At 44.5% G+C, this 57,671-nt stretch carries 53 protein-coding genes, 1 other RNA gene and 2 riboswitches (2 of these 56 cut by a window edge); of the genes, 43 read left to right on the top strand and 11 right to left on the bottom strand.

The window, feature by feature from the left end:
- The 9 genes from EBO34_RS12200 to ssrA all read left to right on the top strand — a co-directional run.
- A protein-coding gene (locus tag EBO34_RS12200) for an FAD-binding oxidoreductase (RefSeq protein WP_122898930.1) crosses the window boundary here: on the top strand, positions 1 to 1,161 show its 3' portion. Its footprint begins 249 nt before the window's first position; only the last 1,161 of its 1,410 coding nucleotides appear in the window; the start codon falls outside the window, past its left edge; the stop codon is at positions 1,159 to 1,161.
- Entirely contained in the window at positions 1,158 to 2,468 is a 1,311-nt protein-coding gene (locus EBO34_RS12195; RefSeq protein ID WP_122898929.1) for a (Fe-S)-binding protein, read from the top strand. The genes EBO34_RS12200 and EBO34_RS12195 overlap by 4 nt, the downstream gene beginning before the upstream one ends.
- Before the next feature lie 453 nt (positions 2,469 to 2,921).
- Positions 2,922 to 3,782 (top strand): glycerophosphodiester phosphodiesterase, encoded by an 861-nt coding sequence (locus tag EBO34_RS12190; RefSeq protein ID WP_122898926.1) that lies wholly within the window; start codon positions 2,922 to 2,924, stop codon positions 3,780 to 3,782.
- A gap of 238 nt (positions 3,783 to 4,020) precedes the next feature.
- Positions 4,021 to 4,746, top strand: a complete 726-nt coding sequence (locus EBO34_RS12185; protein WP_122900054.1) for an alpha/beta hydrolase — start codon at positions 4,021 to 4,023, stop codon at positions 4,744 to 4,746.
- A gap of 90 nt (positions 4,747 to 4,836) precedes the next feature.
- Positions 4,837 to 5,583, top strand: coding sequence for an alpha/beta hydrolase (locus tag EBO34_RS12180; protein ID WP_122900053.1), 747 nt, complete (start codon positions 4,837 to 4,839; stop codon positions 5,581 to 5,583).
- 39 nt (positions 5,584 to 5,622) lie between these two features.
- Positions 5,623 to 7,944 carry a ribonuclease R gene (gene rnr / locus EBO34_RS12175; RefSeq protein WP_122898924.1) on the top strand — a complete coding sequence of 774 codons (2,322 nt, stop codon included), beginning with the start codon at positions 5,623 to 5,625 and terminating at the stop codon, positions 7,942 to 7,944.
- A gap of 144 nt (positions 7,945 to 8,088) precedes the next feature.
- A complete protein-coding gene (locus EBO34_RS12170; RefSeq protein ID WP_419466046.1) occupies positions 8,089 to 8,457 on the top strand; it encodes a four-helix bundle copper-binding protein in 369 nt (122 codons plus the stop codon).
- A 209-nt stretch (positions 8,458 to 8,666) separates the two neighbouring features.
- The gene (gene smpB, locus EBO34_RS12165; RefSeq protein WP_122898922.1) at positions 8,667 to 9,131 is read left to right on the top strand and encodes an SsrA-binding protein SmpB; all 465 of its coding nucleotides are present in this window, start codon (positions 8,667 to 8,669) and stop codon (positions 9,129 to 9,131) included.
- A 160-nt stretch (positions 9,132 to 9,291) separates the two neighbouring features.
- Positions 9,292 to 9,654, top strand: a transfer-messenger RNA (tmRNA) gene (gene ssrA / locus EBO34_RS12160).
- A 507-nt stretch (positions 9,655 to 10,161) separates the two neighbouring features.
- Here the strand turns inward: ssrA and EBO34_RS12155 are convergent.
- Positions 10,162 to 10,806: a hypothetical protein gene (locus EBO34_RS12155; RefSeq protein ID WP_122898920.1), complete on the bottom strand. Its 645-nt coding sequence runs from the start codon at positions 10,804 to 10,806 to the stop codon at positions 10,162 to 10,164.
- Positions 10,799 to 11,626 carry an ABC transporter ATP-binding protein gene (locus tag EBO34_RS12150; RefSeq protein ID WP_122898918.1) on the bottom strand — a complete coding sequence of 276 codons (828 nt, stop codon included), beginning with the start codon at positions 11,624 to 11,626 and terminating at the stop codon, positions 10,799 to 10,801. The genes EBO34_RS12155 and EBO34_RS12150 overlap by 8 nt, the downstream gene beginning before the upstream one ends.
- A 168-nt stretch (positions 11,627 to 11,794) precedes the next feature.
- On the opposite strand from EBO34_RS12150, the gene EBO34_RS12145 reads away from it, so the two are divergent.
- Positions 11,795 to 12,769: an ABC transporter substrate-binding protein gene (locus tag EBO34_RS12145; RefSeq protein ID WP_122898916.1), complete on the top strand. Its 975-nt coding sequence runs from the start codon at positions 11,795 to 11,797 to the stop codon at positions 12,767 to 12,769.
- Between the two features lie 2 nt (positions 12,770 to 12,771).
- Positions 12,772 to 14,736, top strand: coding sequence for an iron ABC transporter permease (locus EBO34_RS12140; RefSeq protein ID WP_122898913.1), 1,965 nt, complete (start codon positions 12,772 to 12,774; stop codon positions 14,734 to 14,736).
- 412 nt (positions 14,737 to 15,148) lie between these two features.
- Here the strand turns inward: EBO34_RS12140 and EBO34_RS12135 are convergent, their stop codons facing one another.
- The 3 genes from EBO34_RS12135 to proV form a co-directional block, all read right to left on the bottom strand.
- Complete coding sequence (locus tag EBO34_RS12135; protein WP_122898911.1) at positions 15,149 to 16,066, bottom strand: glycine betaine ABC transporter substrate-binding protein; 918 nt, start codon at positions 16,064 to 16,066, stop codon at positions 15,149 to 15,151.
- 65 nt (positions 16,067 to 16,131) lie between these two features.
- On the bottom strand, positions 16,132 to 16,977 hold the full coding sequence (locus EBO34_RS12130) for an ABC transporter permease (RefSeq protein ID WP_122898909.1): 846 nt from the start codon (positions 16,975 to 16,977) through the stop codon (positions 16,132 to 16,134).
- Positions 16,961 to 18,166, bottom strand: a complete 1,206-nt coding sequence (gene proV / locus EBO34_RS12125; RefSeq protein ID WP_122898907.1) for a glycine betaine/L-proline ABC transporter ATP-binding protein ProV — start codon at positions 18,164 to 18,166, stop codon at positions 16,961 to 16,963. The genes EBO34_RS12130 and proV overlap by 17 nt, the downstream gene beginning before the upstream one ends.
- Before the next feature lie 306 nt (positions 18,167 to 18,472).
- Between proV and EBO34_RS12120 the strand changes: the two genes are divergently transcribed.
- The 7 genes from EBO34_RS12120 to EBO34_RS12090 all read left to right on the top strand — a co-directional run bounded on the left by EBO34_RS12120 (position 18,473) and on the right by EBO34_RS12090 (position 25,778).
- Positions 18,473 to 19,021, top strand: a complete 549-nt coding sequence (locus EBO34_RS12120; RefSeq protein WP_122898905.1) for a GbsR/MarR family transcriptional regulator — start codon at positions 18,473 to 18,475, stop codon at positions 19,019 to 19,021.
- A 192-nt stretch (positions 19,022 to 19,213) separates the two neighbouring features.
- A complete protein-coding gene (locus EBO34_RS12115) occupies positions 19,214 to 19,963 on the top strand; it encodes an SDR family oxidoreductase (RefSeq protein WP_122898903.1) in 750 nt (249 codons plus the stop codon).
- A gap of 362 nt (positions 19,964 to 20,325) precedes the next feature.
- Complete coding sequence (locus EBO34_RS12110; RefSeq protein ID WP_122898901.1) at positions 20,326 to 21,345, top strand: STAS domain-containing protein; 1,020 nt, start codon at positions 20,326 to 20,328, stop codon at positions 21,343 to 21,345.
- Positions 21,346 to 21,451: 106 nt separating this feature from the next.
- The gene (locus EBO34_RS12105; protein ID WP_183163850.1) at positions 21,452 to 21,613 is read left to right on the top strand and encodes a Fur-regulated basic protein FbpA; all 162 of its coding nucleotides are present in this window, start codon (positions 21,452 to 21,454) and stop codon (positions 21,611 to 21,613) included.
- A gap of 394 nt (positions 21,614 to 22,007) precedes the next feature.
- On the top strand, positions 22,008 to 23,309 hold the full coding sequence (gene secY / locus EBO34_RS12100) for a preprotein translocase subunit SecY (protein WP_122898897.1): 1,302 nt from the start codon (positions 22,008 to 22,010) through the stop codon (positions 23,307 to 23,309).
- Positions 23,310 to 23,528: 219 nt separating this feature from the next.
- Complete coding sequence (gene galU / locus EBO34_RS12095) at positions 23,529 to 24,398, top strand: UTP--glucose-1-phosphate uridylyltransferase GalU (protein WP_122898895.1); 870 nt, start codon at positions 23,529 to 23,531, stop codon at positions 24,396 to 24,398.
- A 36-nt stretch (positions 24,399 to 24,434) separates the two neighbouring features.
- Positions 24,435 to 25,778, top strand: a complete 1,344-nt coding sequence (locus EBO34_RS12090; protein WP_122898893.1) for a UDP-glucose dehydrogenase family protein — start codon at positions 24,435 to 24,437, stop codon at positions 25,776 to 25,778.
- Positions 25,779 to 25,871: 93 nt separating this feature from the next.
- On the opposite strand, the gene EBO34_RS12085 is transcribed toward EBO34_RS12090, so the two are convergent.
- From EBO34_RS12085 to EBO34_RS12075, 3 genes are all read right to left on the bottom strand, one after another.
- The gene (locus EBO34_RS12085) at positions 25,872 to 26,438 is read right to left on the bottom strand and encodes an MFS transporter (protein WP_142996790.1); all 567 of its coding nucleotides are present in this window, start codon (positions 26,436 to 26,438) and stop codon (positions 25,872 to 25,874) included.
- 307 nt (positions 26,439 to 26,745) lie between these two features.
- Complete coding sequence (locus tag EBO34_RS12080; RefSeq protein ID WP_122898889.1) at positions 26,746 to 27,111, bottom strand: MFS transporter; 366 nt, start codon at positions 27,109 to 27,111, stop codon at positions 26,746 to 26,748.
- Positions 27,104 to 28,021 (bottom strand): ArsR/SmtB family transcription factor, encoded by a 918-nt coding sequence (locus EBO34_RS12075; protein WP_122898887.1) that lies wholly within the window; start codon positions 28,019 to 28,021, stop codon positions 27,104 to 27,106. The genes EBO34_RS12080 and EBO34_RS12075 overlap by 8 nt, the downstream gene beginning before the upstream one ends.
- A gap of 251 nt (positions 28,022 to 28,272) precedes the next feature.
- Between EBO34_RS12075 and EBO34_RS12070 the strand changes: the two genes are divergently transcribed.
- Positions 28,273 to 31,512, top strand: a complete 3,240-nt coding sequence (locus tag EBO34_RS12070) for a 5'-nucleotidase C-terminal domain-containing protein (protein WP_183163849.1) — start codon at positions 28,273 to 28,275, stop codon at positions 31,510 to 31,512.
- 103 nt (positions 31,513 to 31,615) lie between these two features.
- Here the strand turns inward: EBO34_RS12070 and EBO34_RS12065 are convergent, their stop codons facing one another.
- Complete coding sequence (locus tag EBO34_RS12065; protein ID WP_122898883.1) at positions 31,616 to 32,176, bottom strand: methyltransferase family protein; 561 nt, start codon at positions 32,174 to 32,176, stop codon at positions 31,616 to 31,618.
- A gap of 517 nt (positions 32,177 to 32,693) precedes the next feature.
- Between EBO34_RS12065 and EBO34_RS12055 the strand changes: the two genes are divergently transcribed.
- The 11 genes from EBO34_RS12055 to EBO34_RS12005 all read left to right on the top strand — a co-directional run bounded on the left by EBO34_RS12055 (position 32,694) and on the right by EBO34_RS12005 (position 42,885).
- Positions 32,694 to 32,999: a DUF4212 domain-containing protein gene (locus tag EBO34_RS12055; protein ID WP_122898879.1), complete on the top strand. Its 306-nt coding sequence runs from the start codon at positions 32,694 to 32,696 to the stop codon at positions 32,997 to 32,999.
- A 96-nt stretch (positions 33,000 to 33,095) separates the two neighbouring features.
- The gene (locus EBO34_RS12050; protein ID WP_122898877.1) at positions 33,096 to 34,748 is read left to right on the top strand and encodes a sodium:solute symporter family protein; all 1,653 of its coding nucleotides are present in this window, start codon (positions 33,096 to 33,098) and stop codon (positions 34,746 to 34,748) included.
- A gap of 213 nt (positions 34,749 to 34,961) precedes the next feature.
- Positions 34,962 to 35,066, top strand: a riboswitch (SAM riboswitch).
- Between the two features lie 124 nt (positions 35,067 to 35,190).
- The gene (gene cysP, locus EBO34_RS12045; protein WP_122898875.1) at positions 35,191 to 36,261 is read left to right on the top strand and encodes a sulfate permease; all 1,071 of its coding nucleotides are present in this window, start codon (positions 35,191 to 35,193) and stop codon (positions 36,259 to 36,261) included.
- Between the two features lie 19 nt (positions 36,262 to 36,280).
- The gene (locus EBO34_RS12040; RefSeq protein ID WP_122898873.1) at positions 36,281 to 37,021 is read left to right on the top strand and encodes a phosphoadenylyl-sulfate reductase; all 741 of its coding nucleotides are present in this window, start codon (positions 36,281 to 36,283) and stop codon (positions 37,019 to 37,021) included.
- 6 nt (positions 37,022 to 37,027) lie between these two features.
- A complete protein-coding gene (gene sat, locus EBO34_RS12035; protein ID WP_122898871.1) occupies positions 37,028 to 38,167 on the top strand; it encodes a sulfate adenylyltransferase in 1,140 nt (379 codons plus the stop codon).
- Complete coding sequence (gene cysC / locus EBO34_RS12030) at positions 38,164 to 38,781, top strand: adenylyl-sulfate kinase (protein ID WP_122898869.1); 618 nt, start codon at positions 38,164 to 38,166, stop codon at positions 38,779 to 38,781. Before sat ends, cysC begins: the two co-directional genes overlap by 4 nt.
- A 26-nt stretch (positions 38,782 to 38,807) precedes the next feature.
- The gene (locus tag EBO34_RS12025; RefSeq protein WP_122898867.1) at positions 38,808 to 40,424 is read left to right on the top strand and encodes a nitrite/sulfite reductase; all 1,617 of its coding nucleotides are present in this window, start codon (positions 38,808 to 38,810) and stop codon (positions 40,422 to 40,424) included.
- A gap of 20 nt (positions 40,425 to 40,444) precedes the next feature.
- Positions 40,445 to 40,657 carry a DUF3906 family protein gene (locus EBO34_RS12020; protein ID WP_122898865.1) on the top strand — a complete coding sequence of 71 codons (213 nt, stop codon included), beginning with the start codon at positions 40,445 to 40,447 and terminating at the stop codon, positions 40,655 to 40,657.
- A gap of 15 nt (positions 40,658 to 40,672) precedes the next feature.
- On the top strand, positions 40,673 to 41,470 hold the full coding sequence (gene cobA / locus EBO34_RS12015; RefSeq protein ID WP_122898862.1) for a uroporphyrinogen-III C-methyltransferase: 798 nt from the start codon (positions 40,673 to 40,675) through the stop codon (positions 41,468 to 41,470).
- Positions 41,463 to 42,272: a sirohydrochlorin chelatase gene (locus EBO34_RS12010; RefSeq protein WP_122898860.1), complete on the top strand. Its 810-nt coding sequence runs from the start codon at positions 41,463 to 41,465 to the stop codon at positions 42,270 to 42,272. The genes cobA and EBO34_RS12010 overlap by 8 nt, the downstream gene beginning before the upstream one ends.
- Before the next feature lie 22 nt (positions 42,273 to 42,294).
- Positions 42,295 to 42,885 (top strand): precorrin-2 dehydrogenase/sirohydrochlorin ferrochelatase family protein, encoded by a 591-nt coding sequence (locus EBO34_RS12005; protein WP_183163848.1) that lies wholly within the window; start codon positions 42,295 to 42,297, stop codon positions 42,883 to 42,885.
- Between the two features lie 283 nt (positions 42,886 to 43,168).
- Here EBO34_RS12005 and EBO34_RS12000 read toward each other — a convergent pair whose 3' ends face one another.
- Both EBO34_RS12000 and EBO34_RS11995 read right to left on the bottom strand, forming a co-directional pair.
- The gene (locus tag EBO34_RS12000) at positions 43,169 to 43,525 is read right to left on the bottom strand and encodes a spore coat protein (RefSeq protein WP_122898856.1); all 357 of its coding nucleotides are present in this window, start codon (positions 43,523 to 43,525) and stop codon (positions 43,169 to 43,171) included.
- A gap of 17 nt (positions 43,526 to 43,542) precedes the next feature.
- Positions 43,543 to 43,806, bottom strand: coding sequence for a hypothetical protein (locus tag EBO34_RS11995; RefSeq protein ID WP_122898854.1), 264 nt, complete (start codon positions 43,804 to 43,806; stop codon positions 43,543 to 43,545).
- A 290-nt stretch (positions 43,807 to 44,096) separates the two neighbouring features.
- Here EBO34_RS11995 and EBO34_RS11990 point away from each other — a divergent pair, with 290 nt between their 5' ends.
- The 13 genes from EBO34_RS11990 to EBO34_RS11925 all read left to right on the top strand — a co-directional run.
- The gene (locus EBO34_RS11990) at positions 44,097 to 46,487 is read left to right on the top strand and encodes a 3-hydroxyacyl-CoA dehydrogenase/enoyl-CoA hydratase family protein (RefSeq protein WP_122898852.1); all 2,391 of its coding nucleotides are present in this window, start codon (positions 44,097 to 44,099) and stop codon (positions 46,485 to 46,487) included.
- Between the two features lie 26 nt (positions 46,488 to 46,513).
- Positions 46,514 to 47,692, top strand: a complete 1,179-nt coding sequence (locus EBO34_RS11985; RefSeq protein ID WP_122898850.1) for an acetyl-CoA C-acetyltransferase — start codon at positions 46,514 to 46,516, stop codon at positions 47,690 to 47,692.
- 225 nt (positions 47,693 to 47,917) lie between these two features.
- Positions 47,918 to 49,699, top strand: coding sequence for an acyl-CoA dehydrogenase family protein (locus EBO34_RS11980; protein ID WP_122898848.1), 1,782 nt, complete (start codon positions 47,918 to 47,920; stop codon positions 49,697 to 49,699).
- 230 nt (positions 49,700 to 49,929) lie between these two features.
- The gene (locus tag EBO34_RS20720; RefSeq protein WP_183163847.1) at positions 49,930 to 50,097 is read left to right on the top strand and encodes a hypothetical protein; all 168 of its coding nucleotides are present in this window, start codon (positions 49,930 to 49,932) and stop codon (positions 50,095 to 50,097) included.
- Between the two features lie 117 nt (positions 50,098 to 50,214).
- Positions 50,215 to 50,577 carry an arsenate reductase family protein gene (locus tag EBO34_RS11970; protein ID WP_122898844.1) on the top strand — a complete coding sequence of 121 codons (363 nt, stop codon included), beginning with the start codon at positions 50,215 to 50,217 and terminating at the stop codon, positions 50,575 to 50,577.
- 125 nt (positions 50,578 to 50,702) lie between these two features.
- Positions 50,703 to 51,086, top strand: coding sequence for a glycine cleavage system protein GcvH (gcvH, locus tag EBO34_RS11965; RefSeq protein WP_122898842.1), 384 nt, complete (start codon positions 50,703 to 50,705; stop codon positions 51,084 to 51,086).
- A gap of 573 nt (positions 51,087 to 51,659) precedes the next feature.
- Positions 51,660 to 51,977, top strand: coding sequence for a DUF2553 family protein (locus EBO34_RS11960; RefSeq protein WP_122898840.1), 318 nt, complete (start codon positions 51,660 to 51,662; stop codon positions 51,975 to 51,977).
- Positions 51,978 to 52,266: 289 nt separating this feature from the next.
- Positions 52,267 to 53,541 carry an MFS transporter gene (locus EBO34_RS11955; protein WP_249414114.1) on the top strand — a complete coding sequence of 425 codons (1,275 nt, stop codon included), beginning with the start codon at positions 52,267 to 52,269 and terminating at the stop codon, positions 53,539 to 53,541.
- A 58-nt stretch (positions 53,542 to 53,599) separates the two neighbouring features.
- Positions 53,600 to 53,953 carry a hypothetical protein gene (locus tag EBO34_RS11950; protein ID WP_122898838.1) on the top strand — a complete coding sequence of 118 codons (354 nt, stop codon included), beginning with the start codon at positions 53,600 to 53,602 and terminating at the stop codon, positions 53,951 to 53,953.
- 69 nt (positions 53,954 to 54,022) lie between these two features.
- Positions 54,023 to 54,137: riboswitch (SAM riboswitch) on the top strand.
- Positions 54,138 to 54,282: 145 nt separating this feature from the next.
- Positions 54,283 to 55,308 (top strand): methionine ABC transporter ATP-binding protein, encoded by a 1,026-nt coding sequence (locus EBO34_RS11945; RefSeq protein WP_122898836.1) that lies wholly within the window; start codon positions 54,283 to 54,285, stop codon positions 55,306 to 55,308.
- A complete protein-coding gene (locus tag EBO34_RS11940) occupies positions 55,301 to 55,969 on the top strand; it encodes a methionine ABC transporter permease (RefSeq protein ID WP_122898834.1) in 669 nt (222 codons plus the stop codon). The genes EBO34_RS11945 and EBO34_RS11940 overlap by 8 nt, the downstream gene beginning before the upstream one ends.
- Before the next feature lie 25 nt (positions 55,970 to 55,994).
- Entirely contained in the window at positions 55,995 to 56,813 is an 819-nt protein-coding gene (locus tag EBO34_RS11935) for a MetQ/NlpA family ABC transporter substrate-binding protein (RefSeq protein ID WP_122898831.1), read from the top strand.
- Positions 56,814 to 57,633: 820 nt separating this feature from the next.
- Positions 57,634 to 57,671 carry the 5' end (the start) of a carboxymuconolactone decarboxylase family protein gene (locus tag EBO34_RS11925; RefSeq protein ID WP_122898826.1) on the top strand. It continues 337 nt past the right edge of the window, so 38 of the gene's 375 nt are visible here — the first part of the coding sequence; its start codon is at positions 57,634 to 57,636; its stop codon lies beyond the right edge, outside the window.

The following is a 57,671-nucleotide window of genomic DNA, read 5'->3' as shown; positions in this document are numbered from 1 at the left end:
GGTGGAATTGTGCTGGATACCTGCAAAATGAAAGACAAGCTTACCATTGATTCTGAAAACCTCACAGCTACTGTTTCTCCCGGTGTGATAACGTCGAAAATAAAAGAGGCAGCTGAGAAAGAAGGGTTCTTTTATCCCCCCGATCCAAGCAGTGCTCACGTTTCTACAATCGGAGGAAACGTGGCTGAAAACTCAGGTGGTCCAAGAGGATTAAAGTATGGCGTTACAGGCAATTATGTACTCGGTCTTGAAGTGGTTACCCCCCAGGGAGAGATCATTCGAACCGGTGGACAAACCATTAAAAATGTTACCGGATATAATCTGACACAACTGCTTGTAGGCTCTGAAGGAACATTGGGCGTCATTACAGAAGTGACATTACGTTTAATACCAAAGCCAAAAAGTCGTGTCTCATTACTAGTTGTATTTGACGACCTCGTTGCTTCGGGAAAAGCGATTTCAGGCATCTTATCTTCCGGGATCATGCCATCAGCAATGGAAATTATTGATCAGCATTGCATTAATGCAGTAGAAAGACATAAACCTGCAGGATATCCAGTTGATGCAGCGGCGATCTTACTCATTGAGTTAGACGGCCATCCTAAAGCGATTGAAGAGGAGATGGTTGAAGCTGATCGAATTTGCAGAGAAATTGGAGCCAGAGAAGTGCAGACAGCAAGCGATGAAGAGGATCAGAAAAAATTATGGGAAGCGCGCAAGCTTGTTTCTCCTGCTATTGCTAAAATCAAGCCGACAAAAATTTCCGAGGATGCTACTGTTCCGAGAAGCAAAATACCGGAGATGTTTGAGAGGCTGAGTGAAATTCGAGAAAAATATAACGTGGAGCTTGTTGTATTTGGTCATGCAGGGGACGGGAACCTCCATCCAAATATATTGACTGATAAGCGTGATCAGGAGGAAATGAAAAGAGTGGAAATGGCTGTATCCGAAATTTTCGAATCGGCAATCGAAGTTGGCGGGACACTGTCGGGGGAGCATGGTATAGGAACAATGAAAGCTCCCTTTATGGAGAAAGAACTTGGGAAGATTGGACTCGAGATGATGAGAAGAGTAAAAGAAGCTTGGGATCCAAACGATGTGATGAACCCCGGTAAAATCTTTCCTCAAGACGGACAAACAAAGCTGGTGTTGACAGAATGAGTACGCAATCATTAAAAGAACTTCAAGAAAAAATCGGATACAGCTACACCTTTGATTGTGTTCAATGCGGATATTGTCTGCCTGCTTGTCCGACCTATGAAACCATGGGGAAAGAAACACACAGCCCCCGGGGACGTATTAATTTAGTGAAGATGGCTGCCGAAGGGAAATTGGATCTTAGTGATTTGCGGGATCCAATTGAAAAGTGTCTTGGTTGTCAAGCTTGTGTCACAGCATGTCCAACGAATACGCAATATGGAAAAATACTTGAAGGTGCTAAAGAGGTTTTGAATGAGGAGAGTACCCTGCCTTTTCCAAAAAAGAAGGTTCAGGACTTTATTTTTAACAGAGTATTCCCTTCTTCGAAATGGATGGATACGATCGGACATTTCACTTGGGCATATCAAAAAACAGGTTTGCAGAAGTTCGCAAGAAAAACAGGTCTCTCAAACTTTGCTCCATTGAATCTTGCCAAATTTGAACAGGTACTGCCAAATCAAGTCTCGCCCAAAGTACGTTCTTCCAGAAAGGGGTTTTATCCTGCTGTAGGAAAAGCTAAAGCTTCTGTCGCTTTCTTTAAAGGATGTATCATGGACAGCACATTCTACTCTACAAACCAAAATACCATTTCCTTGTTAAATCATGCAGGAGCAGACGTTTATATACCTGACGAACAAACGTGTTGTGGAGCTTTGCATGCGCACTCAGGAGAAGGGGATTCAGCAAAAGTACTTGCAAAACGTAATATCGAGCAGTTTGAGAAGTATGATGTTGATTACGTAGTCAATAATGCAGGTGGTTGTGGAGCACAACTTGTTGAATATGACCATTTACTCAAGAATGATGAGCAATGGCGAGAACGTGCGATTTCCTTTGTAAGAAAATCTAAAGACATTAGTTCTGTCCTTTTTGAATTAGGAGGGTTACCATCCCTTGTTGAGAAACAGGAAGTGGTTACCTATCAACCCTCATGTCATCTGACTCATGTGCAAAAAGTTACAGAAGCTCCTAAGCTCTTAGCTAAATCAGCTCCGGGAGTTACTTTTAAAGAAATGGATGATGAACAAAAATGTTGTGGTTCTGCAGGAATTTATAATATTGTTAATTACAAAGAAGCAATGGAAATACTCGATGTTAAAATGGCAAAGGTGAAACCTACACATGCTGCAACAATTATAACAACTAACCCGGGTTGTCTATTGCAAATGAAGATGGGTATTCAACGTGAAGGGTTGGAAGAGAAGGTTAGAGCTGTTCACCTTGTAGATTTTTTATTTGAAAGATTACCGGCTCAAAATAGCATTTAAGGATATGTATATATGTAGAGAAGCTGGGACAGAAGTGTTTTAGTCAAAGAGAATCCGAACAAATAATGTACGGTGCAAATACATCGCTCCTGAAATATACTTCGCTTTCCGTGGGAAGCTGGTGAGCCCGCACTCTGGGGTCTCACCTTTCCTTTTCATCCCGCCGGAGTCTGCGTATATTTCATCCGCTGCGTTTACGTTCGTGCATGGTCCGGATTCTCAGCTAAACACTTTCTTTATGTCCCAGCCTCTTGTGTGTCTTTTTGTTCAGTTCCCATGACATAGATATCTCTTCAGGAAAAATAATTCGTAGGGCGAAATAGCCTTTTTCATTCATATCTATTTAAAATATTCAGAAAATTAATATAATTTTAGGTATCGTTTACATGACGTCAGACTGAGTGAGGTGAATGAAGTCTCAGGGAAACTACTATCAACAGAGGAGATGGAAAAATGAAAAAGTTTTTAAGTATTATTCTAATCACCCTTTTCGTCAGTACGGTAGTTGGACAGGCTACTGCCTCAGCCTTCTCAGAGAAAATCCTTAATGTGGCCCACCGGGGAGCTTCAGGACATGCTCCGGAACATACAATTCTATCTTATGAACTTGGGGAAAAAATGAAGGGTGACTACATCGAGATTGATCTGCAGATGACAAAAGACGGTGTATTAATAGCCATGCACGATGAGACACTTGATCGCACAACTGATGGATCGGGGCATGTGAAAGACCATACTATTGATGAAATCAAACAGCTTGATGCAGGGTCATGGTTTAATGAAAGAAATCCTGAAAAGGCAAGTGAAGATTTTGTCGGGCTGACTGTACCAACGTTAGAAGAAATCTTTATTGAGTTTGGAAAAAGTACAAAGTACTATATTGAAACAAAATCCCCTGAAGTTTATCCTGGAATGGAGGAAGAGCTTCTCCGTCTTTTAAATAAATACGGGCTGACAGGAAAGCACGATCGTGTTTTATTGCAGTCTTTCAGTCAGGAGAGCCTTCAAATCATTCATGAACTCGATCCCTCGTGGCCTTTGGTACAGCTGATCAGAGCAGCTGACTCAGATAACATTACAGATGAACAGCTTGAAGAAATCTCAACTTATGCCATCGGGGTCGGGCCAAACCATACACGCATCTCAGAAGAAGATGTAGCAAGGGTTTTGCAATATGACCTGGACATTCATCCTTACACTGTTAATAACCCGGAAGTTATGCACGAGCTTTTGGATTGGGGAGTAACTGGTTTATTTACAGATTATCCTGATGTACTGTGGAATGTATTAAAAGAAAGACAAACAGGCCGATAGAATGATTTCTTCCAGATAGCTTGTTCTCTCCGTGAAGAAAAAAAGAGCGTATGCGCACAATGCTTAAGAAGGTATTTCAAAAGATGAATCTCCTCTTTTGGAATACCTTCTTTTTGTTAGGTTCATGATAAAAACGGGTATTGGCTTAAGAGAGAAGCTGGTTTAAGCCCACGACGTGACAATGAGGCGGGTTTTCCCGTATGATATTAATGACTCAATGAAAATGGATGTGAACATCATGATTGGAGTACTGTGCCTGCACGGCTTTAGTGGAACACCAAAGGAAATTGAGGCAATATCCAGCCACCTTCAGAGTAAAGAAGGCTGGCTTGTTTATACACCCAATCTTCCGGGACACGGATCAAAAGAAGGGATGAGGGAAGTCACTTATAAACACTGGCTTTATGCGGCAATGGTTTCAATTGAGGAGTTGCTGGAACGGTGTGAAAAAGTGTATGTGATCGGTTTTTCCATGGGAGGAATGCTTGCAAGCTTCCTTGCGGCAAAATACCCCGTAGACCGGCTCGTTCTTATCAGTTCCGCAGCCTACTACCTGAACCCAAAACAGCTTGTCCAGGATGTACGGGCATGGATGGTGGAAGGATTCCAGAAGCCTTTATTCGATGAAGAACTGTACCAGTTTTATAAAAAGAAAATCAAAGAAACACCAATTATGGCTGCTTATGAGTTTACGAAAGTGGTTAAGTCTGCACGTCCTTTACTTAAGGACATTACGGTTCCCACACTGATCATCCAGGGTGAGAGCGACGGTATTGTTCCGCCGAAAAAAAGTGCAGAATATATTTACGAACACATTCAATCTGACGATAAAAGGGTATACTATATTCAGAATGCAAAGCATTACATCTGGTTTGGTAAAGAGAAAGAGGAATTTCTGCAGACGATTGATGCGTTTTTGACTGAAGAAGACACGCCGTCTTTGGAGCATGAAGATCTCGGATAAAAAACGAGCATGCCGTCGTTGCTACGCGGACATGCTTTCTTTAATTTGAACGAACAAAAACACCAGGAGAACGAAGGAGAGAGAAACATGATTAAAGTATCACAGCCTAAGCCATTTACATTTGAAGGGGGAAAGCGTGCTGTTCTTTTACTGCACGGATTCACAGGGAATTCCGCTGACGTCCGCATGCTCGGCCGTTATTTACAAAAGCGCGGCTACACTTCCCACGCACCCCAGTATAAAGGGCACGGCGTTCCACCGGAAGAACTGGTTCATACTGGCCCTGAGGACTGGTGGAAAGACGTTCAGGAAGGATATAACCACTTGAAGGAGATGGGACACGAGGAAATTGCCGTTGCCGGTCTTTCACTTGGTGGTGTATTTTCCCTTAAGCTTGGGTACACACTACCAGTAAAGGGAATTGTACCGATGTGTGCACCGATGTACATAAAAAGTGAAGAAACGATGTACCAAGGTGTACTTGAGTATGCCCGGAAGTATAAACGCTATGAAAAAAAATCGAATGAACAAATTGAAGAAGAGATGAAGGCATTTGAGAAAACGCCGATGAATACATTAAAGGCACTGCAGGAATTGAATCAGGAAGTCCGGGACAATGTGGACATGATTTATTCTCCGGTTTTTGTTGTACAGGCCCGTCACGATAATATGATCGATACGGACAGTGCGAACATTATATATAATGAAGTTGAATCGGAAGTAAAAGACTTGAAGTGGTACGAAGAATCCGGTCACATCATTACACTGGACAAAGAAAAGGACCAGCTGCACGAAGATGTCTATCAGTTCCTTGAGAAACTGGACTGGAATGAATAGACCGGTGCAAATGCGGTCCGAGGGAAAGGAGCAGTCAAAATGACAGAGTTAACAAAAGAGTACGTACTCAATTATATGAAAGAAGAAGCGGACAAGCCGCTATCGGTAAAGGACCTGGAAGAGGCCCTCGGCGTCACCGATTCCAGCCAGTTCAAAGCGTTTGTAAAACTGCTTAACGAACTGGAGGAAGAGGGGAAGCTTGTCCGTACACGAAGCAACCGCTATGGACTGCCGGATAAAATGAACCTCATTCGAGGGACTGTGATTATGCACCCGAAAGGTTTTGCCTTCGTTCGTACCGAGGAAGGCTTTGATGATATTTATATTTCAGGCTCTGAAATGAACAGTGCCATGAACAAGGATACGGTACTTGTAAGGCGTCATACCAACTCAAGCGGATCCAAGCCTGAAGGGACGATCATCCGTATTCTTGAGCGCGGGGTTAAAGAAGTCGTCGGTACTTATGTGGATGATAAGTATTACGGATTCGTCGTTGCCGATGACAAGCGGATTCCAAACGATATTTTTATTCCGAAGAAAAAAGAAGGCGGGGCCGTTGACGGGCATAAAGTGGTTGTACAGATCACAAAGTACCCTGAAGGACGGATGAGTGCAGAGGGTCATGTGGTTGAGATTCTTGGTCACAAGAACGATCCAGGTGTGGATATCCTGTCAATTATCCACAAGCACGGACTGCCCGGGGAATTTCCCCAGGAAGCCTTGGATCACGCAAATAATGTGCCTGATGAAATCAGTCCGGATGAGATCAAGCATCGCCGGGATTTACGTAACGAAACGATTGTGACAATTGACGGCGCGGATGCAAAGGATCTTGATGATGCTGTCCGTGCAGAGAAGCTCGATAACGGTAACTACCTTCTCGGCGTATACATAGCCGATGTTTCCCATTACGTAAAAGAAGGTTCTCCAATTGACCAGGAAGCGTATGAGCGGGCAACAAGCTGCTACCTCGTTGACCGAGTTATCCCCATGATTCCACACCGCTTATCCAACGGAATCTGCTCGTTGAATCCGCAGGTGGACCGGCTGACTCTCAGCTGCGAAATGGAGATCAGTCCACAGGGTGAAGTGGTTAACCATGAGATTTTTGAAGCGGTTATTAAAACAACGGAGCGGATGACATACACAGATGTGCGCAAAATTCTTCAGGAAGAAGATGAAGAAGTAACGAAGCGCTATGAAGACCTGGTACCGTTCTTTAAACGAATGGAAGAGCTCGCTGCTATTTTACGTAAAAAGCGTTTTGACCGCGGTGCGATAGACTTTGACTTTAAAGAAGCAAAAGTCATTGTGGATGAAGAAGGAAAGCCGACGGATGTAGAGCTTCGGGACCGTTCTGTAGCGGAGAAGCTCATTGAAGAGTTTATGCTCTGTGCGAACGAAACGATTGCCGAGCATTTCCACTGGATGAAGCTGCCGTTTGTTTACCGGATTCACGAAGATCCGGATGAAGAAAAGCTCAATCATTTCCTGGAGTTCATTACAAACTTCGGTTATGTAGTGAAAGGAAGTGCCAATACGGTTCATCCCCGGGCCATGCAGGAAATTCTTGATGCAGCGAAAGGGGAACCGGAGGAAGCCGTCATCAGTACGGTCATGCTCCGTTCCATGCGCCAGGCTAAATATGATCCGGATAACGTCGGTCACTTCGGACTTTCGGCAGACTTCTACACGCACTTTACGTCTCCGATCCGGCGTTACCCTGACTTAATTGTTCACCGTTTGATCCGTACGTATCTGATCGAGAAAAAGACAGATGAAAAAACACAGGCCTACTGGGAAGAAAAGCTCCCGGCTCTTACACAGCACTCATCTGAACGTGAGCGTCAGGCAGAAGATGCGTCGAGGGAAACGGATGAGCTTAAGAAAGTGCAGTATATGGAAGATAAAATCGGTGAAGAGTACGAAGGGATTATCAGCGGTGTCACCGGATTCGGCCTTTTCGTCGAACTGCCGAACACGATTGAAGGCCTTGTTCATGTAAGTTATCTTACCGATGACTACTATCATTACGATGAAAAGCAATATGCCATGATCGGTGAAAGAACAGCGAAGGTCTTCCGTATCGGTGATGCCATTGATGTCCGGGTTATTAACGTAAACGTGGATGAACGGATTATCGATTTTGAAATCGTCGGTATGAAAGAGCGGAAAACGAAGAAGCAGGACCGTCCGAAAGTCATCGAAGGGGGCAAACGCTCTCCTCGTAAAAAAGACGGGGATAAAGGCGGCTTAAAGCTCGGAGACCGCGGGGGCAAGAAGAAAAAAGACGGCGGGAAAAAAGATAAGCCTTTCTACGAGCGTGCGCCAAAAGGGAAGAAAAAGAAGAAAAAACGCTAGTCTGAATGTGAAAGCACTGGAAAAAGGTAAAGATCGAACTTTTTCAGTGACTTCGCTGAATATCCGGGTCCTTTTCCAGGGATCCGGATTTTTTATCTACATGTGGATAAAAAACGGTTAGTTTCTTTTTCAGATGGGAAAAGAATGGTGAAAAATACAGTAGAGAGAGGGATAAGGATGAACCATATGAACGGCCATTTAGAAGAGATTTACGCTGCAGTTGAAGATTGCTTCAGAGCATGTAATCAGTGTTATGAAGCGTGCCTGTCTGAAGAAGATGTTTCCCACATGAGAGAGTGTATCCGCACGGACCGTGAGTGCGCGGATGTGTGTGAATTAACATTAAAAGCGATAGCGACCAACGCTCCCCATATGAAAGACATTATCCGATTATGTGCAGAGGTAGCTGCAGACTGCGCAAATGAGTGTGGCAAACATAAACACGATCACTGCCAGATGTGTGCAGAAGCCTGCCATACGGTAAGTGAGCTCTGCGGTGCGTACGGATCATGAGGCAGTTTTTTAGATCCACGAATGAAGGCAACTCAACATCCAGCTTTAACAGACCCAAACAATTAGCAACTAAAAAGAAGGCACCTGGTTTTTAGCTGACAAGAAAGAGGGGGACTCACATGAGAGCCGCCCTCTTCATTGTTATTGAAAATAAGCCATACTATTTGGTATGATAAAGGAATCGAAGCAAGCTGAAAGGATGCAATACGATGGCAGACGGAAAACTCGTAGCTCAGAATAAAAAAGCACGTCACGATTATCATATAGAAGAAACATACGAAGCAGGCATTGTCCTGACCGGAACGGAAATAAAGTCGATCCGCGGAGGCAGAATCAACCTGAAGGATTCTTTCGCGCGGGTGAGTAACGGGGAAGCATGGATTCATAACGTGCATATCAGCCCGTACGAGCAGGGAAACCGTTACAACCACGATCCTGTGAGAACGAGAAAGCTGCTTCTTCACCGAAAGCAGATAAATCAGCTTATCGGACTTTCTAGGGAGAAAGGCTACACTCTTGTTCCTCTGAAGGTTTATTTGAAAAACGGCTTTGCAAAGGTTTTAATCGGCCTCGGAAAAGGGAAAAAGAAATACGACAAGCGGGAAGACCTTAAGAAGAAGGCAGCGAAGCGTGATATCGAACGTGCCTTTAAAGATCATCAGACCGGCCGGTAGTACACGTCTTTTCCAACGGGGGATGGGTTTACCATTTGACTGTCAATCTCTATATGCTATAATTAGAAGTGTCGTCAGGAGAGATGGTGGTTTCTCCGTGAGACGACTTTTGAAAACAGAATAGCATCTATTCATGTTCTCCAGCTTTCCCATTTATCATGGGGACGTTCTGGATTCGACAGGGGTAGGTCGAGCTTAAGTTGCGAGTCGAGCTGAGTGTCCTCGTATAAAACGCTCATCGCCTATAGTTGGCAAAGAAGAAAACAACTTCGCACTAGCAGCGTAACAGTTGCTTTGCGGTTCCTCCCTTCATCGCCCATGTGAAGGACCAGGGACTCACTTATAGTGGGATACGCCTGAAGTCCACCGCCTGAGGATAACAGGAAGAGATCAACCAGGATAGCCACATGGAAGCCTGTCAGCTGGCTGAAGTGATGGCGAAATCCCAATAAACTGACTACACTCGTAGACGCTTAGGTGTCGTTATCTCTGGACGTGGGTTCGATTCCCACCGTCTCCACCATACATATCAGTAAAGCGCATCGGACCGGTGCGCTTTTTTGTGGTTCCAAAACCTCTCTGAAATCAGAAGACGGGATGATTACTTTATTACGATGGATCCTGTTAGTGATGCGATTCTTGCGGAAATCCTCTGAATTCTACCGGAAATGGCATTGATTCTATTGAAAAAGGCGATAATTCTGTTGAAGTCCAAATTATTCCTGTCAAAAAGAGAAAAAGCCCAGGATCAGGACGTAATTCTTTCGAAAATCCTCTGAATTCTGTCGATAATGGCATTTATTCTATCGAAAATGACGATAATTCAGTCAAATATCGTAATTATTCTGTCAAAAAGAAAAAAGCCAACTGCGAAAAGAGGCCGGGACATAAAGAAAGTGTTTAGTTGATAATCCGAACAATGCACGAAAGTAACGAAGTATATTTCAGGAGCGATTTATTTGCACCGCATATTTTTTATGTTCGGGTTCTCGTTGACTAAAACACTTATGTCCCAGCCTCTTTTCGCAGTTCAGCAGTTAAATGGACAATACGCACATTTTCGTTTAGAAGGCAATTCCTTTAGTAAGCAGCAGGTAATCCTCTTAAAGTCAGCGGAACACTCTTCCACAGACCGTCCGTTAAGAAACCGCCTGAAAGGTGAGCGTCTTTTAAAGGGCTGCCACACATCATCTTCAAGAAGCGAATGTAAGTCTTCACGGGCAAGGTCTGTGTCTGTCTGTTCATACACCCAGAGAACGTACCCCCAGATATTTTCCCAAAGGGTAAAAGAAGACACCTTTCCTTTTCTTCTTAAAGACTCAACGACCTCGTGACCGAAAAGCTCCAGTAGGAATGGCAGGTCCTGATCTTCACGCTTGCGCAGGAAACGTTCCTCAATTTGAAAACGGAAGCTACCTTCGTTATGTACTACATAAACGTCATCGAGTGTGCCGTCCCATGTCCTGTTTTGGGCGGCAAGAGACAGGAGTGAAGCAAGAAAGAATCCGTATTTTCTCATATAAATCGATGTGGCTACACTGTGGTCGGGGGCACACGTGTCTTCTGTGACCATATCCATTAACGTCCCGAAATGATCTCCGCAAATATCCCCTAACGTAGCAAATCCACTGGCCTGACCAACAATATCTGTCTGATAGAGCTTAATCTCAGGCACCGTTCATAACCTTCTCTATATTTTGTCCGATACAGCGCCCTTTTCCGTAAGGGATGCAGTGAGGGGTGCCGAATAGGGGATCGGTGGTAACCCGGCAGGCCATATCAAAAACAGTACGGATAAGGTCACAGGAAACAATGTCTTCCGGTTTTCCCTGTTCAAATACCGCTCCGTCTTTTATGGCAATAATGTTATGAGCGTAACGGCAGGCCAGATTAATATCGTGCAGGACCATAACAATTGTCCGGTTATGTTTTTCATTCAGATCATAAAGGAGATCAAGCACATCAATCTGATGCGTCATATCCAAGTATGTGGTCGGTTCGTCCAGAAGGATGATGTTAGTATCCTGCGCCAGGGTCATGGCAATCCAGGCTCTCTGGCGCTGGCCTCCTGATAATTCATCCACAGGCCGGTTACGGAGGTTATCCACACGGGTAGCCTTCATCGCTTCTTCGACCTTAATGGTGTCTTCTTCAGTCCAGCGGGACAGCCACGAATGGTGTGGATAACGTCCCTGTTTAACCAGGTCATGAACCGTCAGTCCTTCAGGTGAAACGGGAGACTGGGGTAAAATACCGAGCTGCGTCGCGAGACTTCTTGAAGACATTTGCTGCAGGTTTTTCCCTTCCAGAAGAACAGAGCCTTCCGAAGGTTTAAGTAAACGGGCAAGGGAACGGAGGAGAGTGGATTTCCCGCAACCATTGCTGCCGACGAAAACAGAGATTTCACCTTTGGGTATGGACAGATTTAAATCTTTAAATAACAGTTTGTTATCATAGCCGATTGATACGTCTCTGGTGCGTAATGAACTGCTCACACAGATCCCTCCAAAATAATGTTGGTTCTATCTTAGCACAAAAGAGAAGTTATGTGAGAATGATTTTCACTATCAAATAGTTCTTTACATTTTTAAAACATCGGAGTAGACTAATGTTGTGCTGAGAATGATTATCATAATCAAATAAATGAGAGATGGAGGATCAACATGAAGAGATTATTTTTACTTATTGCAGGGGCATTAGCACTTACAGCATGCTCCGGTGAGGAAAATACAACAAATACAGGTGGTGAGCAGGAAGGCGAACCCTTTACAATCGAAGGCACAAACGGAGAAGTGACGTTAGACGAGCCGGCTCAAAAAGTAGTCGTGCTGGAATGGACTTATGCTGAAAATCTCCTTGCTCTTGGCATACAGCCGGCAGGAATGGCTGACATTGAAGAATATCATAACTATGTAAATATAGATGCGGAGCTTGATGAAGATGCAGTGACCGATGTTGGCGGACGCCAGGAACCAAACCTTGAAGCGATTGCCGCATTGGAGCCGGATCTGATTATCGGGGTAAGCTTCCGTCATGACGCTATTTTAGATGAGCTTGAATCGATTGCTCCAACCGTTATTTTTAATCCATACCCTGAAGAAGATGAATCCATGGACTTGTATGAAGAAATGGAAATGACGTTTGAAGAAATGGCAAAAGCAGTTGGAAAGGAGAATGAAGCTGAACAGGTACTTACGGATCTGGATGGGAAATATGAAGAAGCGAAATCTAAAATCGACGAGGCTGATCTTGAAACGCGGGATGTCATTTTAACGCTTGCCTATTCCGGAGCCCAAGCACCTGAAATTCGTGTCTTTACTCCTCATTCCATGGCTTCAATTATTCTGGAGCGGATCGGTTTAAACAATGTACATGAGCCGGATCAATTTGAGGAATTTGGTTCGAGCACCTATAACGTTGAAGGACTTGTTCAATATGAAGATGCGAATTACCTGTACACCGTTCCTGATGACGATAACATCTACGAAAATCAGCTGGAAGGAAATGCAGTCTGGGAAAACCTGAATTTCGTAAAGGAAGATCGTCTCTACGACCTGGGTGAAGATACATGGCTTTATGGCGGGCCGTTATCAGCTGAAACGCTGCTTGAACAAGTTACCGATGTCATGGTGAAATAACCGTGGGTTGGATAGCGGCGAAAAAGTCCTTTGTCTCACTGACAGGGGGCTTTTTCCTTCTTCTAATTCTGTCTGTTATCCATCTTACCCAGGGACAGGCTCAGTATACGGTGGCTGAGCTTGTCGAGCAGGTGTGGATTCCAGGGCGTATTCAGGACATCATTTTATCTCTTCGTCTGCCAAGGCTTACGATGGGGGTTATTGCCGGAGGAGCGTTAGCCGTTTCCGGCGCAGCATTGCAGACATTGACGAGAAATCCCCTGGCTTCCGCAGGTACACTGGGGATCAATTCTGGTGCTTTTTTCTTTGTGGTGGCATCAATGATCTTTTTCCCGGGACTGTTAGGCAGCTATCCTTTTGTAACAGCCTTGTGTGGTGCTGTCCTGGCCGCTGTTCTTGTCATCCTTTTATCCGGAAAGCAGATGAATCCTGTCAGAGTAGCCCTTACAGGGATGATTGTTTCTCTGTTTTTTGCTTCTTTAACAGGTGCTTTGCAACTGCTTTTTGAAAATCAGACAAATGGTTTGTTCCTTTGGGGAGCCGGAACCCTTGTCCAGATGAACTGGAACGGGGTTGCATTTTCAGCTCCGGTCATCGGGCTCAGTTTTTTAGCTATTCTCTTATTATCAAAGCCATTGGACACATTCTCACTTGGTGAAGATATAGCTGCTTCTCTCGGGCAACGGGTTTTGACAGTGAAACTCCTTACCTGGATACTTGCCATTGTGATGGCTGCTGCTACGGTCAGCGTGGTCGGGCCGATTGGCTTTATCGGATTAATGGCCCCTCATATTGTAAAAATGATAGGCGTAAAAGGGCATCTTCAGATCTTCATTCATTCGTTCTTATGGGGCGCTACTCTGCTTGTAGGAGCTGATGTATTGGGACGGCTGATTCAGCCTGCCCAGGAAATCCCTGCAGGTGCCATGACTGCGCTCCTGGGAAGTCCGTGGCTCTTGTACCTGGCCTGGCGTACGGCGAAAGCACTAAAGCAGGGTGACCGTCAGATGGGCGGCACCCGGTCACCTGTCAAAATGAAGATCATTGTTCCGGTCCTCCTGGTAAGCAGTGCCATTGTGATTTTAATTGCGTATTCCTACAATGCGTTGACCGGAGGATTCGACTGGTCCGGTGCTGCTGTGTGGACTTTCAGGGCACCTCGGGTGATTACCGCATTTCTTGTTGGTGTCATGCTTGCCATGGCAGGAGTATTGTTTCAGGGGGTTTTACGAAACCCCCTGGCAGATGCCAGCGTTATCGGGGTAACGTCCATGGGAGGCGCCGGAGCTATGCTTCTGTTAGTTATGTTTCCTGCACTGCCTCCCCAATTACTTCCACTGGGAGCGGTTGTCGGTGCAATGACAGCCCTGGCAATCATCTTATTTACAGCGTGGAAAAATAACTTTCAGCCTATTTTGGTTGCTCTGATCGGGATTGCCATTTCAGCATTCGGTTCGGCTGCCATTCAGGTTTTTGTCGTAAAAGCAGGCCTGAGTGTTTCTTCTGCCCTAGTCTGGTTGTCGGGAAGTACGTATGGTAACAGTTGGGGAAGTGTACAGTTTGCAATTATTCTGCTTGTTGTATTCCTGGTGCCGGCCGTTTACCTGACGAGAAGTCTGGATGGACTCATGTTCGGGGATGATGTTGCCTCTGGTCTCGGGATGAACGTTCGTTCTGTACGGATCGGAGCGTTGTTTACGGGTGTCGCCATAAGTACAGCAGCGGTTTCCATTGTTGGGACGATTGGGTTTATTGGTCTCGTTTCTCCTCATATTGCAAGGCGGCTGACCGGTTATAAACATCTGCCTCTTCTGATTATTTCAGGTTTATTGGGAGGGCTTTTATTAGTGACCGCAGACTTTATCGGAAGAGTCGTTATTGCACCAAAAGATATTCCGAGCGGTCTGGTGGTAGCGTTAATCGGTACACCTTACCTGCTTTATCTGCTGAGAAGGATGAAAGGGTAATAATTATGAACGTTTTTTTCTAAGGGTGGTTGTTTTTGAAACGCTACCCAGAAAAGAATTCAAACTCAGCTTCATTGAACCGAATACAATCCCTTTCCGCGGACTCGCGCCGAACCACTTCGGGGAGACCCCATGCCTATTTTCATGCGCTATGGGGCGATTAAATTAGCATGAGTATCTGTTTTCGTATACATTGTTGCTATTCGTCTTTAGATTACAGAAAATGAAGATGAAGCATGCGGGCCCTTCGCTATCAGTGACGGGGCACTACTTATGAGGAGAATCACCTGGGCGACCGGGGAAAAGGAAGGGATTGGATTTCTCCATCATTAACGTAAACCTGCAGCCATTTTGTAGAAAAAAAGGAAAGAGGGCTCAATCAGCCGCTCTTTCCTTTTTAGTATTGTAAATATTACTTAAGATCTTCAATCGAGTCAATGTCCATGTATTCAGGGACAACAAGACCGGTACGTGCACCTTCAAGGTTAACACCAAGGTCAACCATATCATCTTCGTAATCATCAAGAAGGTGAGCATGTGTTAATGGCAGCCATGCAGCGACCATTGCGTCAGCTTCTCCTGTAGCAACAGCCTGGAACATGTATGGTGCTTCTGTCGGAGTCATTGTTACATCATATCCGATATCTTCAAGGACTTTACCGATCATGTTAGTAGAAGCGATCTCTGAATCCCATGCCACAAAAATCAGCTCGATTTCTTCATCTTCGACAGAGCTTACACCCTCTGTCCACTCTGATACTTTATCCTGGTTATTTTCAACCCACTCAGCAGCAGCTTCGGCTTCGTTCTGTCCTTCATTAATGGCCATCATGATTTCACCCATGTCTTCTTCAGTCCAGTGGAAGTTTTCAAGGACTGTGTAAGCTTCAGGCTTCTCTTCTTCCAAGCCTTCACGTGCGAATGTGTGGATATCTTCCGCTTCACCGAAAATACCTTCCGGGTCTTCGAGATATTTCAAGTCATAGGCAGCGAACTTCCAGTGAGGAGTCCAGCCTGTAACGATTACAGGTTCTTCATTTTCGTAAGCTGTTCCCAGCGCCTGTGTCATAGCGGCACTTGAACTTGCAGAAATATCCCAGTCTTCAAGTTCATAGGCTTCAACAGCTTCCTCAGCTGCAGACATGATACCGGCTCCAGGCTCAATACCTGTAATGGTGTAGTCTAATTCTTCACCATAGTTCGTGCTCTCTTCTGAGCTCTCTTCATCTGCACCGGTTTCTGTACCTGGGTCTTCTTCATCTGTGCCGCATCCTGCCGCAACAAGTGCAAGTGACATACCTGCAACGATTCCGTATTTTTTAAGTTTCATAATTGACCTCTCCTTTTTCTATCTATTTATTTACCCTTTTATTAAAAAAGGGAGAAAAAACATAATTATGATGCTTTTTTGTTCAGGGTTTGTGTCAGGCGGTCAAGGATAATTGCCAGGATAACGAGACAGATCCCCGCTTCAAAGCCCATGGCGATATCGTTTCTGCCGACAGCATAATACACTTGTCTTCCAATGCCGTCAGTACCGATCATCGCAGCGATAACAACCATGGATAAAGCGAGCATAATCGTCTGGTTTACCCCGGCCATCATCGTTGTTTTTGCCATTGGAAGCTGTACTTTGAACAGCTTTTGATTCGGTGTAGAACCAAAGGAATCGGAAGCCTCGATCATTTCAACTGGTACCTGACGGATACCCAGGTTGGTTAATCTGACCGTTGGCGGCATGGCGAAAATAACTGAGGCCACAACACCTGGAACGATACCGATGCCGAAAAAGGCAACTGCCGGAATTAAATAAACAAAAGCCGGCATTGTCTGCATGAAATCAAGTAATGGGGTGAAGATTCTTTGAACCATATTACTTTTCGCCATCCAGACTCCAAGCGGTACGCCAATGACGACTGAAATTAAGGTTGCCGTCATGACAAGGGAAAGGGTAATTAATAAATCATCCCAATACTCCAGGTTCTCGATAAAGAGTAATCCAAAAAGGACAAGCAGAGGTAAGCCGTAGTTCTTCTCTTTGCGGACGAGAAATGCTGCCACTCCCGTTAAAATAACGATAAACAGAAGGGGAGGGATGACGTCAAATGCAACCAGAAAAATGTCTGTGGCGATAAAATTGATTACACTGCGAAGTGACCCGAGGATAAACTCCGCATTCCTTAACCACTCCACAAATGCTTCAATCCATTCGCCTACCGGAATTCTAGGAATCAGATTCATTTGTCGTCACCTCATTTCCAGACAGGGCAGCCAATACTTTACTTCTGATAATAATGCCTTTCAGTTTACGCTCTTCATCTACGACTGCAATTGGCACCCGGGAAGTCGACGAGAGGTCAAACAAGTCATGCAAAGGTGTATCAGGTGTTACTGTCGGAACGTCTTTATGTATGTATGGCGTTAAATCAGTATGTTTGTTTTTAACAGCCTGGGATACTTCATCAACATGAACAATCCCGCTCAGCTGTTTGTTCCTTTTCGTAACATAAATACTTGAGATATTCGTATCTCTCATGCGCTGCAGAGCGACGCGGGGGCCATCCTTCTCAACATTAACCGTTTCCGGTCTGACCATAATGTTTTCGGCTGTGAATACCTTGGAACGGTCTACATCTTCTACAAATCGTTTAACGTAGTCATCTGCCGGGTTTGTGAGAATGTCTTCAGGTGTTCCGACTTGAACAATGGAGCCATCCTTCATAATCGTTATCCGGTCACCGATCCGCAGCGCTTCATCTAAATCATGTGTAATGAACACAATGGTCTTTTCCATCTTTTCCTGCAGTTCAAGCAGTTCATCCTGCATGTCTTTTCGGATGAGAGGATCGAGAGCCGAGAAAGCTTCATCCATAAGGAGGATGTCAGGGTCATTTGCAAGTGCACGGGCAAGACCGACACGCTGCTGCATCCCGCCGGAGAGTTCATCCGGGTATTTGTCTTCATATCCTTTTAAACCGACCAGTTCGAGAGAAGAGCTGGCTTTAGCGGAACGCTTGCTTTTCTCTACTCCTTGAACCTCAAGACCGTATTCAACGTTTTCCTGGATCGAGCGAAATGGGAAAAGTCCGAACTTTTGAAAGACCATGCTCATTTTCTTTCGCCGTACTTCCCGTAGTTCTTTGTCACTGATTTTGGCAAGGTCTTCCCCGTCAACCCAGACATTTCCGTCAGTAGGATCAATTAAACGGTTCAGTAACCGGACCAGTGTGGATTTTCCACTTCCGGAGAGTCCCATAATGACGAATATTTCTCCCTCTTCCACTTCAAAAGAGGCTTGATTGACACCTACAGTCATTCCTGTTTCTTTTAGGATGTCGTCTTTTGACTTTTCCTTGTTTATAAGTTTTACAGCCTGTTTTGGACGTTTACCAAAAACTTTTGTTAATGATTGAACTTTTATTTTTGCCATTTTTCCACCTCTTTTTATAAAAACGAATAGATCATTTGTCAGGATTAGTAAGATAGTCTTGTGTACTTTGGTCCAATCACACTTGTATTACTATACGTGTTTACCAGGCGATGTACAAACGTTATTTAAGGTTTGTTTTGTATAAACAGTTCGTTCAGAAAAAACTGTACGAAGTGACCGGATGAATTTCTTTAAATTACTTCTGAATCCTCTTCTTTCCTTTTCATTTGAGTGTTTTGACAATTTCGTTCAGTCTGATACTATTTTGTATAGCTATTACAGTGGCATTTAAAAGGAGGCAGGACGATGGTCAGCCAGAACAGCTACGAGAAGGACACAAAAAAATTAGAAACGGCTCGAAATCGTTTTATCAGTGAAGTGGCTAAGAATATTCCCTTGTACAATATAACGCCTTCAGCTGGAAGACTCTATGGAACGATATTCTTTTCAGAACGTCCTATGACGCTTGATGAGATGAGTAAGGAAATGGAGATGAGCAAGACGAGCATGTCCATGAACATCCGTGCCCTTCTCCAGGCAGACATGGTGGAGCAAGTGTGGGAAAAAGGGGTAAGGAAAGATCTTTATAAAACCGAAGATGACTGGTATAAATCCTTTTCCAATGTTTTTGTCACGCGCTGGAGTGACGCTACTGAAAAAAACAAGCTCGCCATTTCCGATACAAAAAAATTGCTGAAAGACCTTGCAGAAGAATCCCGACATGATGAAATAAAAGAACGGATCTGCTGGGACCTTCAGAAGTTGGAAAGTGCGGAAAAGTACTATGAGTGGCTTTCAGAAGTCGTGGATTTATTTGAAACAGGTGAGATTTTTTCAATCGTTCCAAAAAAATAATGAATCATTCAGACGGGAGGACATGGTCCTTCCGTTTTTAGTATGGATTCTATATACTAGTAGATTTTAAAGATTCGGGAAGCTTCAGGATGCCTGAGCCATTATAAAAGAGTGAAGGGAGTTTGAAGTGAAAGCAGGGTATATGTAAGGAAGGAAGAAAGAAAAATGTAATTAACTGGAGGTATCGTGGAAATGAGGTTTCGGGATATGACTGTCGTTGTGACAGGTGCAGGAAACGGCATTGGCCGCGCGGTTGCAATTGGCTTTGGAAAAGAAGGAGCGAATGTTGTTTTGGCAGATTTGGATGAGACCGGCGGCGACGAGACGGTCAGGGTCATTCGTGAAACAGGAGGAGAGGGAAGTTTTGTAAAAACAGATGTTCGTCTTGAAGAAGATGTCGTATCTTTAATGAAACAGGCTGTGGATAAGTACGGAAGCATTGATGTATTGATAAACAATGCCGGAAAGTCCGTATTCCGTTCCCCTCTTGATCTTGCTGTGGATGAGTGGGATGATGTGATTAATACAAATTTGCGCAGTGTTTTTCTTTGTACGCGTGAAGCTGCAAAGGTGATGCAGGAAAACGGGCAGGGGGGCAGTGTGGTTAATATTGCCTCAACCCGTGCTGCAATGAGTGAGCCCGGCTCTGAAGCATATGCTGCTTCCAAAGGTGGGATTGTATCCTTAACTCATGCTTTTGCAGCTTCGTTATCGGAAAGCTTCATTAAGGTCAATGCGATATCCCCGGGATGGATCCATACAGGTGACTGTGAAGAGTTACGTGATATTGATCACAATCAGCATCTTTCTAAGAGAGTAGGAAGACCTGAAGACATCGTTCGTGCCTGTATTTATTTAACAGATCCTGAAAATGGATTTATTAATGGGGAAAACCTGACTGTAGATGGAGGAATGACAAGAAAAATGTTGTACGAGCATTAATAATGTTTCGGGAAACTAATATTTTTAGCAGGGTTTTCCGTTTTTTGTTGCGAATGTGTTTGTAATAAAAGCATTGCCGTCTGTTTTTTACCGATGGGCTGTGTTAAGGTGCATTGGTGATTTATGAAGAAAGTTGATTGCAGCGAATGAGCGACACTCCGGTGGGCGCACTGAGCTTTTATATCACGAATGAGCTTCGACGCGGAAAGCTGCGAAGCATAACTGCCAGAGGAAGAAGCAGGGGTACTTCATATGCAAGGGAGCGAGAGGGAGTGCGGAAATCAACACCTGAGTTTAATAGCTCCTTACTGATAAGAGCGCTCAGAGATACTGGCCTATAATGGGAAGGGGTTTCGAACTTGATGACAAATCAAACAAAAGCAGTAGAGGTTGTTGGTTCACCATTCAACTGGGATCATGGAAAAGGAACTTTTACGTTCGAAGGGGATCAGGCCGTTTTATTCTGGCTTAACTCGGCTTTTAAAACCTTTTTGGATACGATGGAGGAAGTGTCCGGAGAGGATGCGGCAAATGTGGTTTTGGAAACGACAGGTTACCGGATGGGGATTATTGTGGGAGAATACTTCTTTAAGACGAGCGATCGGCCGGCAGAAGCATTGAATGCTCTTCCTGATATTTATGCTGCAGCAGGCTGGGGGCGCTTTGAAGTTACACATTTGAACGAGGAAGCACATACCGCTGTTATTCGTATTACCGACAGCTGGGAATACAGGATCAATAAAATTCAGGGTAAAAAACAGTGCGGTCGATTTTTCCCTGGTCACTTTGCTGGGCTTTTTACAGGAATATTTGATACAAACGTCTGGTACGAGGTCAAAAGCAGCCAGATAGAGGGAGATAACTACTGTGAATTTTCGTTTTTTCCTTCTGACATTACAGTAAAAGAGAATATTCACGAGCTTTCCCGCAGAAATGAACAAAATGAAATAGATAAATTGGAGAACCTTGTTAAGGTCAGAACCGAAGAGCTTTCTCAGACGATCAAAGACATTTCTTCACCAATTATCCCTGTGCTTGACCAGGTGGTCGTGATTCCGCTGCTTGGAAAGTATGATAAGTTCCGCTCAAAAGAACTTCTTGAAAAAACAACGGAGGAAATTTCCAGTTATTCTGTCAGCTACCTGCTCCTTGATTTAACGGGACTGCATGAAGATATTGATGAGTACGGGGTTTCCATGATCCAGCAGCTTGTTTCGGCTACGTACCTGCTGGGTATTGAGACGGTGCTTGTAGGGATTTCCCCATTACTGAGTATGAAAATGAGTAACCTCAATTATGAGTTTACAGGGGTGAAGTGTTTTAGCAACCTTCAGCATGGCATAACCTATGCTCTGCGCTGTGAAGGACTAAGTATTTGCTGATTCGACATTAGTCAAAATTTTTGACACATGAAATGGGTTTTACTTCCCTGCGGGGTGGGAATAAGTACCGTGGAGCAACATACGATTCATACAAGGAGGAGTAACATTGGCAAGCGTAGAGAAAGACCATATCATCAGTGAGTGCCTTGCCCTTGGGATCTATAAGTTTACGGATGGACGTCAGCTTTACGAGGTCGCTGTAGATGAACTAATTGACTTACTAAGCGAATACGGAATCACAAAATTCCATTCACCCCGTGCTACATAAAGGAACCAGGCAATAGATATGGGAATATAAAAAGACATCGCTCTCCTTGGAGAACGGTGTCTTTTCTTTTGTTTAGATAGATATGAAACACGTTAAATGTCCGAGCAGAAAAAAAGCTGTTCTAAATAAAAGTAATATTGTAAAAATCTCACCTTTTTTGTCGAATATAGAAAATTCTCAAAATTTTTAAAGGAATTTGTGCTAAAATGAGAGAACAGTAGTTTATAGTTTAAGTGGATTGGGTAAGGGATCGCCTTTTGTGCGGCTGTATCAGAAGATTGCGCGAGGGGGCGCAAGTTTTTGAAGCCGGTCACATGAGCAAATGGACAAGCCCATTTCTCAAGAATTTTGCTTCTTTATGGGAGAGGACATCAGAAGGGATTGAGGTGCACGTATGTTTGATTCGTTTCGTAACATTTTTCGTGTAGGGGATTTGCGTAACAAGATTATATTCACATTGTTGATGTTAATCGTGTTCCGTATAGGTGCTCATATTCCAGCACCTGGAGTGAATGCAAGTGTTATTGACTTTGAGGGAATGGCTGCCTTTGGTTTTCTAAATACGTTCGGGGGCGGCGCACTGGAGAATTTCTCCATTTTTGCAACAGGTATTATGCCATACATTACTGCATCCATTATCGTACAATTACTCCGTATGGACGTTGTTCCGAAGTTTGCTGAATGGTCAAAAGAAGGGGAGTCCGGACGTAAAAAGCTGGCGCAGGTTACGCGCTACGGAACGGTCGGAATTGCCTTTTTACAGGCACTCGGAATGTCGATCGGTTTTAATAACTTAATGCCGGGCCTTGTGCCGAATCCATCGGTTGTTACATATCTTCTGATTGCAACGGTGCTGACTGCCGGTACAGCTTTCTTAATGTGGCTCGGAGAGCAGATCACATTAAAAGGCGTCGGAAATGGAATTTCACTTTTAATCTTTGCAGGTATCGCAGCTGCGATTCCGGGGGGGGTTAACCAGTTGTATGCCACCTATATTCAGGGAGCCGGTGAACAGCTTTTCTTAAATCTTGTTATTATCGGTTTGCTTGCTTTGGCAGTGCTGGTAATTGTAGTAGGAGTGATTTTCGTTCAGCAGGCGCTGCGTAAAATTCCGGTTCAATATGCGAAAAAGATGGCGGCTGGCGGCCGTCCGACTGGCGGTCAGTCAACGCACCTGCCGTTGAAAGTTAATGGTGCAGGGGTTATTCCGGTTATTTTTGCCATGTCCCTGTTCATCTTCCCGCCAACGATTGCAAACTTTTTTGATCAGTCCAATCCGGTGGCAAACTGGGTTGTCCAGAACTTTGATCAGACGAAGCCCGTTGGCCTGATCGTATTTGCTTCATTAATTATTGCCTTTACGTACTTCTACACGTTCGTTCAGGTTAACCCTGAACAGATGGCAGACAACCTGCGCCGTCAGAGTGGTTATATCCCTGGGATCAGGCCGGGGAAAGCAACACAGACGCACATTACGAAAGTGCTCTACCGTCTCACGTTTGTGGGGGCGCTGTTCCTTGCGACAGTCTCTGTTATTCCGGTCTTCTTTACGATCGGTATGGGACTTCCTGCTACCGTACAAATCGGCGGTACCGGTCTTCTCATCGTAGTAGGTGTTGCCCTTGATACAATGAAGCGGATCGAGAGTCAGCTTATTGACCGCAAATACACAGGTTTCTTAAAGAAAACATCGTAATACCTTAAGAAGCACCGGCCGCCGCGCCGGTGCTTCTTTTTTTCATCCGTAAAATTGTGCGGGGACAGACCCCTGACAATTTCGGGGGAGGGGTTGACTTTTATTAAGAGATTGATAAGAAATGGTAAATTGGGCAAGTAGAAAGGGGAGGGCATTTATAATGTGGATAGATGACGAATTTAACCGGGAGAAGAAATATGGGGCAAAGGTAGGTGTGAAATGAAAATACGTAAGGCAATTATTCCCGCAGCGGGGATGGGAACGCGTTTTTTACCGGCAACAAAGGCACAGCCTAAGGAAATGCTCCCGATTGTGGATAAGCCTGCGATCCAATACATTGTGGAAGAAGCCGTTCACTCTGGTATAGAAGACATTATTATCGTCACGGGTCGCGGGAAAAGGGCAATTGAGGATCATTTCGATAAGTCATATGAGCTGGAAGAGACACTTGGAAAGAGTGGGAAATTTGACGTTTTAGAAGAAGTTCAGTCAATAAGCAGTATGGCAAATATTTTTTATATCCGTCAAAAGGAACCGCTCGGGCTTGGTCATGCAATCGGATGTGCCAGTCACTTTATCGGTAATGAGCCTTTTGCTGTTCTTCTTGGTGACGATATTGTGAGTAGTGAAACACCATGCCTGAGGCAGCTGATCGATGTTTATAACCGCTATCAGTCTTCTGTTGTAGGGGTTCAGGAAGTTTACGGATCAGATATTTCAAAGTATGGTGTCATAGCACCTAAAACAAGCGATATAGAACCTGGAATTATTCATGTGGATAACCTTGTGGAGAAGCCTGACGCTGAGGAGGCACCTTCTAATCTTGCCATTATGGGCCGGTACATTTTACGCCCTGAAATTTTTGACATTATTCAGACAATCAAGCCTGGTGCAGGCGGGGAGATACAGCTTACTGACGCGATCAGGCGGCTGAATGAAACACAGGCAGTTCTTGCCTGTACGTTTAAAGGTGACCGGTACGATGTGGGGGATAAATCAGGCTTTATTAAAGCAAATGTTGATTTTGCCCTGAAACGTGAAGAATTACGTGATGAAATTATTCAATACCTTGCTAATCTGAAACACTAAGCGGACAATCAATAACGTGATGAAAGGGAGAATGTCATGAAAGCAGCTGTGGCAGGTACAGGTTACGTTGGACTGTTTACAGGAGTCATTTTATCTGAATTGGGCCACTCAGTTATTTGTATTGATACAGACCGGGGAAAGGTCGCTCTTATGGACATGGGACAGCCGCCTATTCATGAACCGGGTCTGGCACCGATGATGAAAAAGAACCTTGAAGCCGGGCGCTTATGTTTTACGACCGATTATGAAGAGGGTTGTAAAGGTGCAGATGCCATCTTCATTGCTGTGGGGACACCGGAAGACAAGAATGGAAGAGCTGATCTCCGTTTTGTACGTGAAGCGTGCATGAGTATCGGGCGGGCGGTAACGTCAGATGTAACAGTCGTAACGAAAAGTACGGTGCCTGTTGGAACGAACGACCTCATCAAAGACTGGATTAACTTTGAATTAAGGGATTCTTCGTTTGAAGCCTCCGTCGTTTCCAACCCGGAATTTCTCCGTCAGGGTTCGGCGGTTCACGACAGTCTCTACGCCGACAGAGTGATCATTGGCGCTGATGATCAGAATGCCGGAGACTTGGTTGAAGCCCTTTATTTTCCCCTCAATCTTCCAGTAATCAGAACCGACATCCGTAGTGCTGAGATGATTAAGTATGCATCCAACGCTTTTTTAGCCATGAAAATCAGCTTTATAAATGAAATAGCCCAGCTGTCTGAGCGGATTGGAGCAGATGTAGAGGAAGTAGCTGCGGGAATGGGGAAAGACGAGCGGATCGGGAGCCGGTTCCTTCAGGCTGGCATCGGTTATGGGGGTTCATGCTTTCCTAAGGATACTAAGGCACTGAAGGGAATGGCGGGAGATATGGGATATTCCTTTAAGCTCCTCGATGCGGTAGAACAGGTGAACATGCAGCAGCAAACAGTACTTGTGGAAAAAGCGCTGAATCGTTTTGGCTCTGTGGATGGGCTGAGAGTGACCGTTCTCGGGCTCAGCTTTAAACCAAACACGGACGATATGAGAGAAGCGCCTTCTGTGGTGATCATTAATCAGCTTCTGGCTCTGGGTGCTCATGTTAGCGCTTATGACCCTGCAGCAGCCGCAAAGGCGAAGAATATCCTCCCGTCAAGTGTGAGGCTTGTCCATGAACTTGAACTGTCCCTGTACAACAGTGACTTCGTCTTTCTCGTTACCGACTGGGCAGAGTTCAAACGGATGGATTTAAGAAAAGTGAAGTGGTACACGAAACAGGGGATTCTTTTTGACGGCCGGAACATCTTCTCGTCTGAAGAAGCACGCCAGGCAGGTATCGAGTATCATTCCATCGGCCGCCCGGTCATCTACCCGCAAATTGTACGGGGACAGACCCCGCACAATTTGTGAGGAGGTATTAACAAAAGAGGGTGACTTCCATGGTGGTATGGTAGTCACCCTTTTTCTGTGCAGACAGACTTTAAAACGGGTCTGTATCCTGTATCAGGCACTGATCTCGTTTTTCATCTTCGTATCATCTTTGGGTACGTTGAGCTGATGGTAGATTTCCGAGAACCAGGTCATTGTTGTTGCGATCAGGATAATCCCGCCTAAAGTGATAAACAGGATTGTGAAGCCATATCCTTCTGCAATAAACCCGCCGAATACAGCTCCAAGGGGAATCCCTGTCTGGGCAAGAAGTGTCCGTACAGCAAACACCCTCCCCCTGATGGGAGCTGGGACTCTCTGCTGATAAAACGTTGTTTTAATTATTGTGAAGATCATCGCAAATATCCCTTGAAATAAAGCGACACACAAAGCTGTCCAGATATTTGTGATCAGAGCGAGTGATACCATTAAAAAACCATTAGCTGAAAGACTCCCGAGCATCACAATGCGAAGGTTCTTTGGCTGCTTAAACATACCGGTAACAAGAGACCAGGCCATCATACCGAAAGAAAAAAGGGAAGTAAAAAGACCATACATAAATTCCGTGCTGCCAATATGCTGAATAATGTAAGGCAAAAATAAAGGTACAGCGGCGCCGGTACTGAAATTAATGACCATCATGAGCAGACCGATCCATAATAACACGGGTAAACGTGGTAAAAAGACAACCCTTCCTTAAACATTTTCAACCAAGTCGGCTTTTCATCTGACTCCTCCCGCTCCACCCTCAGGACGAAAAACAGCATTAATCAACATGCGATCAGGACAAATACAAGGATGCCAATCAGTAATCCCGGACCTGAAACTGTGAGGAATATTCCTGCAAGAGCTGGTCCGGCCAGCATCATGAGCTGCATGGTGCCCTCAAGAAGGGAATTGCCGCTCTGAAGCGACTCTTTCGGGAGGATGTGTGCGGTATAAGCCATGCTTACAACGGAATAACGGTTCTGCAATTCCCGTCATGATGGCTGTGGCCCATGATAACCGGAAGGGTAAGCTGATCGGTGAACACACAAAACCCCAGCATAATAAACCCGGCAGCACGAAGCCACTCTGAAAAAATCATTACGGTTTTATATTGCAATCGGTCTATGTAGGGGCCTGATATTAAATGGGTCAGGATACTTGGAACCATGAATGCAACCCACACACTGCTCATGAGAACCATGGATCCTGTGAGATCAAACACGAGCCATGACATCAAAAAGGCTGCAAACGTTCCTCCCAGTCCTGAACCAGCCCGAGCCAGCCAGAGCACCACAAACGATCCCTTTAGAAAAGGGGAGTCATTCATGAAGCGCTCCCTCCTTGATAAAAGAAGTGAGCCTTTTTGCAAGGTTCCTTATTCCATGAGGTCTGTAGCTGTACCAGACATGTTTACCCGGCGGTTGATGGACATGGATTAACCCGGATGAGCGAAGTGCCAGAAGGTGATGATGTACGGTACTTTTAGCAAGGTTGATATGAGTGTGTATGTCTTTAAACGTACACGGTTTTTTTTCGATAAATTGAAGCATCTTCAGTCTGTTTTCATCACCAAGAGCCTGCTGGGTTCTGATAAGGTCCGGTGCAACTTCATCGCTGGTCAGGGTTACTGAATCCGCTGCGTACCCATAGATATGTACTTTGTTTGTATGTTTGTAAAACAGAACAGGTCTGCCGTGATACTGAGGTAACAGGTAGACGGTAAGGTTCTTTAAGTCACCTTCCAGGACAAGTCCGTTCGTAATGAGGTTAATTGCTTGTACAGGCGTATGGGAGCTGATTATAGCGCTCGCTTTTCGTTCCACCTCGGCAAGCTTAGGGGTCAGGATGGGTTCCAGGTCGGCGTAGTAGTGGTTGTTCCACTGTGCCAGAAGTTCATATTCTTTTTTCAGACACGAAGGTGCCTCTAATTGAAATTGCTGCAGAAAGGAGTCACCTATCCGGGAAGGCTCGTAGTCTTTAAGCCAGGAAAGCAGGTTCTCAGGTGTTTGTCCGGTTTTGATCTCATTGCTTACCATAGCCATGTGGATAAAGTGAAGGTGAGCATGAAGATCGATGTTGTTATCCACAAGTTCAAGGAATGACTCTCCCACTTTGTTTTGTACCTCGCCTGCCCACTTCTTTCCTAAATCAATTCGTTTATAATTCGTTGTGTTTAAATAATCGAGCAGGCTGTTGAAAAATTCAAATTGAGGATGGAAAACGGAAATAACATTCATTTGTTCGACCTCTATCGAAATTATTTAGTTCGATTATAAGCGAACTAAATAACCAATTCAACTTAACTTTTTCGACAATTTAATCAATTCACACTACTTATGGCATGGTTCTAATGATTTAGTATTCAAAGTTTATGAATATAATGTTCTATTTATTTATGAATATGTAACCATTTATTTAAAAAACAGTAAAACCTATTTAGTTATTATTCTATACTATTTAATTGTAAGATAATTTTAGGAGGGAAATGATGAACTTACAACGTGGTTACAAGCAGGTGTTGGCAGTAGCGATCGCTTTTATTCTGGTTTTTCAGACAATAACCGGGGCGATGGGGATTGGGTTATCCTCAGTTGAAGCGGCAGACAGTGAAGGGTTGGAGCTGAAGATTCTACATACAAATGATATTCACTCTGCGATTGATCCTTTAGGGAAAGCTTCTGCTTACATTAATGCAGAACGTGAAGCAGCAGAGTACAGTCTTTTTCTTGATGCAGGTGACATTTTCAGCGGAAATCCTGTAGTAGATTTAGCATACGGAGAGCCGATGATTGAAGTCTTAAATGCAATGGAACTGGATGCCATTGTCATTGGAAATCATGAGTTCGATTACGGCCAGGAACAATTCAGCCTTCGAGTTGAAGAATCTGACTTTCCTTGGATCAGTGCAAACATGGAAGTGGTTGACGATTCCATTCTTATTGAACAACCTGATCCATATGTGGAATTCGACTTGGATGGTCTCACTGTAGGTGTTCTTGGACTTACAGAAACACCCCCTTCAACGGCACCTGCCGGTGTAGTCGGAATTGAATTTCATGACCCGATTGAAACAGCTTTAGAGTTTGCACACAAAGCAGACGAAGTGGATGTATTGGTTGGTCTGACTCACCATGGCTACACGGAGGACAGACGCCTGGCAGAACAAGTGGATTTCTTTGATGTGATCATTGGAGGGCATTCCCACACCAGACTTACCGCTCCTCAAGTTGTGAACGGGACGCCAATTGTGCAAACAGGGGCGAATGGCGACAGTGTGGGTAACCTTACGCTGACTGTGGACGAGGAAACACGTGAAGTAACAAGTGTTGAAGGGTTCTTGGAGTCTACCAGTTCTATGACTGAAACAAATGAAGAGGTACAGGAAATTATTGACCGTTGGAATGAAGAGATGGGAGAGTATCTTGATCAGGAGATCGGTTACTCAAATACCGGTCTTTCCCGTGATGGACGTACGGTCCGTGATGCACCACTGGGTAACTTCTGGACGGATGCCATGAAAGAAATGGGTGAAGCTGATCTCGCTCTTACAAATAATGGTGGGATTCGCGACAGTATCAGTGCAGGCACAATTACGTACAGAGATATTTATACTGTTGAACCTTTTGCGAATGAAGTTATGGTTTTGGAAATGACTGGTCAAGCCATTCAGGATGTTATTGAATTTTCATACAGCCGTCGTAATTCGATAGATTTACAGACTTCCGGTTTACATTACGAGATTTTAACGTATGATTCCGGTAACTATTATGATTCTGTCTTAACTGTTGATGGAGAACCGCTTGAGATGGATGAATATTATACTGTGGCTGTAGCCGATTATATCGGGACAGGCGGAAGCGGATATGAGTTTGTCGGTGAAAATGCACGCCAGGCAGGCTTTATGACGACCGCCATGATCAACTTTGCAAAAAGCCTTACTGAAGAGGGACTGGATATTGATTATCCTGCAAATGAAGGCCGTATCAGTGTGAAAGTAGCAGAGGATGCTCCGATTGAAGGCGACATTATCGGAGAAACTGAAAATGGTCTCAGTTCCTTGAACAATGCACTGGGAGACAGCAGCCTTGGAAACCTGTATACAGATTCAGTCCGCGCGAAAACAGAAGCGGATGCTTCGGTGCTTAATGCATCTTCCATCACTGGAACCATTGCGCCGGGTGTCATTACAGACGCGATGATCGAAGGCCTTGACGGATTCGGAAATGAAATCGTAACCGTAGACACAACCGGAGAAAAAATGAAGGAAGTTCTTTTAGGCCAGGCAAACTACCACAGAGGGGTGGATCTTCAGGTTTCCGGACTTAAATATGAGCTCGTTGAAGGAGACGGATCTTCTAGATTTGAATCTGTTAATCTATTTTATGAAGACGGATCAGAAGTAGCTGACAATGATACATTTACAGTCGGTTACAATGACTTCATGCACGGCCAGGGCTTCTATAACCTTGGTGACACGAACGTAAACGATAATTACGGTAAAGTGTGGGAGTCCATTGTTGATTATGTTGAAAACCACGAAGGTCCGATCGACTACGTTGAAGGAGAACGTATTACGATTGATTATGCTGAAGGCAATGAGCCTGGACCTGGACCTGCACCTGGTGATGCGCTGACTGTTGCAGAAGCAAGAGATAACCAGGGCCAGGATGCAAAAGTGGTCGGATATATTGTCGGTCATATTATATCCGGTACAAATGTAAGCTCTGAAGCACCATTTGGAAACGACTTTAACTTTGCCATTGCAGATACTCCAGGTGAAACTGACATTGATAAAATGCTTTATGTTCAAGTGCCGGCTGCGTTCCGCAGTGACTTCGGTCTCCAAACAAACCCTGAACACATCGGCGAACGTGTACTCGTAGACGGAAGTCTGCAGGCGTACTTCCAGCGTCCGGGTCTGCAAAGTGCGAAGTCATTTGAATTTATCGCAGAAGAACCAGGACCGGTAGAACCTGTTTCTATCTCAGAAGCCCGTGAAGCAAATAACGGTGACACGGTTTCTGTAGAAGGCGTTGTAACATCCCAGCCGGGAGCATGGGGAGCGCAAGGGTTCTACATTCAGGATGAAACAGCAGGCATTTATGTTTACCAGTTTGATGAAGGTGCAGTAAACAAAGGTGATACGGTTAAAGTAACAGGAGTATGCGGTGACTTTAACGGAGAACTTCAAATTGCGGATCTTGAAATGCTTGAAGTGACTGGATCTGCAGAAGAACCAGCACCGCTTGAATTAACGCCGGCCGGTGTTGGTGCTGAGAATGAGGCGGAGCTTGTAAAGCTTTCTGAAGCAACCATTACAGACCTGACTCCACAAGGGACATTCGGTACTTTTGAATTTACAGCTGTTTCAGGTGATGAGTCTGTTCTTATCCGTGTGGATAACAGAACAGGTCTTGCTTATGATGACTTTGCTTTCGAAGATGGTGATGTTGTAGACATTACAGGTCTTTCCAGTCAGTTCCAGGGTACACCTCAAGTGAAGCCTCGTGGAGCAGATGACATCGTTCTTTCCGACGTAAAAGAGGAAGAGGATGAAGATTCTGAGGAAGAAGAGGAAGAAAACACACGCCCTGGTAACGGTAAAGGCAAAGGAAAAGGGCACGACAAAGATAACGGAAACGAAAACAAAGGACCGGGCAATAACAATGGAAACGGAAAAGGCCAAGGTCCAGGAAATAATAACGGTAATGGTAAAGGGAACAACTAATCCCTCAGGCAATCTGCAAAAAACTATAAAATGATACCCTTAAACCCTCAGTCCGAAACCGGACTGAGGGTTTTTATATAATTGTTCGGGGGACAGACCCCGTTCAGTACAAATAAGGAAAGATCCGAAAACGATGCCGGCACCAGTAGGCGTAAATCTCCCCGTAAACCTTCTTTAATACCTCTTCTTCGAGACTCATCCTGTAATGAAGGGCACTCCCGAGTACCGTAAAGGTAGTGAGGAGAACAAACCAATGTCCGCTGATGTAAAGGCAGACCCCAAGCGTCATGAAAAAGAACCCTGTCTGATAAGGGTGTCGGTGAAGACGGAACGGCCCGTGGCTGAACAGAGGACGGTTCTCATCGTACGATAATCCCCTTGAGAAATATGTTCTTGTAACTGCATACGTCCAGTACCTGAGTGCAATTCCTAGTATTAAAAAGAACAGACCACACGACTTTGCCATCCACATCGGTTCTATATTAAGCTGACCAAGGTGGAAGGCCATGGCGAGAGAGAGGACGAAGGTAAAAGCAACCAGTCCTTTAACCTTTATACTCCCGCGAAGAACCTCCTTTCGTAACCGTGGGCTTTCTTTAAAAATAAACCACTCAGCAACCCATAACGTCAGTAAAGCAATAAAGATCATTGTTGAAATTGTCATAGTCTTACTGTTTCCATTTTTACCGGATTTACTCAAGGTTGAAAAAACACGATTTTCCACGAACTGTTATATAGTAGGTGAAATGACAGGGTCAAAAATAGGTAAATCTTAACGGCCAGATCGGTTGACGTACCAATACTCATCCATCATACTAGTAAAATAACAAAATATTTAAAAAATTCTGTAGTATAACACGACATATAATATCGGGAAGGGGGAACAGTTCTCTTATTTTCATAAACTAAAGCGCTTACAAAAAGAGGGAGGGGTCATTCTGTTTACCGTTATTCTTTTTTTCCTCATCATTGTGGTTAGTATTTACCTGACCGTTAAGAAACAGAGACCATTATTTTTAGCATTGCCGGTTGTTGTGATCATTGGCTTTATGGTCATTCAGGTTGCCATGGTACCGGCACCGTTTTTTGAAACAGTCAGGTTTATATTCAGCCTGCAGTAGACCATAAGCAGTCACTCAGCCACAGAAGATGACAAGCCGAAACCAAAGGAGTTTTCCTGAATGAAAAAAATCGATAAGTCTGTTGCGGATGCGTATTACCGTGAGAAAAACAAGTATATTTTACTTTTCCTGTCGATCTGGTTTGTTGTGTCGTTTGGCGTTGTATTGTTCGCAGATTCATTACAGTTTGAAGTGCCGATTCTCGGTTTCCCGTTCCACTATTTTATGGGAGCGCAAGGCTCAATTTTAACCTTTATTATCCTCTTGTTTATTAATGCAAAGGTCAGTGACCGGATTGATCAAAAATACGGCATTGATGAAAGTGCAAATGAACAGATCAGCTACGGAAAGACCGTTGACCATTAACCCTCACTGACTTTTTATCCCACCAAGAGAAAGCCCTGCACATTTTCAAATCGAAAGAGTTAAAGAGACAACAGAAACAAAAGGGAGGACGTCCGGTTGGAGAACTCACAGTTTATTGTTTCGTTGACGTTGATACTCATTACATTTGGGATATATATAGGGATTGCGATTTATAATAAGGCACGGCAGACGTCGGATTTTTATGTAGCCAGCAGAGGAGTGCCGCCGGTTTTTAATGGTATGGCGATTGGTGCTGACTGGATGAGTGCAGCATCGTTTATCGGTATGGCAGGAACGGTCATGCTCCTCGGTTACGACGGTCTTGCCTACATCATGGGCTGGACAGGCGGCTATCTGCTGCTTACCTTTCTCCTGGCTCCTCAGCTGAGAAAGTACGGAAGATATACCGTTCCTGAATTTATCGGGGATCGCTATAACAGCCATACTGCACGAGTGATTGCAGCCATATGTACAATCATTATCAGTTTTACATATTCGGTAGGGCAGTTGTCCGGATCCGGTGTTGTAATCGGCCGGCTCCTTGAAGTGGATGCTCGTATCGGAACACTGATCGGGGTCGTCCTTATTGCCTTTTATGCTGCTTTTGGCGGGATGAAAGGAATCACGTGGACCCAGGTAGCCCAGTACATCATTTTGATCACTGCCTACCTCATACCGGTAATCTTTATGAGTCTTCAGATTACAAATAACCCGCTTCCGTGGCTGTCCTACGGGCAGGTGGTATCGGAGCTTGGTGAAATAGACAGACAACTGGGGCTGTCGGAGTACTTTGCGCCATTTGAGAACGGGTCAAGGTGGCAGTTCATGGCCTTAATGTTTACTCTTATGGCTGGTACGGCAGGCCTTCCCCACGTAATCGTCCGTTTCTATACGGTTTCAACAATGAAAGCAGCACGCTGGTCAGGTGCTTGGGCGCTGTTGTTCATCGGGCTTTTGTATCTGTCTGCACCGGCGTACGCAGCATTTTCCCGCTTCATCTTGATGACCAATGTAGTCGGTCAGCCGATCGATGATTTGCCGGCCTGGACAGAGACGTGGCTGAATACGAATCTTCTGCAAATTGCAGATACCAACAATGATGGCATTCTTCAGTGGAATGAAATCATGATTTCAAATGACATTGTTGTAATGGCCACCCCTGAAATCGCGAATCTCGGCGTGTTTGTTATTGGACTGATGGCCGCAGGAGCCATGGCCGCAGCCCTTTCAACAGCAGGCGGATTAATGATTGCGATTTCTTCTTCCTTCGCTCACGATATTTACTACCGTGTTCTTCGTCCGAATGCGACTGACACGAACCGCCTGGCAGTTGGGCGTATCACAATTGTAGCAGCCACGGTACTCGCAGGAATTATCGCACTCGACCCTCCTGGCGCGATTACTCAAATCGTTGCATGGGCCTTTGCTCTGGCATCCGGCACATTCTTCCCGGCTTTGCTCCTTGGAGTCTGGTGGCGAAGGGCAAACGGGCCTGGGGTAATTGCAGGAATGCTGGTTGGTCTTACTGTGACTCTTGCTTATATTTTCGCTGTTCGCTTTGGCGGCTTTTCCATTGCGGGCATTATCGATACCGGGGCAGGAATTTTCGGGGCAGCATCAGCAATCATTACGATTGTCGTTGTATCCCTCATGACAAAAACGCCGTCCCAGGAAGTACAGGATGAAGTAAAAGATCTACGCTACCCTGAGCAGATGACATATAAGAATGGCGATGTCTGGATGAAATAATAAGCCCGGGTATAGCAATGTACCTGCCCTCTGCTTTTTAAAAACCCCGGCACAACGTCGTGCCGGGGGACTATTTTAACACAAACCAATACTGTTGCCATTTATAACTAAGTCTTTGTACCAGTTTATTTTCTTTTGTAAAAATCCTGTTGACCGGTACGTTCATTTACACTACACTCTAATTATTCAAAAAAATTAAATAATGATTCGCGACTCTTATCAAGAGAGGACGAGGGAAATGGCCCAATGACTCCTCAGCAACCATTGATTTCGATCAAAAGGTGCTACTTCCATCCGTATTCATTCGAGAGATGAGAGAGAGGCAAATGAGTGTTTACTTAAAAGCCGACCTCTTTTTCTTAAAAAGAGGTTTTTTTTATACTTTTAAACCAAGTAAACATATATGAATTAAAGTGCATTTAGTGTTCGAGGAGGTGTCACGATGAATTTGTCCTATTTTGCGATCATTGCAGCTTTGTTTTTTGCCATGAATATCGGTGCAAGCGGGGCGGCAGCTACGATGGGTCCGGCTTACGGGAGTGGAGCATTAAAGGTAAGGAGGGCCGCATTGTTCCTTGCCGGAATAGGGGCTTTCCTCGGAGCGGTCATCGGTGGAGGAGAAGTTGTAAAAACAGTAGGTGAAGGTATTATCCCCCAGGCCATCTTTTCCATTGAAGTGGCGATAATCATTTTGCTGGCTTCTTGTCTGACTCTTTTTTTGGCAAACGTCATTGGTATTCCTCTTTCCACCAGTGAAGTCACGATCGGTGCGGTGGTGGGAGTAGGGATTGCGTTTCAGGCTCTTTACGTAACAAACGTTCTTTACATTGTTTCATTCTGGATCCTTGTTCCTTTTACTGCTTTTGTTCTCTGCTTTGTTCTCGGGAAGATAATATCTTTTGCAGAGAACAAATGGCCGCAGCTAAAAGGCAAAGGCAGGTGGAGGAAAGGACTTGCCATTTTATTAGTGTTTACCGGGTTTATTGAGGCGTTTTCAGCAGGAATGAACAATGTTGCCAATGCTGTAGGTCCGCTGGTTGGTGCAGGTGTCCTGGACAGCTCATCAGCCATTTGGGCCGGAGGTGCTTTCGTAGCGTTGGGAGCGGTTCTTCTTGGAGGGAAAGTGATTGAGACGAACGGTAAAAAAATTACTTCTTTTTCACTCCTGCAAGGGACAGCTGTATCGGGAACCGGTGGTGGGCTGGTCATTATCGCTTCTGTTTTCGGAATCCCGGTTCCTTTAACCCAGGCAACCACCTCGGGGATTATCGGCATCGGCTGTGCAGAGAATGGGTTTCAACTATGGCAAAAGGATGTGATAAAAAAGATTATTAAAGTATGGATCGTGTCACCTGTACTCTCTCTTGTCATGTCATATAGTTTCATTCATGCATTTCTTCACCCTGATCCATACAGTGTAGTTATGATTACGGCGGTTATTGTTGCTACTTTTGGGACGATCAGCTTGTACCGGTCAGTGAAAATAGACAATCAAGTCTCTGCAAAAAACTGAATTAAAAGGAGTTGAAAGCATGGGGAGCGGTAACCAGACAGATTATAATACGTTCACCAAAGAAGACTATCGGTTTTTTAATCAACGTCTCCATTACTTGGAGGCACAGGAAGTAATAGGCTGGGCCTACGAATTTTTTGGCGGCAAACTCGTCTATGCATGCAGTTTCGGTGCAGAAGGCATCGTGTTGGTTGATATGATCAGCCGAGTGAAAAAGGATGCTCGTATTGTTTTTCTTGATACTCATGTTCATTTCCAGGAGACGTATGAAGTTATTGAGCGGGTCAGGCAGAAATACCCCTTTCTTCCCATTCAGATGGTTCAACCTGAGTTAACTCTGGAAGAACAAAAGGAGAGATACGGTGAGAACCTTTGGGAAACTAAGCCGGACTTATGCTGCCACCTGAGAAAGAACCTGCCTTTGGAAAAGGCATTGGATGGGAGTACAGCGTGGTTGTCCGGCTTGCGCATAGAGCAATCCCCGACCCGGGCGAACACAGAGTTTATTAATAAAGATGATAAGTTCGAACTCATCAAGGTCTGTCCTCTTATTCATTGGACGTGGGAGGATGTCTGGGAATATATTCACCAGCATAATCTCCCTTACAATGCATTACACGATCAGGATTACCCAAGTATTGGCTGTCAGCCGTGTACGTTCCCGGTTAAAGAAGGAGAAGATCATCGTGCAGGCAGGTGGTTGGGCAGTCAAAAAACAGAATGCGGCCTCCATTCGAGACCGATTACTAAAAAGGAGTGACTCACAATGACAGAAAGTATTCCCCACGGCGGAATTCTCGTTAACCGTATTGATGAAAGGTATGATTACCATTCGATTGAACCTTTCGTTGAATTAGATCAAACGGGGTTATCAGATCTGGAACTGATTGCGAATGGCGCTTACAGTCCTTTAACAGGATTTCTTGGAAAAAAAGATTATGAAAGTGTGGTTACTAATCTGAGATTATCCACCGGAGAAATCTGGAGTATCCCCATTACCCTGCCGGTAACGAGAGACCAGGAAAAAAGGATAAACGTTGGTGAAGTCATACGCCTCACTTATGAGGGTGAAACTTACGGAGTGATGGAGTTAACTGAGGTTTATATCCCGGACCAGACGATTGAAGCATTGAATGTTTACAGGACAAACGATGCAAAGCATCCTGGAGTGAAAAATGTCTTTAAAAGAGGAGACAGGTATCTGGCCGGACCTGTTACCTTAGTGAAGAAGCATAAGAAAGAGCAATTTACCGATTATTATCTGGACCCGGCTAAAACCCGAGAGCAGTTTCAGGAACTGGGATGGAAAACCGTTGTTGGCTTTCAGACACGAAACCCGGTCCACCGTGCCCATGAGTATATTCAAAAATCGGCACTGGAAACGGTAGACGGTCTTTTCCTGAACCCTCTTGTAGGGGAAACCAAATCGGATGATATTCCGGCTGATGTAAGAATGGAAAGCTATCATGTGTTGTTGGAGTATTATTACCCAAAAAACCGAGTATTCCTGGCGGTTTTCCCTGCTTCTATGAGGTATGCAGGCCCAAGAGAAGCCATCTTCCACGCTTTAGTTCGAAAAAATTACGGGTGCACCCATTTCATTGTCGGAAGAGATCACGCAGGGGTTGGTGATTATTACGGGACGTATGATGCACAGGAGATTTTTCATCAGTTTACTGCTGAAGAGCTGGGTATTACTCCCCTGTTTTTTGAGCACAGCTTCTTTTGCAGGAAGTGCGAAAACATGGCATCTACAAAAACGTGTCCACATGGTGAGGAAGACCGCGTTATTCTCTCAGGTACAAAAGTACGCAAATTATTACGCGATGGTAAAACGCCTCCGCCTGAATTCAGCCGGCCTGAAGTTGTCCAAGTGCTTATTGAGGGGGTGAAAGTAACCATATGAGCCAATCTTCGGCATTAAAAAACATTCAGTGGCATGAAACCTCAATCAGTAAAAAAGATCGTTCCAGAGTAAACGGGCATAAAAGCTGTGTTGTCTGGTTTACGGGGTTGTCAGGATCAGGGAAGTCTACTTTGGCTGACGGGGTGCATCAAAAACTCTTTGAAATGAAAAGCAACAGTTACATCCTTGATGGCGATAATATCCGCCACGGGCTGAATAAAGATCTTGGGTTCAGTCCTGAAGACCGTCAGGAAAACATCCGGCGGATAGGTGAGGTTTCGAAATTATTTGTAGATAATGGAACGATCGTACTAACCGCTTTCGTTTCCCCTTACAAAGCCGACCGGGATATGGCCAGAAGATTAGTTGATGCTGATGAATTCATCGAAATTTACGTGAAGTGTACTTTACAGGAATGCGAAAACCGTGATCCAAAAGGACTTTATAAAAAGGCCAGAGCTGGAGAAATTCCGGAGTTTACAGGCATAAGTGCCCCATATGAAGAACCGGAAAATCCAGAACTGACCATTTCCACTGATGAACTTTCCATAGAAAATGCAGTAGAAGAAATTACGGATTATTTAAGAAAGAGGCTTTTTAGCTTTTACAGATAAAAATGAGACAGGAAGGAGCTTGTGAAATGGCTTATACGAAAGTTTGGAAAGACAATGAAAAATTAAACAAAGAGGAAAAGGCAAAACTGCAAAAGGATGGATTGGACATTTTAGAGGATATTCCCCGTTATGCCGAGGAAGGATTTGAATCGATTCCAAAAGATCAATGGTCTCTTTTTAAATGGGCCGGCCTTTATTTACAGAAACCGAAAGAAGACGGTTACTTCATGATGAGAGTCAACATCCCCTCAGGCGTCTTAAAATATGAGCAAGCACTCGCTTTAGCCGCTATTGCGAAAGATTATGGCAGGGATGTCATCGATATTACGACGCGGCAGGCAGTTCAGTTTCATTGGCTGGAGATTGAAAACATACCTGATATTTTTAAAAGATTGAAAGCTGTCGGGTTATCGTCTGTTGGGGCATGTGGAGATATTTTGCGCACGATTGTCGGGAATCCACTGGCAGGGATCGACCCGAATGAGTTAATGGATACGAGAGAGATCGTAGATGATGTGTACTGGTACTTTCAGGGGAATCGGGATTATTCCAACCTTCCACGGAAATACAAAATATCGATTTCATCAAACATTAACAATGCCCAAAACGCCGAGATTAACTGCTTATCCTTCGTACCCGCCGTTAAAAACATTGACGGAAAAGATGTTGTAGGGTTTCATATTTATGTTGGAGGGGGTCTTTCCGCAAAACCTTACTTAGCAGAGGAACTTGACGTTTTTGTAAGACCTGAGCAAGTAAAGGATACAACTGAGGCTGTCACAACCATTTTTCGTGACTTCGGTTACCGTGATAAACGCCACCGTGCGAGGCTTAAATTTTTAATGGCAGACTGGGGACCGGATGCATTTAAAGAAAAGCTGTTAGAATACATCGAATTACCTTCAAAAGGAGAAAACCGATTTGAAGCATGGAATGCCGGTTATTTTTACGGAGTCCATCCTCAAAAGCAGGAGGGCTTAAATTACATTGGATTAAATATCCCTGTTGGACGGTTGTATTCAGATGAACTGATTGAATTAGCAGGAATTTCAAAGACGTATGGAAATGGAGAGATTCGCACATGTAACTCCCAAAATGTGGTCATCCCAAATATTAAAGACAATGATGTGGATTCCTTCCTGAGGGAGACGTTACTGGACAGGTTGAATATTGAACCTAAGAACTTTATCGGTTACTCCGTTTCATGTACAGGAATTGAATACTGCAATCTGGCCCTCGTAGAAACAAAAGAACGGATGAAGCAAATTGCAAACTACCTGGACGAAAACCTGTCCATTGATGTTCCGGTACGTATTCATATGGTTGGTTGTCCGAATGCCTGCGGACAAAGGCAAATTGCCGATATTGGCCTGCAAGGGATAAAAATGAAAAACAAAGACAAACAGCTTGTGGAAGCTTTTGAAATCTATGTAGGCGGAAGACTTTCCGAAGCTGCTCAATTTAACAAAAAGCTAAAAGGGAAAATTGAAGCCCATCATTTAAATGATGTTCTTCTGGAATTATTAAAGCATTTTAAATCAACGAAGATAGACGGGGAAGATTTTTACGATTTTTACGAAAGAACCGGAGTCGATCCCCTTCAGGAAAAACTGACAGAAATCATCAGCGAGAAGGCATCCTGAAGCGGGAGGAGGGGATTAAGATGAAACTTTATCGGTTTGAAGCCACCATCAATAAAAAGGATCCTGTGCATATTGTCGTAGCTGCTCAAGATGAATCCACTGCTTTTGAGACTGCAGAAGTAGAACTTGAAAAAGTATACCTGAAAATGCCGGTTATCGAGGAGTTGTCTCTTATAGAAACAAGAAGACTAGGAAAAAAAGCAGGCTTTGTTTTAAGAAACCAGAAACAGTGATGAGGAGGAAAAGGTGTGAACAGAGGCAAAGGGAACGTTTATTTCATTGGCGCGGGACCAGGTGATCCGAAGCTGCTGACTCTTCGCGGGGCAGAGCTGCTACAGGAAGCAGATGTTGTCGTCTATGACAGGTTAGTAAACAAAGAGTTGCTGCAACATGCCCCCAAAAAAGCAGAATTGATTTACTGTGGGAAATCCCCCCAGGCACCTTCTATTACACAGGAAGAAATTAATCAAATTCTTGTTTATCACGGTTTGCAGGGCAAAGAGGTCGTACGGTTAAAAGGGGGGGACTCCACTGTGTTTGGACGGGTCGGTGAAGAAGCTGCAGTATGTCGTGAACAAGGGCTTTCATTTGAAATTGTTCCGGGAATAACATCAGGTATTGCAGCTCCAGCCTACGCAGGGATCCCTTTGACACATCGCGAACTGAGTTCCTCATTTGCAGTCATTACCGGTCACCGCCGCAAAAATGGAAGAGAAGAAGAGATTGACTGGAATGGCCTTGCGACCGGAGTGGATACCCTCGTCTTTTACATGGGGGTCAGACAGATTCATGTTATTCAAGAGAATCTGCTGTTACATGGGCTCGCTCACGATACTCCTGTAGCTCTGATCCGTTGGGGTACGTGTGAAACACAGGAAACAATAACAGGAGAACTGGCATCGATTACCAAAGAAGTAGAGAGAAGGAACTTCCAGTCACCGGCGATTATTGTTGTTGGCGAGGTTGTGAAACTTCGTGAGCAGCTTGCATGGTTTGAGGATAAACTAAACACTTCTTCTTATCTGGGTGAGGCTGTTAATGTCTGACACCGGTATTTTAATTATTGTCCATGGCTCAAGTAATCCTCAATGGGTCAGAGAAGTGGATGAAGCTGTTAAAGGAGTGAAAGGAGACCTTCCTTTGGAAGTGGGACATTTAGAGTTTTCCAAGCATGAAACGCTTGAGCATGGGATTCGAAAGTTAGAAGGAAAAGGAGTCAAGGTCATTCTTGCAGTTCCGTTATTTGTTTCTTCTGCCAGTACACATATCAGTGAAATTAAATATGTCCTTGGTCTTATTTCTGCACCTGGTGTGGAAACGGATTTGCGTCCTGTCTCTTCATCCGCCCGTTTTGTCTGGGTGGACCCTATGGACGCCCACCCTCTCATTTTAGAAATCATTATTGAACGGATCTTCTCACTCTCAGAAGGTCCGGAAGAGGAAGTTCTCCTTCTCGCAGCTCACGGGAGCGATGAGCCGGATTTTCATCAAAAGTGGGAGAAGCTACTTGAAGAAATTAAGCATCTGATCAGTCTGCGGATACCGTTCCATGACATCATACATGGCACTTTGCTTCCGGATAATCTTCGCCAAAAGGCCGAACAGGTATCAAATAGTGGACGAACCGTCATAGTGGTGCCGTTATTTTTAAGTGAGGGGTACTTCACAAATAAAGTCATTCCTGAGAAGCTCAAAGGCCTCAGTTATAAGTGGAATGGAAAAACCTATCTTCCACATCCGCTAATCACCTCATGGATAAATGAGAAAATTAAGAACGGCATCAGTTCTGAGCGGCAAAAAAGAGTGGTGGATAAAGATCCTATTACCTTTGAAACCTGGTTTCTATAGTGAAAAAAGGAGGGCATGTATCTTGGGAAGTCCACTAGTTCTGAAACTTAATCAAAAACCGGTCCTCGTTATTGGAGGAGGAAGCGTAGCAGAACGAAAGACAGCCTGTTTAGTTAAGGGTGGAGCAGGTGTGACACTTATCAGTCCTGCGATAACGAAAGGGCTCGAGTCTCAATTAGACCAATTCTGCTTTTATAATAGAGCTTTAACAATAGAGGATGTTGCGCAGGAGTATTGTTCCCGTCTGGAGATAAATTGGCGTTCATTTTTTATGGTTGTTGTGGCAACAAATTCACCGGTTTTAAATGAAAAGCTGTCCGGTGCTTTACTATCATATATTTCTCTCATTAATGTAGTGGATAATCTGGAGCTGAGCACGTTTTATTTTCCGGCAGTAGTGGATCGTGGAGCGTTGAAACTAAGTGTAACGACTTCTGGTAAAAGTCCCGTTTTGGCAAAAAAAATCCGCGGCTGCCTCGAAGACATGTTTGGAATGGAATACGATGCTTATTTAGAGGAATTACATTACATTCGCTCTGAATTGAAGAGAATAGAAGCTGACCCTGTTATAAGAAAACGGATGCTGGAAGAACGAACACAGTTTCCGCTTTAGTGTTCTCAACGGCAGAGCTCTTGACCATAGTCACACCTAAAGAACGCGCTTTCCACAATGTCCATATTTACAAATATTCAAAGTAAAACTCTTTCAAGCAAAACCCGCGACGGTTACCAAACCATCGCGGGTTTTTTCAGCCGAATATCGTTCTTATCGCACAGCGATACACTGTTATAGAATCAGAACCGGGGGAAAGTGGAAGTGTCTGAAACAGCACGTTACGACTGTCCTTTTAAACGTTTAAATGGCAAAGTCCCCTGGTGATATTGCTTATATCGGTCTACGATACAGGGTTGTTCTGATTGTAAGGAAACTGGTTGCTGTAGCCGCTGAATTTCTGGTGTGACTGATCCAGTGTCTGCTGCGGCACGGCATCAAAAGAGTACCAGCCTTTTTCAAACATCATATTAAACAGGTTGCGCTGACAGTCCTGGGTTTCGTTGAAGATGGACTGAACATCTTTATAAAGACCTTCGTGACTCGCTTCGTTCAATGCTGTGCAGTACGAGCCTGTCATATATTTCTCAGTTGCGAGCATATCGTTGATATAGTCCCGGTCATTCATCTGTGGAGAATCCGGAGTCTGTGTTTTCGGATTTCCAATCTTTTGTCCGTCATTGGCTTGATTTTGGTTCATGTTATTTCCCTCCTTCATTACTGAATCTGATTTGTGTTGTTAGTACCCTGCAGGTGTGTAAGTAATTTCTGATAGTGCATGTAATGCATTCTTCCCGCCTGATCCAGAGCGTCTTTGATCTGCTGGTCCTGGCACTGCTGTGAAAACTGATGTGCTTTTTTCATGGCCATCAGGTTCCATGAAAGCATGTCACTGATATAAAGATGATCTTTATTTGTGACGACTTCAGGTGGCTGGGGCATGACGCTTTGTCCTTGCTGCTGATTTGGCTGCTGTTGCATACCGATTCCTCCTTAGTGAAATACATAATCGTCATTAGTTTTGTCGGAAAGGGAAGAAGTATGCAATAATTTCCCGGGAAAAGAAGACAAGTTTTCCCAGTCATCAAAGAACCCAGCAGTGCATAAAGTAGAAATAAAGAAAATTTTCTGTCATTATGGTTGCGTAATTGGGAATTATTTTATATAGTTAAAAGTGTAAATGAGGAAAATGACGCGGAATGAAGACGCGGATATTTTTTTAGCAGAAAAATGAATGAGCATTCATTCAAAAAGAAATAAGGAGGTCCTTCATGGTTGGGAGAATCGGAAAAGTAGCGGTGTTAGGCTCCGGAGTAATGGGCTCCGGCATTGCAGCACATTTGGCCAACATCGGCATACCATCACTTCTTTTGGACATTGTGCCAAGGAAACTGACGGAAGCAGAAGAGAAAAAAGGACTTACATTAGACGATAAGGTTGTTCGTAACCGCCTTGCAGCAGATGCGATCGCCAAACTTAAAAAGCAGAAACCGGCACCTCTTGCCAAAAAGTCAAATACTTCCCTTATTACCCCGGGGAATATGGAAGATGATATGGAGAAACTGGCTGAAGTTGACTGGATTATTGAGGTCGTTGTAGAAAACCTTGATATTAAAAAGAAGGTTTATGAAAATGTTGAGAAATATCGTAAACCGGGGACAATCGTAAGCTCCAACACCTCGGGTATTTCGATTGAAGCGATGGCTGATGGGCGTTCTGATGATTTTAAGGCCCACTTCCTGGGAACGCACTTCTTTAACCCGCCGCGTTACCTTAAGCTTTTAGAAGTTATTCCGACGAAAGCAACAAAACCGGAAGTCTTTGAATATATGAAAACCTTTGGAGAAGACGTACTCGGTAAAGGTGTCGTTGAAGCAAAGGATACACCAAACTTTATCGCAAACCGTATCGGAACCTACGGACTTCTTGTTACCGTTCGTGAAATGACAAAAGGCGGCTATTCCGTCGGGGAAGTGGACTCTGTAACAGGGCCTGCCATCGGACGCCCGAAAAGTGCCACATTCAGAACCTTGGATGTAGTTGGTCTTGATACATTCCTTCACGTGGCAAAGAACGTTTACGATCAAGTGGAAGGGGACGAGAAAGACGTCTTTGACCCGCCTGCCTTCATGAAAGAAATGGCTGAAAAAGGTTGGCTCGGAAGTAAATCAGGTCAAGGCTTCTTCCTGAAACAAAAAGGTGAAAAAGGAAGCGAAATCCTTGAACTTGACTACAACAAAATGGAGTATGTTGAGCGGAAAAAATTGAAAGCGCCTTCTGTTCAGCAAAGCAAGCAGGCAAAAGGAAAAGCAGCCAAATTGAAAGCGCTTGTCTATGCAGATGACCGGGCGGGCGAGCTTGTCTGGAACATTTTAAAGCCAGTTCTCCTATACTCGGCTGATAAAGCATATGAGATCGCAGATGATGTAAAAGCCATTGACGACGCCATGAAGTGGGGGTTCGGATGGGAACTTGGCCCATTTGAAACGTGGGATGCGATCGGTGTTGAAAAAAGCGTTGAGCGTATGGAAGCTGAGGGAGACACCGTTCCTTCCTGGGTAAAAGAGATGCTTTCCTCAGGTAAGTCATCCTTCTACGGCGAAGACAACGAATTTTTCCATAACGGGGATTACGTAAAAGCGGAAATCAACCCTAAGGTAATTAACCTTAAAACACTTAAAAAAGAAGAAAGCAACATCATTATGAAGAATGCCGGTGCATCACTAATTGACCTTGGTGACGGTATTGCAAATCTCGAGTTTACGTCTCCAAACAATTCCATCGGTCTTGATGTTATGCAGATGATTTCAAAGTCCATCGAAGAAGTAGATAAAAACTACAAAGGGCTTGTGATCAGTAACCAGGGGAAAAACTTCTGTGTCGGGGCGAATTTAATGATGATTTTAATGGAAGCCCAGGACATGAACTACCCGGAAATTGACCTTGTTGTGCGTCAGTTCCAACAGACAATGGCGAAAATCCGCTATTCGGGCAAACCGGTTGTTGTTGGTACACACGGGATGACTCTTGGTGGAGGGTCCGAGATTTCCATGCCGGCCTCAAGCATTCAGGCAGCACAGGAAACGTATATGGGCCTTGTTGAAGTCGGTGTCGGTCTCATCCCCGGAGGTGGAGGAAACAAGGAGCTTTATCTTCGTCATGTAGAAAGTCTGCCGGAAGGGTCGTCAATTGATCTTCAGGCTGTTGCCAATCAGGTGTTTGAGAAGATTGCCATGGCGAAAGTCGGTACGAGTGCCCAGGAAGCGGCAGAACTCGGCTACATCCGCCCGCAGGACGGTATCAGTGTGAATGGAGATCACCTCATTCACGACGCGAAACAAAAAGCTCTTCACCTTGCAAATGCAGGCTACCAGCCACCGGAGCAAAAGAAGATTAAAGTGGTTGGGGAAACAGGATACGCAACGATGCTTCAGGGAGCAAAAGCTCTTCACTTTGGCAGCCATATCAGCGATCACGATCTGAAAATTGCAGAGAAACTTGCCTTCGTTCTTGCAGGAGGCCGTGTGCCAAAAGGAACGGAGGTCGATGAGCAGTACCTGCTTGATCTGGAAAGAGAAGCATTCCTAAGCCTTGTAGCTGAACCGAAAACGCAGCAGCGTATGCAATATATGCTCACAAAAGGAAAACCATTACGTAACTAAATAAACGCAAAAGGAGGGGACAATTTGTGAGAGAAGCCGTCATCGTTGCAGGTGCACGAACACCTGTAGGAAAAGCAAAAAGAGGAACGTTAGCCCAGGTTAGACCGGATGATTTAGGGGCTGTTACGGTAAAAGAAACGCTCAAACGAGCAGAAGGATTCGATCCTTCAAAAATTGACGATGTCATTTTTGGCTGTGCGATGCCAGAAGCGGAACAAGGAATGAACATGGCGAGAAACATTGCAGGTCTCGCAGGTCTGCCTGATACAGTTCCGGCCATTACGATCAACCGCTACTGCTCTTCAGGTCTTCAAAGTATTGCTTACGGGGCTGAAAGAATCATGCTCGGCCACTCCGGTGCCGTCCTTGCCGGCGGAGCTGAATCCATGAGCTTGATCCCAATGGGAGGTCACGTAATTGCTTTAAACCCTGCTCTTGTAGAAAATGCACCAGAATACTACATGGGCATGGGACACACAGCGGAGGAAGTAGCAAAGTGTTTTGAAGTCAGCCGTGAAGATCAGGACGCTTTTGCAGTGGAAAGCCATAAACGGGCGGCCGCCGCGATTGAAAAGGGACATTTCGAAGACGAAATTGTACCGGTACCTGTAACATTCCGTTCCGTCAACGAGAAGCACAAACTTGTGGAAAAGGAAGTTTTATTTAAACAAGACGAGGGCGTTCGTCCTGATTCGACTGTTCAATCTCTTGCTAAACTGCGTCCCGCATTCAGCACAACCGGATCCGTTACAGCAGGAAATGCATCCCAAATGAGTGACGGAGCAGCGTCTGTACTCGTTATGGACCGTGAAATGGCTGAGGCAGACGGACTGACACCACTGGTGAAATTCCGCTCTTTCGCAGTTGCCGGAGTTGCACCTGAAATAATGGGAATCGGTCCCGTTGAAGCGATCCCGAAAGCTCTTAAACTTGCTGGTCTGGAACAGTCTGATATCGGATTGTTTGAACTGAATGAAGCCTTCGCTTCCCAGTCTCTTCAAGTGATCCGCCACTTAGGTCTTGATTATGACCGGGTGAATGTAAATGGTGGAGCCATTGCTCTTGGTCACCCGCTTGGATGTTCAGGAACAAAACTTACACTCAGTCTGATTCATGAAATGAAGCGTCGCGGCGAGCAGTTTGGTGTTGTCACCATGTGTATCGGCGGCGGAATGGGCGCAGCCGGAGTGTTTGAGCTAGTATAAACATTCTTTTTCAGATGTCTGAAGGTTATCAAAAAAGGTTAGGAAGCCAGAATGTCCGAGACTCCTGCGGTAGTAGGGGCCAGGCAAGACCCCGCATCGCACCAGCGAGAGGAGGCTTGCCAACACCACCGCGGAAAGCGAAGGACATGCAGGCTTCTGGAATCTTTTTAGTAGAACCGCTTATAAGTAGCTTAATTAAATTTAAATATAACGGGAGGTAAGAACATGGCAACAGCTGATAAAACGTTAAAAGGCGGCGGCTTCTTGCTCGAAAGCATTGAAGCAGACCGCATGTTCACACCGGAAGACTTTACTGACGAGCACGTGATGATTGCAAAAACAACGGAAGACTTCGTTGTTAATAAAGTAGTACCCGAAGTTGAGAAAATGGAAGCACACCAGTTTGACATCAATGTTCGCTTATTAAAAGAAGCAGGAGAGCTGGGTCTTCTTGGTGCCGATGTTCCAGAAGAATACGGTGGAATCGGGCTTGATAAAATCAGCTCATCTTTAATTACTGAGAAGTTTGCCCTTGCAGGATCCTTCTCCCTATCTTACGGAGCCCACGTTGGAATCGGATCTTTACCGATCGTGTTCTTCGGGTCTGAAGACCAAAAGAAAAAATACCTTCCAGACCTTGCATCAGGTGAAAAGCTTGCCGCTTATGCTCTAACTGAGCCAAGCTCCGGATCAGATGCACTTGGTGCGAAAACAACAGCGAAACTAAACGATTCCGGAACCCACTATGTACTGAATGGTGAAAAGCAGTGGATTACAAACGCTGGTTTTGCTGATGTGTTCGTTGTTTACGCAAAAATCGATGGTGACAAGTTCTCTGCTTTCATCGTTGAGCGTGAATACGATGGGGTTTCTGTAGGACCGGAAGAAAAGAAAATGGGGATTAAAGGTTCGTCAACTCGTACCCTTATCCTGGAAGATGCTCTTGTACCTAAAGAAAACTTGCTTGGTGAGATCGGCAAAGGACACGTAATTGCCTTTAACATCTTAAACGTTGGCCGTTACAAACTTGGAGTAGGATGTGTAGGCGGTGCGAAGCGTGCGATTGAAGTATCTGCCAAGTACGCAAATGAGCGTAAACAGTTTAAGATTCCGATCTCAAAATTTACCCTCATTCAAAAGAAGCTTGCTGAAATGGCAGCTAAAACGTACGCGGCTGAGAGCTCCATCTACCGTACTGGCGGCTTGATCGATGATGCGTTCAACGCATTGAGCGAAGAAGAGCAAAAAGAAGGCAATGCCGTAGGAAAAGCAATTGCCGAGTATGCGATTGAATGTTCGTTAAACAAAATCTTTGGATCCGAAGTGTTGGATTTCGTAGTAGACGAAGCGGTTCAAATTCACGGTGGATACGGATTCATGAGTGAATATGAAGTGGAATCGATGTACCGTAACTCCCGAATCAACCGTATTTTTGAAGGAACGAACGAAATCAACCGTATGCTTGTTCCTGCAACAATCATGCGTAAAGCAATGAAAGGCGAGCTTCCTCTTCTTGAGCAAGCTGCGAACCTTCAAGAAGAGCTCATGATGATGATGCCGCAAGAAGTAGGCGACGAAGCTCTTGAGCAGGAAAAATACCTTCTTGAGAACGCTAAGAAAATCTTCATGATGGTAGCAGGAACGGCAGCTCAGAAATACGGAGAGAAGCTTCAAAAAGAACAAGAGATTCTTGCTAACATCGCGGATATCGTATCCGATATCTTCTCGATCGAATCTTGTGTCCTTCGTACAGAAAAAGCGATCGGAAAAGACGGTCTTGAGAAAGCTAAGCAAAAAGTTCTTCTTACTGAGGTATTCACTCAGGAAGCGATTAACCGTATTGAAGCAGTAGCAAAAGAGTCACTTGTAGCACTCGAAGAAGGTGACAGTGCCCGTACAATGCTTGCGATCCTCAAAAAGCTTACGCGTCACACCCCAGTGAACGTTGTAGCGAAAAAGCGTGAAATCGCGGCACCAATTATTGAAGCTGAACGTTACGTCCTCTAAAAAACATTTTCGGGTAAAGAATGTTTTGAACGGAAAAAAATCTGTTATCGAATTTGGGGCATTTCCCCATGCCCCGAAATTATAATAATCCTCCTTTCTAAAGGAAGGACATTCTCCTCTCTTATTGTGAAGAGCTCCTTAATATGGAGCTCTTTACTTTTATTTCTGGAAACCTCCTTTTTCATTCTGCCAATACTAAAAGGGTTAAAAGAAATAAGGAGGAAAAGACGATGAAAAGACCGAAAAATGAAGTTATGTATGATGGAGATCTGCAGGGAACAGAGGAGTTTTCACAGGAGTTATCTCCTCGCAGCAGTGGTTCCGCAAAAGCGATTCAGGAGGCGTGGGGACCGGCTGCAGAAAAAACCAAGTCTTATCGAAAAAAAGAGGCTGACTAAGAAGGATTCACACGAGGCAGAAGCGAAACTATGTACGGACGTCTTTTGCCTTTTAAAATTAATTAAAACCCTTCATAATAATGAGGGAAGGCACCTTTGAAAAAGGAGGGGAAAACGTTGAGTGTAACTTTTTATCAGTATCCGAAGTGCGGAACGTGCCGCAATGCAAAGAAATGGCTTGAAGAAAACAATGTTGCGTTTGAATCTGTGCATATTGTGGAAAACCCACCATCAAAAAAGCAGTTAAAAGAGCTTTACGAGATGAGTGGCCTTGAGCTGAAAAAGTTTTTTAACACGAGCGGTAAAAAATACCGTGACCTTGGTGTAAAGGACCGGATCAAAACAGATTCCGAGGATGAACTCCTTGAACTTCTGGCTTCCGACGGTATGCTGATTAAGCGCCCGATTGTCACAGACGGCAAAAAAGTCACAGTCGGTTTTAAAGAAGAGTCATATGAAGAAGCCTGGGGGCAAGGGTGAGCCTTGCTTACAGGTGGAAAAGTATACTATAGTTAAATCAGATTGTTTTACACGTGGCACAAACGTACATAATGAATGCTGTGCCGTAAAATAAGCAGCCAACTTAAACTTGGAGGGAAGCACACATGAGTTTACCAAAGGAATTTAAGTATTCAGAAGAGCACGAGTGGGTAAAAGACGAAGGAGACAAAGTTCGCATCGGTATTACTGACTTCGCACAATCGGAGCTTGGTGATATCGTATTCGTTGAGTTACCTGAAGTAGGCGACGAAGTAGAAGCTGACGAGCCATTCGGAAGCGTTGAATCTGTAAAAACGGTTTCTGAGCTTTACGCTCCTGTAAGCGGTAAGGTAGTGGAAGTAAATGAAGAACTCGACGACTCTCCTGAGTTTGTAAACGAATCTCCATACGAAAAAGCATGGATGATCGTTGTGGAACCATCTGATGCTTCAGAAAAAGACAAGCTTATGACAGCAGAGCAATACGAAGAAATGATCAGCGAAGAATAGAACTATTAAAAGGGCCATCCCATTTTATTTTACGGGATGGTTTTTTCTATATGTCCACCCTGAAAATACAATTTTGTGGATATTCATGTTCTAAGCTGTGTTGAACGGAATACGCTCCCTTTTTCCGGACTGGCGCCGACCTTCCCTGTAAGTAGAGGGCCACTGAAGAAGTCCAAGTCCGGTAATTACATCACCCCTTAGGGCTCTGATTGCCGCATGAAAGGGGTTTTGTTTTTTGATGTGCTAAAGATCATTTAAATTATAAAAAAAGTGTTGATTGGAGCGGATGCGCGACACTCCTGCGGGAAAAGCGAGTCCCGGGGAGACCCGGTCAAGCACGAGCGTTGCTTAATGAATGAGCTTCTTCGGAGCCTGGCTGGCAGAGGAAGAAACAGCATGCTGAGGAGGCTCCCGAACCGCCCGCGGAAAGTGCAATGAGCGCAAATCAACATCTGAGTTTAATAAGATTCGATATATACTGTCTTTCACCGGCCTGAGGAAAGTTCTGCTTATAAAAAAGGTTCTACAAAGCCATCCTAATTCATAAATGCCTTATGAAAGGTGGCAAAAACATTGAACCCAACCGAATCAGGTGAAAGAGAAATCCAGGTCAACAATGTACAAAAAGATAATGCAACCTTTAACCAGGAGCGCTCCCACATGGACGTTTCCGACAGGGTAAGTGCCCAGGTCGATGATGAAGGGTACATCACCTTTTATCTGGATCAGCAGAAAGTCGGGCGAGTGAGACTGAATGATGAGAATCAGCAGTATGAATTTGCTGAAGAGTTTGCAGCAGCAGATTCTTTAAAGGCAAAGAGTGAGCCAAAGGCAGAGCGGTTAGAACAGCCTCAGTCCTACGTGGATGGCTGTGACATGGGCTGGTGCTGACGGAAATATTCATGTTAGGAAAGCACTGAGCGGCTGAGCCGCTCAGTGTTTTTATCTTTTAATGAATTGCTGCTATTTAACGGTTACATAACTGCCCATTGATTTTTCCTTAATGTAATAAATATTTCCCTTAATCCGAATTAATTTTCCGAAATATAGTGATTATTTTCCCCAATCCCTACATAAGGCCAAAATCAAAAAAATCTCTTTCCATAGTCACAGGTTTCCACTATGATTATATTAGTATTTAGGGACGCGAAGTATTGGTGGAGAACGGAGAGTGGCTTTTGTGGGACGATTTGTAGGAGAGTGGATGGATCAGTTTAAAGTGTACAATCGGAATGTACGCTATTTTCTGCTCGCATCGGCATTGGCTAACATAGGGATGGGGATCTTCCTCATCATTTATAACTATTACATAAGAGAGCTCGGCTTTGATGATTCAGTAAATGGCCGGGTTATTGCGATGCAGTCGATGGCAACTGCGCTCCTTCTTCTGCCGGCCGGTCTTCTCAGTGACCGTTATGGCAGGAAGAGAATCATTGTCATCGGTGCTGTGTTTGCGGCATTAAGTTTGTTTTTAAGGTCGGTTTTATCCCTGGAAGATATGCTCCTGGCTGCGGCTTTTATGACCGGGATGTTTATGTCCTTTATCCAGGTATCCTCCATTCCTCTGCTTGCTGAGAATTCTACGGAAAAACAACGGGTTCACTTGTTCAGCTTTAATTTTGCCATTATTATGCTTGCCAACGTAGTCGGAAATCTCCTCGGCGGAACCCTGAGTGATTTTCTGACTCATCTAATAGGTTTAAGCGCTCTTTGGAGTATTCGTATAACCCTTCTTGTGGGAGCGGTATTTTTCTTGGCTGCACTGCTGCCGATTTTTAAGATTAATGAAGAACGAAAGCTTTTTTCACGTAACGATCAGCAGCGCTCATTCAAAAAATTGTTCACGACTCATAAACACGGGGTAAAAATCATTCTGCTTTTTGCCGTTGCCCAGATGATTATCGGGTTTGGTTCGGGTCTTGTTATTCCGTACCTGAACCTTTATTTTGTAGACCGGTTTGACATTTCCCATTCGCTGGTCGGGCTGATCCTGTCAATGGGGCAGCTCATGACGGCGGTTGCCATGATGATTGGTCCGGCTGTTGTACGAAAATACGGGGAAGTGATGGCTGTGGTAATCCTGCAGCTTGCATCGATTCCATTTCTTTTAATAACAGCATTTACTGAGAATCTGTGGTTTGCTGTATTCGGCTTTCTTTTCCGCCAGGCACTGATGAATGCAGGTAACCCGATACAGATGTCGTTAATGATGAGAAGCGTTGATGACTCAATTAAAGGGCTGGCAAACTCTGTAGGTCAGGCGGTGTTCCAGTTAGGGTGGGCAGTGATGGGTCCTGTGTCCACAACCCTTGTCATGGTATACGGAGCATATTCGGGATATGCAATTGTCTTTTCCATAACGAGTGTGCTTTACATTATCGGTACTGCATATTTCTTCTTTGTCTTCCGAAAGCCGATAGGAAATAAAATAAATCAGCAATCCATGACAGGATAACAGTCTTATCATCACGAATAGTGACAAAAAGAAAGTAAAAATGAGGCGGTGTGTGTGTGTGTCCGTGAAAAAGCTGCTCACTTCATCGATCAAACGAATGAGGAAGACAGATAACCTGTTAGGTTTGCTGGACGAAACGATTCTCGACGTCTGTCTTATTTGCAATGAGGAAAGCTGGTTGTTATCGCTGACCGGAAATACCATCTCGATCTCACAATATAATAATGAAACAAGCCACGTAACGATTCATGGTGACCGGGAAGCCATGAAGACGTTGTTTAACGGCGATGAGTTCCTTTTGAACCTGAAAAAAAGAGGCGACCTGTCAGCAACCGGACGTCTCCGGGACCTGCTGCTTCTTGAATCACTCTGGTATTTAAGCAAAGATTTAAGATTAAGAGATAACAGTTGACACGTTATTTTCCCCATGCTAATATTCAACTCAGTGCTACAGTAAAGCAATAAAACAATTTTATAGATTCTCTTATCAAGAGAGGTGGAGGGACAGGCCCGATGAAACCCGGCAACCGCTGATCCGTGTGATTGGAAGGTGCCAATTCCTACAAAGCAGGTGTTGATGCTTTGAGAGATGAGAGAGAGGTTCTTTAGATTGCAAACCTTTCTGCTCATTTTTCAGCAGAGAGGTTTTTTGTTTACTCTCATATCAGACACTGCATACTAAGAGAGCATATGAACTGGTACTCAAATTAAGAGTCCTCTTGCTATTGGAGGTTGGAGCAGATGATTGAATTAAAACAGATTCAAAAACTATTTCAGACAAAAGACGGCCAGGTTACGGCTGTAGATAATGTCGATCTTACCATCGAAAAAGGTGAAATCTTTGGTGTGATCGGATACAGTGGCGCCGGGAAAAGCACATTGATCCGAATGTTAAACATGCTCGAGAGGCCGACTTCCGGAAACGTAACGCTCAATGACAAGGACATGGGTTCTTTGTCAAAAAATGAACTGCGTTTTGCCCGGCAGGGAATCGGAATGATTTTTCAACATTTCAATTTGCTGTGGAGCCGGACTGTGCGGGACAATATTTCTTTTCCCCTTGAGATTGCCGGAGTACCTAAGGAAAAAAGAAAGAAGAGAGTGGAAGAGCTCATCAAGCTTGTGGGTCTCGAAGGCAGAGGCGGATCGTACCCTTCACAGCTGAGCGGCGGGCAAAAGCAGCGTGTAGGCATCGCCCGGGCACTGGCAAACAACCCGGAAGTTCTTTTGTGTGACGAAGCCACATCGGCGCTTGATCCGAAAACGACAGATTCCATTCTTGATCTTCTCGTTGATATTAATCAAAAGCTCGGTCTTACAATTGTGCTCATTACACACGAAATGCACGTTATCAGGAAGATCTGTCACCGTGTAGCTGTGATGGAAGAAGGAAAAGTGGTTGAACAGGGAAATGTCCTGGATGTGTTCAAGCAGCCGAAAGAAGAAATGACGAAAGAGTTTGTGAAGCAGGTAACAGAACCTGAAGAAACAGAGAAATCCCTTGAGCATCTGTTTGGTGAAGAGGGCATTGGTCAGGTGCTGCAGCTTACGTTTGTAGGCAATGATGTAACGAAACATCTGATCACTGATCTGATCAGAACCTACAATGTGACAATAAACATTCTTCAAGGAAAGATTTCTTCCACCCAGAATGGCGCTTACGGGTCATTGTTCGTGGGGATTGAAGGAGAAAAGAGTGAGCTGGAAAGCGTGATTGCTCACATTAAAAAGGAAAAAGTTGAAGTGGAGGTGATCCACGGTGGTTGAAGCATTATTTCCAAACGTAAACTGGCTCAGGCTGTGGGACGCTACTCTTGAGACACTGTATATGACGGTCATTTCCGTATTCTTTACCTTTATAATAGGGGTTGCTCTCGGACTGGTCCTGTTTTTAACGAGCAAAGGCAACCTGTGGGAAAACAAAGTCATAAACGGAATTACTGCAGGATTTGTCAACTTATTTCGCTCGATTCCTTTCATTATATTAATTGTTCTTCTCATCCCGGTTACGGTCGCCATTCTCGGCACGATGCTTGGACCATCAGCTGCATTGCCGGCTTTGATTTTCGGGGCTGCGCCATTTTATGCACGAATGGTGGAAATCGGCCTTCGTGAGATCGACAAAGGTGTTATTGAAGCTTCGAAAGCGATGGGGGCGAACAACCGTGAAATTATCTTTAAAGTACTGCTGCCAGAATCCATGCCGGCTTTAATGTCGGGGATAACCGTTACAGCCATTGCATTAATCAGCTACACGGCCATGGCAGGAGTGATCGGAGCCGGCGGACTCGGTGATTTTGCATACCGGGAAGGCTTTCAGCGCTACAATGACGATGTGACAATTGCGGCGACGATTGCGGTACTCATACTGGTATTTATTGTTCAGTTTATTGGCGACAGATTAACGTATGTTCTAGACAAACGATAATGAATGAAAAAGGAGATATGAAACCATGAAGAAAACAATTGCAGGACTTGGTGTCATCACATTAACAGCAGGAATTCTTACAGCATGCGGCGGAGGAGATGACGAAGATACACTTGTAGTCGGGGCAACAAACATTCCTCACTCCCAGATCCTTGAATTTGCAGAACCGCTTCTCGCTGAAGAAGGAATTAACCTTGAGGTTCAGACGTTTAACGATTATGTTACGCCAAACCGTGCACTTGCTAACGGTGAACTTGATGCAAACTATTTCCAGCATGTCCCGTATCTTGAGGACCAGATTGCCTCCAACGATGATTATGATTTTGTAAATGCCGGCGGTATTCACATTGAGCCGATCGGTGTCTATTCCCAGGACTACAGCTCCCTGGATGAGCTTCCTGATGGTGCTGAAATTCTTATGAGTGATAACATTGCCGACCACGGCCGTATCCTCCTCATGCTTGAGGAAGAAGGGTTGATTACATTAACTGAAGGTGCCGGAACTGATGCCACTCTTGACGATATCGAAGAAAACCCTCGAGACCTCAACTTCAGAGCCGACTTTGAGGCTGCTATTCTTCCGCAAGCCTTTAACAACGGTGAAGGTGATGCTGTATTAATTAATGGTAACTATGCTCTCGAAGCAGATCTTGATCCACATGAAGATGCAATTGCTCTGGAGTCTTCCGAGCTGGACAACCCTTATGTGAACGTCATTGCCATTCGAAGCGAAGATGAAGGCAATGAAGATATTGAGAAGCTTGTAGAAGTTCTCCGCTCTGAAGAAGTGCGCGACTTCATCCTTGAAGAATATGATGGAGCCGTAGTACCGGCAGGTGAATAATAGTTGATATGCAAAAAACGTCTTCCCTTTTATGGGGAGGCGTTTTTTGGGATTTTACATATCAGCGGCAGGGTTCATGATAAATGTCTGCGGATTCATGATAAAAGGAAAGAATTCAAGATAAATGACCTCACATCGATACTCGGATGAAAGTAGGAGTGTGTTTTTTTTTGGCTGAGTTATCCTTTTCATTTGATTATCACAGCGCATAGTGCGGAGTTAAATGGATACGCGAGGCTCCCTGCGGAAGTGCGAGACAGACGAGACCCCACTGGGGCAAAGCGAAGCCACTGAAAAAGTCAAAGTCCAATAATAAATCACCACTTTAGGGCACTGATTGCAAAGGGGGTTTTGATTTTTTGATGTGCTAAAAGTCATTGTTGTTATAAAAAAAGTGTTGATTGGAGCGAATGCGCGACACACCTGCGGGAAAAGCGAGTTCCGGGGAGACCCCACAAGCGCGCAGCGCTGAGGATAGAGCCGCCCGTAGATCAACACCTACCTTTTCTGAGACTATTTAAAAGGAAGACTTTTTCAGCGGCTCCGCGTAGCTGGAGGCTCGACGGGAGTCCGGGGGAAGTGAGTGTATTCCGTTCAACAAAGCAAATTGAAATGAAGGGTTATAGCACCATACCTAATTTTTTTAAGGTAGACTCTCATCGAAATTGGATGCCCGCCCTGCTGGCGGATAAAGAGGAACTCCTAAACAAAGGCAGCATCAATCAGAGCAATAACAACAACACTTTTTTCATTAAAACATAAATTCCACTCCTTCAACTCATACTAAAAGGTGTGAAATGACTATAAGGAGAGATGAAAAATGGAACAGCATAATAACCAGCAAATGTCCTCAGTTCA

Source organism: Alteribacter keqinensis, assembly GCF_003710255.1.
GTDB lineage: Bacteria > Bacillota > Bacilli > Bacillales > Salisediminibacteriaceae > Alteribacter > Alteribacter keqinensis.
This window is presented reverse-complemented; position numbering and strand designations above follow the sequence as displayed.

Coding starts and splice junctions, on each gene's coding strand:
- EBO34_RS12195 (WP_122898929.1), top strand. CDS start 1,158: ATGAGTACGCAATCATTAAAAGAACTTCAAGAAAAAATCGGATACAGC.
- EBO34_RS12190 (WP_122898926.1), top strand. CDS start 2,922: ATGAAAAAGTTTTTAAGTATTATTCTAATCACCCTTTTCGTCAGTACG.
- EBO34_RS12185 (WP_122900054.1), top strand. CDS start 4,021: ATGATTGGAGTACTGTGCCTGCACGGCTTTAGTGGAACACCAAAGGAA.
- rnr (WP_122898924.1), top strand. CDS start 5,623: ATGACAGAGTTAACAAAAGAGTACGTACTCAATTATATGAAAGAAGAA.
- EBO34_RS12170 (WP_419466046.1), top strand. CDS start 8,089: ATGGTGAAAAATACAGTAGAGAGAGGGATAAGGATGAACCATATGAAC.
- smpB (WP_122898922.1), top strand. CDS start 8,667: ATGGCAGACGGAAAACTCGTAGCTCAGAATAAAAAAGCACGTCACGAT.
- EBO34_RS12145 (WP_122898916.1), top strand. CDS start 11,795: ATGAAGAGATTATTTTTACTTATTGCAGGGGCATTAGCACTTACAGCA.
- EBO34_RS12135 (WP_122898911.1), bottom strand. CDS start 16,066: ATGAAACTTAAAAAATACGGAATCGTTGCAGGTATGTCACTTGCACTT.
- EBO34_RS12130 (WP_122898909.1), bottom strand. CDS start 16,977: ATGAATCTGATTCCTAGAATTCCGGTAGGCGAATGGATTGAAGCATTT.
- proV (WP_122898907.1), bottom strand. CDS start 18,166: ATGGCAAAAATAAAAGTTCAATCATTAACAAAAGTTTTTGGTAAACGT.
- EBO34_RS12120 (WP_122898905.1), top strand. CDS start 18,473: ATGGTCAGCCAGAACAGCTACGAGAAGGACACAAAAAAATTAGAAACG.
- EBO34_RS12115 (WP_122898903.1), top strand. CDS start 19,214: ATGAGGTTTCGGGATATGACTGTCGTTGTGACAGGTGCAGGAAACGGC.
- EBO34_RS12110 (WP_122898901.1), top strand. CDS start 20,326: ATGACAAATCAAACAAAAGCAGTAGAGGTTGTTGGTTCACCATTCAAC.
- secY (WP_122898897.1), top strand. CDS start 22,008: ATGTTTGATTCGTTTCGTAACATTTTTCGTGTAGGGGATTTGCGTAAC.
- galU (WP_122898895.1), top strand. CDS start 23,529: ATGAAAATACGTAAGGCAATTATTCCCGCAGCGGGGATGGGAACGCGT.
- EBO34_RS12090 (WP_122898893.1), top strand. CDS start 24,435: ATGAAAGCAGCTGTGGCAGGTACAGGTTACGTTGGACTGTTTACAGGA.
- EBO34_RS12085 (WP_142996790.1), bottom strand. CDS start 26,438: ATGATGGTCATTAATTTCAGTACCGGCGCCGCTGTACCTTTATTTTTG.
- EBO34_RS12080 (WP_122898889.1), bottom strand. CDS start 27,111: ATGAATGACTCCCCTTTTCTAAAGGGATCGTTTGTGGTGCTCTGGCTG.
- EBO34_RS12075 (WP_122898887.1), bottom strand. CDS start 28,021: ATGAATGTTATTTCCGTTTTCCATCCTCAATTTGAATTTTTCAACAGC.
- EBO34_RS12070 (WP_183163849.1), top strand. CDS start 28,273: ATGAACTTACAACGTGGTTACAAGCAGGTGTTGGCAGTAGCGATCGCT.
- EBO34_RS12065 (WP_122898883.1), bottom strand. CDS start 32,176: ATGACAATTTCAACAATGATCTTTATTGCTTTACTGACGTTATGGGTT.
- EBO34_RS12055 (WP_122898879.1), top strand. CDS start 32,694: ATGAAAAAAATCGATAAGTCTGTTGCGGATGCGTATTACCGTGAGAAA.
- cysP (WP_122898875.1), top strand. CDS start 35,191: ATGAATTTGTCCTATTTTGCGATCATTGCAGCTTTGTTTTTTGCCATG.
- EBO34_RS12040 (WP_122898873.1), top strand. CDS start 36,281: ATGGGGAGCGGTAACCAGACAGATTATAATACGTTCACCAAAGAAGAC.
- sat (WP_122898871.1), top strand. CDS start 37,028: ATGACAGAAAGTATTCCCCACGGCGGAATTCTCGTTAACCGTATTGAT.
- cysC (WP_122898869.1), top strand. CDS start 38,164: ATGAGCCAATCTTCGGCATTAAAAAACATTCAGTGGCATGAAACCTCA.
- EBO34_RS12025 (WP_122898867.1), top strand. CDS start 38,808: ATGGCTTATACGAAAGTTTGGAAAGACAATGAAAAATTAAACAAAGAG.
- EBO34_RS12020 (WP_122898865.1), top strand. CDS start 40,445: ATGAAACTTTATCGGTTTGAAGCCACCATCAATAAAAAGGATCCTGTG.
- EBO34_RS12010 (WP_122898860.1), top strand. CDS start 41,463: ATGTCTGACACCGGTATTTTAATTATTGTCCATGGCTCAAGTAATCCT.
- EBO34_RS12000 (WP_122898856.1), bottom strand. CDS start 43,525: ATGAACCAAAATCAAGCCAATGACGGACAAAAGATTGGAAATCCGAAA.
- EBO34_RS11995 (WP_122898854.1), bottom strand. CDS start 43,806: ATGCAACAGCAGCCAAATCAGCAGCAAGGACAAAGCGTCATGCCCCAG.
- EBO34_RS11990 (WP_122898852.1), top strand. CDS start 44,097: ATGGTTGGGAGAATCGGAAAAGTAGCGGTGTTAGGCTCCGGAGTAATG.
- EBO34_RS11980 (WP_122898848.1), top strand. CDS start 47,918: ATGGCAACAGCTGATAAAACGTTAAAAGGCGGCGGCTTCTTGCTCGAA.
- EBO34_RS20720 (WP_183163847.1), top strand. CDS start 49,930: ATGAAAAGACCGAAAAATGAAGTTATGTATGATGGAGATCTGCAGGGA.
- gcvH (WP_122898842.1), top strand. CDS start 50,703: ATGAGTTTACCAAAGGAATTTAAGTATTCAGAAGAGCACGAGTGGGTA.
- EBO34_RS11945 (WP_122898836.1), top strand. CDS start 54,283: ATGATTGAATTAAAACAGATTCAAAAACTATTTCAGACAAAAGACGGC.
- EBO34_RS11935 (WP_122898831.1), top strand. CDS start 55,995: ATGAAGAAAACAATTGCAGGACTTGGTGTCATCACATTAACAGCAGGA.